Source organism: Paraflavitalea speifideaquila, assembly GCF_032395985.1.
In the GTDB taxonomy this organism is placed as follows: domain Bacteria; phylum Bacteroidota; class Bacteroidia; order Chitinophagales; family Chitinophagaceae; genus Paraflavitalea; species Paraflavitalea speifideaquila.
This window is the reverse complement of sequence record NZ_CP135920.1, coordinates 7,257,501-7,313,463: the sequence shown is the minus strand read 5'-3', so window position 1 is coordinate 7,313,463 and position 55,963 is coordinate 7,257,501. Positions and strand designations below refer to the sequence as shown.

At 47.3% G+C, this 55,963-nt stretch carries 68 protein-coding genes, 4 tRNA genes, 2 rRNA genes and 3 pseudogenes (2 of these 77 only partly in view); 57 read left to right on the top strand and 20 right to left on the bottom strand.

Translation table 11 applies throughout. The features are described 5' to 3' along the window. The 3 genes in view from RS881_RS50215 to RS881_RS61080 are tightly spaced (each overlapping or abutting the next) and all read left to right on the top strand, a layout consistent with a single transcriptional unit that may run on beyond the window. A protein-coding gene (locus RS881_RS50215) for a sensor histidine kinase (protein ID WP_315817694.1) crosses the window boundary here: on the top strand, positions 1-278 show its 3' portion. The gene continues 1,222 nt to the left of window position 1, outside the view; 278 of the gene's 1,500 nt are visible here — the last part of the coding sequence; its start codon lies off the left edge, out of view; it ends in the stop codon at positions 276-278. After that, complete coding sequence (locus RS881_RS50210) at positions 275-874, top strand: response regulator transcription factor (protein WP_315817693.1); 600 nt, start codon at positions 275-277, stop codon at positions 872-874. Before RS881_RS50215 ends, RS881_RS50210 begins: the two co-directional genes overlap by 4 nt. Beyond that, entirely contained in the window at positions 852-974 is a 123-nt protein-coding gene (locus RS881_RS61080) for a winged helix-turn-helix domain-containing protein (RefSeq protein WP_350340039.1), read from the top strand. The genes RS881_RS50210 and RS881_RS61080 overlap by 23 nt, the downstream gene beginning before the upstream one ends. 32 nt (positions 975-1,006) lie before the next feature. Here RS881_RS61080 and RS881_RS50205 read toward each other — a convergent pair whose 3' ends face one another. The 5 genes from RS881_RS50205 to RS881_RS50185 all read right to left on the bottom strand — a co-directional run bounded on the left by RS881_RS50205 (position 1,007) and on the right by RS881_RS50185 (position 3,577). Continuing rightward, positions 1,007-1,624, bottom strand: coding sequence for a response regulator (locus RS881_RS50205; protein ID WP_315817692.1), 618 nt, complete (start codon positions 1,622-1,624; stop codon positions 1,007-1,009). Next, the gene (locus tag RS881_RS50200) at positions 1,625-2,008 is read right to left on the bottom strand and encodes a sensor histidine kinase (RefSeq protein WP_315817691.1); all 384 of its coding nucleotides are present in this window, start codon (positions 2,006-2,008) and stop codon (positions 1,625-1,627) included. Continuing rightward, positions 1,993-2,352 (bottom strand): histidine kinase, encoded by a 360-nt coding sequence (locus RS881_RS50195; protein ID WP_315817690.1) that lies wholly within the window; start codon positions 2,350-2,352, stop codon positions 1,993-1,995. Before RS881_RS50195 ends, RS881_RS50200 begins: the two co-directional genes overlap by 16 nt. 65 nt (positions 2,353-2,417) lie before the next feature. After that, the gene (locus RS881_RS50190; protein WP_315817689.1) at positions 2,418-2,918 is read right to left on the bottom strand and encodes a tetratricopeptide repeat protein; all 501 of its coding nucleotides are present in this window, start codon (positions 2,916-2,918) and stop codon (positions 2,418-2,420) included. Continuing rightward, entirely contained in the window at positions 2,822-3,577 is a 756-nt protein-coding gene (locus RS881_RS50185; protein ID WP_315817688.1) for a tetratricopeptide repeat protein, read from the bottom strand. Before RS881_RS50185 ends, RS881_RS50190 begins: the two co-directional genes overlap by 97 nt. A 249-nt stretch (positions 3,578-3,826) precedes the next feature. On the opposite strand from RS881_RS50185, the gene RS881_RS50180 reads away from it, so the two are divergent. Both RS881_RS50180 and RS881_RS50175 read left to right on the top strand, forming a co-directional pair. Continuing rightward, positions 3,827-4,048, top strand: coding sequence for a hypothetical protein (locus RS881_RS50180; RefSeq protein ID WP_315817687.1), 222 nt, complete (start codon positions 3,827-3,829; stop codon positions 4,046-4,048). A 29-nt stretch (positions 4,049-4,077) separates the two neighbouring features. Continuing rightward, positions 4,078-4,785, top strand: coding sequence for a hypothetical protein (locus RS881_RS50175; RefSeq protein WP_315817686.1), 708 nt, complete (start codon positions 4,078-4,080; stop codon positions 4,783-4,785). 171 nt (positions 4,786-4,956) lie between these two features. Here RS881_RS50175 and RS881_RS50170 read toward each other — a convergent pair whose 3' ends face one another. Further along, positions 4,957-5,151, bottom strand: coding sequence for a hypothetical protein (locus tag RS881_RS50170; protein ID WP_315817685.1), 195 nt, complete (start codon positions 5,149-5,151; stop codon positions 4,957-4,959). A 109-nt stretch (positions 5,152-5,260) separates the two neighbouring features. Here RS881_RS50170 and RS881_RS50165 point away from each other — a divergent pair, with 109 nt between their 5' ends. Genes RS881_RS50165 through RS881_RS50145 form a run of 5 tightly spaced genes read left to right on the top strand, consistent with a single transcriptional unit; the run spans position 5,261 to position 10,739 of the window. Then, on the top strand, positions 5,261-5,575 hold the full coding sequence (locus tag RS881_RS50165; RefSeq protein ID WP_315817684.1) for a hypothetical protein: 315 nt from the start codon (positions 5,261-5,263) through the stop codon (positions 5,573-5,575). A 56-nt stretch (positions 5,576-5,631) separates the two neighbouring features. Next, positions 5,632-5,754: a hypothetical protein gene (locus RS881_RS50160; RefSeq protein WP_315817683.1), complete on the top strand. Its 123-nt coding sequence runs from the start codon at positions 5,632-5,634 to the stop codon at positions 5,752-5,754. After that, the gene (locus RS881_RS50155) at positions 5,751-6,125 is read left to right on the top strand and encodes a hypothetical protein (RefSeq protein WP_315817682.1); all 375 of its coding nucleotides are present in this window, start codon (positions 5,751-5,753) and stop codon (positions 6,123-6,125) included. The genes RS881_RS50160 and RS881_RS50155 overlap by 4 nt, the downstream gene beginning before the upstream one ends. Before the next feature lie 52 nt (positions 6,126-6,177). Beyond that, the gene (locus RS881_RS50150) at positions 6,178-7,746 is read left to right on the top strand and encodes a CARDB domain-containing protein (RefSeq protein WP_315817681.1); all 1,569 of its coding nucleotides are present in this window, start codon (positions 6,178-6,180) and stop codon (positions 7,744-7,746) included. Continuing rightward, entirely contained in the window at positions 7,668-10,739 is a 3,072-nt protein-coding gene (locus RS881_RS50145) for a CARDB domain-containing protein (RefSeq protein WP_315817680.1), read from the top strand. The genes RS881_RS50150 and RS881_RS50145 overlap by 79 nt, the downstream gene beginning before the upstream one ends. A 69-nt stretch (positions 10,740-10,808) precedes the next feature. Here the strand turns inward: RS881_RS50145 and RS881_RS50140 are convergent, their stop codons facing one another. Both RS881_RS50140 and RS881_RS50135 read right to left on the bottom strand, forming a co-directional pair. Then, positions 10,809-11,162 carry a hypothetical protein gene (locus tag RS881_RS50140; RefSeq protein ID WP_315817679.1) on the bottom strand — a complete coding sequence of 118 codons (354 nt, stop codon included), beginning with the start codon at positions 11,160-11,162 and terminating at the stop codon, positions 10,809-10,811. 261 nt (positions 11,163-11,423) lie between these two features. Beyond that, positions 11,424-12,431: a DUF6528 family protein gene (locus tag RS881_RS50135; protein WP_315817678.1), complete on the bottom strand. Its 1,008-nt coding sequence runs from the start codon at positions 12,429-12,431 to the stop codon at positions 11,424-11,426. Between the two features lie 413 nt (positions 12,432-12,844). On the opposite strand from RS881_RS50135, the gene RS881_RS50130 reads away from it, so the two are divergent. The 20 genes from RS881_RS50130 (at position 12,845) to RS881_RS50035 (ending at position 27,335) form a co-directional block, all read left to right on the top strand. Next, on the top strand, positions 12,845-13,837 hold the full coding sequence (locus RS881_RS50130; RefSeq protein ID WP_315817677.1) for an ABC transporter transmembrane domain-containing protein: 993 nt from the start codon (positions 12,845-12,847) through the stop codon (positions 13,835-13,837). Next, positions 13,804-14,646 (top strand): ABC transporter ATP-binding protein, encoded by an 843-nt coding sequence (locus RS881_RS50125; protein ID WP_315817676.1) that lies wholly within the window; start codon positions 13,804-13,806, stop codon positions 14,644-14,646. Before RS881_RS50130 ends, RS881_RS50125 begins: the two co-directional genes overlap by 34 nt. Positions 14,647-14,754: 108 nt before the next feature. Further along, positions 14,755-15,243 carry a Gfo/Idh/MocA family protein gene (locus RS881_RS50120; protein WP_315817675.1) on the top strand — a complete coding sequence of 163 codons (489 nt, stop codon included), beginning with the start codon at positions 14,755-14,757 and terminating at the stop codon, positions 15,241-15,243. Between the two features lie 8 nt (positions 15,244-15,251). Next, entirely contained in the window at positions 15,252-15,800 is a 549-nt protein-coding gene (locus tag RS881_RS50115) for a hypothetical protein (RefSeq protein WP_315817674.1), read from the top strand. A gap of 110 nt (positions 15,801-15,910) precedes the next feature. Then, positions 15,911-16,183, top strand: a complete 273-nt coding sequence (locus RS881_RS50110) for a hypothetical protein (protein ID WP_315817673.1) — start codon at positions 15,911-15,913, stop codon at positions 16,181-16,183. Between the two features lie 373 nt (positions 16,184-16,556). Further along, complete coding sequence (locus RS881_RS50105) at positions 16,557-17,060, top strand: DUF5723 family protein (protein WP_315817672.1); 504 nt, start codon at positions 16,557-16,559, stop codon at positions 17,058-17,060. After that, positions 17,018-17,932, top strand: a complete 915-nt coding sequence (locus tag RS881_RS50100) for a DUF5723 family protein (protein WP_315817671.1) — start codon at positions 17,018-17,020, stop codon at positions 17,930-17,932. The genes RS881_RS50105 and RS881_RS50100 overlap by 43 nt, the downstream gene beginning before the upstream one ends. Further along, on the top strand, positions 17,892-18,755 hold the full coding sequence (locus RS881_RS50095; protein WP_315817670.1) for an OmpA family protein: 864 nt from the start codon (positions 17,892-17,894) through the stop codon (positions 18,753-18,755). Before RS881_RS50100 ends, RS881_RS50095 begins: the two co-directional genes overlap by 41 nt. A 199-nt stretch (positions 18,756-18,954) precedes the next feature. Then, positions 18,955-19,086 (top strand): hypothetical protein, encoded by a 132-nt coding sequence (locus RS881_RS50090; RefSeq protein WP_315817669.1) that lies wholly within the window; start codon positions 18,955-18,957, stop codon positions 19,084-19,086. Between the two features lie 11 nt (positions 19,087-19,097). After that, positions 19,098-19,862 carry an amidohydrolase gene (locus tag RS881_RS50085; protein ID WP_315817668.1) on the top strand — a complete coding sequence of 255 codons (765 nt, stop codon included), beginning with the start codon at positions 19,098-19,100 and terminating at the stop codon, positions 19,860-19,862. Positions 19,863-20,241: 379 nt separating this feature from the next. Next, the gene (locus RS881_RS50080; RefSeq protein ID WP_315824873.1) at positions 20,242-20,676 is read left to right on the top strand and encodes a sigma-70 family RNA polymerase sigma factor; all 435 of its coding nucleotides are present in this window, start codon (positions 20,242-20,244) and stop codon (positions 20,674-20,676) included. 87 nt (positions 20,677-20,763) lie between these two features. Beyond that, positions 20,764-21,633: a FecR family protein gene (locus tag RS881_RS50075; protein WP_315817667.1), complete on the top strand. Its 870-nt coding sequence runs from the start codon at positions 20,764-20,766 to the stop codon at positions 21,631-21,633. Beyond that, positions 21,630-21,752: a hypothetical protein gene (locus tag RS881_RS50070; protein ID WP_315817666.1), complete on the top strand. Its 123-nt coding sequence runs from the start codon at positions 21,630-21,632 to the stop codon at positions 21,750-21,752. Before RS881_RS50075 ends, RS881_RS50070 begins: the two co-directional genes overlap by 4 nt. After that, entirely contained in the window at positions 21,742-21,996 is a 255-nt protein-coding gene (locus RS881_RS50065; RefSeq protein WP_315817665.1) for a DUF4974 domain-containing protein, read from the top strand. Before RS881_RS50070 ends, RS881_RS50065 begins: the two co-directional genes overlap by 11 nt. A 229-nt stretch (positions 21,997-22,225) precedes the next feature. After that, the gene (locus RS881_RS50060; protein ID WP_315817664.1) at positions 22,226-22,381 is read left to right on the top strand and encodes a hypothetical protein; all 156 of its coding nucleotides are present in this window, start codon (positions 22,226-22,228) and stop codon (positions 22,379-22,381) included. A gap of 8 nt (positions 22,382-22,389) precedes the next feature. Beyond that, positions 22,390-23,550, top strand: coding sequence for a TonB-dependent receptor plug domain-containing protein (locus RS881_RS50055; RefSeq protein WP_315817663.1), 1,161 nt, complete (start codon positions 22,390-22,392; stop codon positions 23,548-23,550). Next, a complete protein-coding gene (locus RS881_RS50050; RefSeq protein WP_315824872.1) occupies positions 23,544-25,409 on the top strand; it encodes a SusC/RagA family TonB-linked outer membrane protein in 1,866 nt (621 codons plus the stop codon). Before RS881_RS50055 ends, RS881_RS50050 begins: the two co-directional genes overlap by 7 nt. Before the next feature lie 130 nt (positions 25,410-25,539). After that, complete coding sequence (locus RS881_RS50045; protein ID WP_315817662.1) at positions 25,540-26,550, top strand: RagB/SusD family nutrient uptake outer membrane protein; 1,011 nt, start codon at positions 25,540-25,542, stop codon at positions 26,548-26,550. Between the two features lie 29 nt (positions 26,551-26,579). Next, the gene (locus tag RS881_RS50040) at positions 26,580-27,137 is read left to right on the top strand and encodes a RagB/SusD family nutrient uptake outer membrane protein (RefSeq protein WP_315817661.1); all 558 of its coding nucleotides are present in this window, start codon (positions 26,580-26,582) and stop codon (positions 27,135-27,137) included. Positions 27,138-27,206: 69 nt separating this feature from the next. After that, complete coding sequence (locus RS881_RS50035; RefSeq protein ID WP_315817660.1) at positions 27,207-27,335, top strand: hypothetical protein; 129 nt, start codon at positions 27,207-27,209, stop codon at positions 27,333-27,335. On the opposite strand, the gene RS881_RS50030 is transcribed toward RS881_RS50035, so the two are convergent. After that, positions 27,320-27,886 (bottom strand): dihydrofolate reductase family protein, encoded by a 567-nt coding sequence (locus tag RS881_RS50030; protein ID WP_315817659.1) that lies wholly within the window; start codon positions 27,884-27,886, stop codon positions 27,320-27,322. The genes RS881_RS50035 and RS881_RS50030 overlap by 16 nt on opposite strands. A 5-nt stretch (positions 27,887-27,891) precedes the next feature. Next, on the bottom strand, positions 27,892-28,302 hold the full coding sequence (locus tag RS881_RS50025) for an SRPBCC family protein (RefSeq protein ID WP_315817658.1): 411 nt from the start codon (positions 28,300-28,302) through the stop codon (positions 27,892-27,894). Between the two features lie 1,191 nt (positions 28,303-29,493). Between RS881_RS50025 and RS881_RS50020 the strand changes: the two genes are divergently transcribed. From RS881_RS50020 to RS881_RS50005, 4 genes are all read left to right on the top strand, one after another. Then, complete coding sequence (locus RS881_RS50020) at positions 29,494-29,688, top strand: hypothetical protein (RefSeq protein WP_315817657.1); 195 nt, start codon at positions 29,494-29,496, stop codon at positions 29,686-29,688. A gap of 17 nt (positions 29,689-29,705) precedes the next feature. Then, a complete protein-coding gene (locus RS881_RS50015) occupies positions 29,706-30,062 on the top strand; it encodes a hypothetical protein (protein WP_315817656.1) in 357 nt (118 codons plus the stop codon). A 187-nt stretch (positions 30,063-30,249) separates the two neighbouring features. After that, positions 30,250-30,645, top strand: a complete 396-nt coding sequence (locus RS881_RS50010; RefSeq protein ID WP_315817655.1) for a hypothetical protein — start codon at positions 30,250-30,252, stop codon at positions 30,643-30,645. A gap of 5 nt (positions 30,646-30,650) precedes the next feature. Continuing rightward, positions 30,651-30,782 (top strand): hypothetical protein, encoded by a 132-nt coding sequence (locus RS881_RS50005; protein WP_315817654.1) that lies wholly within the window; start codon positions 30,651-30,653, stop codon positions 30,780-30,782. A gap of 235 nt (positions 30,783-31,017) precedes the next feature. Here RS881_RS50005 and RS881_RS50000 read toward each other — a convergent pair. Together RS881_RS50000 and RS881_RS49995 are read right to left on the bottom strand one after the other, a co-directional pair. Beyond that, positions 31,018-31,089 (bottom strand) — tRNA-Glu (locus RS881_RS50000). A gap of 136 nt (positions 31,090-31,225) precedes the next feature. Further along, a tRNA-Glu gene (locus RS881_RS49995) sits at positions 31,226-31,297 on the bottom strand. A 404-nt stretch (positions 31,298-31,701) separates the two neighbouring features. On the opposite strand from RS881_RS49995, the gene gap reads away from it, so the two are divergent. From gap to RS881_RS49950, 7 genes and pseudogenes are all read left to right on the top strand, one after another. After that, a complete protein-coding gene (gap, locus tag RS881_RS49990; protein WP_315817653.1) occupies positions 31,702-32,715 on the top strand; it encodes a type I glyceraldehyde-3-phosphate dehydrogenase in 1,014 nt (337 codons plus the stop codon). A gap of 130 nt (positions 32,716-32,845) precedes the next feature. After that, positions 32,846-33,123, top strand: a pseudogene (gene pgk, locus RS881_RS61075) (phosphoglycerate kinase). Further along, a pseudogene (locus RS881_RS61070) lies at positions 33,035-34,040 on the top strand (phosphoglycerate kinase). The pseudogenes pgk and RS881_RS61070 overlap by 89 nt, the downstream one beginning before the upstream one ends. A gap of 354 nt (positions 34,041-34,394) precedes the next feature. After that, positions 34,395-34,898 (top strand): hypothetical protein, encoded by a 504-nt coding sequence (locus RS881_RS49965; protein ID WP_315817649.1) that lies wholly within the window; start codon positions 34,395-34,397, stop codon positions 34,896-34,898. Beyond that, a complete protein-coding gene (locus RS881_RS49960; protein WP_315817648.1) occupies positions 34,886-35,842 on the top strand; it encodes a tetratricopeptide repeat protein in 957 nt (318 codons plus the stop codon). Before RS881_RS49965 ends, RS881_RS49960 begins: the two co-directional genes overlap by 13 nt. 1 nt (position 35,843) lies before the next feature. Then, the gene (locus RS881_RS49955) at positions 35,844-36,335 is read left to right on the top strand and encodes a histidine kinase (RefSeq protein ID WP_315817647.1); all 492 of its coding nucleotides are present in this window, start codon (positions 35,844-35,846) and stop codon (positions 36,333-36,335) included. After that, entirely contained in the window at positions 36,332-36,571 is a 240-nt protein-coding gene (locus RS881_RS49950; RefSeq protein WP_315817646.1) for a sensor histidine kinase, read from the top strand. The genes RS881_RS49955 and RS881_RS49950 overlap by 4 nt, the downstream gene beginning before the upstream one ends. A 96-nt stretch (positions 36,572-36,667) precedes the next feature. Here the strand turns inward: RS881_RS49950 and RS881_RS49945 are convergent, their stop codons facing one another. Next, complete coding sequence (locus RS881_RS49945; protein ID WP_315824871.1) at positions 36,668-37,393, bottom strand: PQQ-dependent sugar dehydrogenase; 726 nt, start codon at positions 37,391-37,393, stop codon at positions 36,668-36,670. A 160-nt stretch (positions 37,394-37,553) separates the two neighbouring features. Beyond that, the gene (locus RS881_RS49940) at positions 37,554-37,757 is read right to left on the bottom strand and encodes a hypothetical protein (protein ID WP_315817645.1); all 204 of its coding nucleotides are present in this window, start codon (positions 37,755-37,757) and stop codon (positions 37,554-37,556) included. Positions 37,758-37,905: 148 nt separating this feature from the next. Here RS881_RS49940 and RS881_RS49935 point away from each other — a divergent pair, with 148 nt between their 5' ends. The 5 genes and pseudogenes from RS881_RS49935 (at position 37,906) to RS881_RS49910 (ending at position 40,433) form a co-directional block, all read left to right on the top strand. After that, positions 37,906-38,226, top strand: coding sequence for a LemA family protein (locus tag RS881_RS49935; RefSeq protein WP_315817644.1), 321 nt, complete (start codon positions 37,906-37,908; stop codon positions 38,224-38,226). Beyond that, positions 38,193-38,495 (top strand): LemA family protein, encoded by a 303-nt coding sequence (locus RS881_RS49930; protein ID WP_315817643.1) that lies wholly within the window; start codon positions 38,193-38,195, stop codon positions 38,493-38,495. The genes RS881_RS49935 and RS881_RS49930 overlap by 34 nt, the downstream gene beginning before the upstream one ends. A gap of 90 nt (positions 38,496-38,585) precedes the next feature. Then, a complete protein-coding gene (locus RS881_RS49925) occupies positions 38,586-38,975 on the top strand; it encodes a TPM domain-containing protein (RefSeq protein WP_315824870.1) in 390 nt (129 codons plus the stop codon). Between the two features lie 20 nt (positions 38,976-38,995). After that, positions 38,996-39,791 (top strand): annotated as a pseudogene (locus tag RS881_RS49915) (TPM domain-containing protein). A gap of 213 nt (positions 39,792-40,004) precedes the next feature. Further along, the gene (locus tag RS881_RS49910) at positions 40,005-40,433 is read left to right on the top strand and encodes a S41 family peptidase (protein ID WP_315817640.1); all 429 of its coding nucleotides are present in this window, start codon (positions 40,005-40,007) and stop codon (positions 40,431-40,433) included. Between the two features lie 161 nt (positions 40,434-40,594). Here the strand turns inward: RS881_RS49910 and RS881_RS49905 are convergent, their stop codons facing one another. The 3 genes from RS881_RS49905 to RS881_RS49895 form a co-directional block, all read right to left on the bottom strand. Further along, a complete protein-coding gene (locus RS881_RS49905) occupies positions 40,595-40,954 on the bottom strand; it encodes a hypothetical protein (protein WP_315817639.1) in 360 nt (119 codons plus the stop codon). A 113-nt stretch (positions 40,955-41,067) separates the two neighbouring features. Then, positions 41,068-41,862 (bottom strand): M1 family aminopeptidase, encoded by a 795-nt coding sequence (locus tag RS881_RS49900; protein ID WP_315817638.1) that lies wholly within the window; start codon positions 41,860-41,862, stop codon positions 41,068-41,070. Continuing rightward, entirely contained in the window at positions 41,847-43,097 is a 1,251-nt protein-coding gene (locus RS881_RS49895) for a M1 family metallopeptidase (protein ID WP_315817637.1), read from the bottom strand. The genes RS881_RS49900 and RS881_RS49895 overlap by 16 nt, the downstream gene beginning before the upstream one ends. 124 nt (positions 43,098-43,221) lie before the next feature. Between RS881_RS49895 and RS881_RS49890 the strand changes: the two genes are divergently transcribed. From RS881_RS49890 to RS881_RS49860, 7 genes are all read left to right on the top strand, one after another. Further along, positions 43,222-44,427 carry a hypothetical protein gene (locus RS881_RS49890; protein ID WP_315817636.1) on the top strand — a complete coding sequence of 402 codons (1,206 nt, stop codon included), beginning with the start codon at positions 43,222-43,224 and terminating at the stop codon, positions 44,425-44,427. Next, positions 44,424-44,726, top strand: coding sequence for a DUF4476 domain-containing protein (locus RS881_RS49885; protein WP_315817635.1), 303 nt, complete (start codon positions 44,424-44,426; stop codon positions 44,724-44,726). The genes RS881_RS49890 and RS881_RS49885 overlap by 4 nt, the downstream gene beginning before the upstream one ends. A 117-nt stretch (positions 44,727-44,843) precedes the next feature. Further along, entirely contained in the window at positions 44,844-45,125 is a 282-nt protein-coding gene (locus tag RS881_RS49880; RefSeq protein ID WP_315817634.1) for a tRNA pseudouridine synthase A, read from the top strand. A 125-nt stretch (positions 45,126-45,250) separates the two neighbouring features. After that, positions 45,251-45,604: a tRNA pseudouridine synthase A gene (locus tag RS881_RS49875; protein WP_315817633.1), complete on the top strand. Its 354-nt coding sequence runs from the start codon at positions 45,251-45,253 to the stop codon at positions 45,602-45,604. A 519-nt stretch (positions 45,605-46,123) separates the two neighbouring features. Continuing rightward, on the top strand, positions 46,124-46,999 hold the full coding sequence (locus RS881_RS49870; RefSeq protein ID WP_315817632.1) for a GLPGLI family protein: 876 nt from the start codon (positions 46,124-46,126) through the stop codon (positions 46,997-46,999). A gap of 3 nt (positions 47,000-47,002) precedes the next feature. Further along, the gene (locus tag RS881_RS49865) at positions 47,003-49,468 is read left to right on the top strand and encodes a TonB-dependent receptor (RefSeq protein WP_315817631.1); all 2,466 of its coding nucleotides are present in this window, start codon (positions 47,003-47,005) and stop codon (positions 49,466-49,468) included. Then, positions 49,440-49,685, top strand: coding sequence for a hypothetical protein (locus tag RS881_RS49860; RefSeq protein ID WP_315817630.1), 246 nt, complete (start codon positions 49,440-49,442; stop codon positions 49,683-49,685). Before RS881_RS49865 ends, RS881_RS49860 begins: the two co-directional genes overlap by 29 nt. Before the next feature lie 10 nt (positions 49,686-49,695). On the opposite strand, the gene RS881_RS49855 is transcribed toward RS881_RS49860, so the two are convergent. Genes RS881_RS49855 through RS881_RS49845 form a run of 3 tightly spaced genes read right to left on the bottom strand, consistent with a single transcriptional unit; the run spans position 49,696 to position 51,426 of the window. Then, on the bottom strand, positions 49,696-51,003 hold the full coding sequence (locus RS881_RS49855) for a M56 family metallopeptidase (protein WP_315817629.1): 1,308 nt from the start codon (positions 51,001-51,003) through the stop codon (positions 49,696-49,698). Positions 51,004-51,061: 58 nt separating this feature from the next. Continuing rightward, positions 51,062-51,271 (bottom strand): BlaI/MecI/CopY family transcriptional regulator, encoded by a 210-nt coding sequence (locus RS881_RS49850; RefSeq protein ID WP_315817628.1) that lies wholly within the window; start codon positions 51,269-51,271, stop codon positions 51,062-51,064. After that, on the bottom strand, positions 51,268-51,426 hold the full coding sequence (locus RS881_RS49845; protein WP_315817627.1) for a BlaI/MecI/CopY family transcriptional regulator: 159 nt from the start codon (positions 51,424-51,426) through the stop codon (positions 51,268-51,270). Before RS881_RS49845 ends, RS881_RS49850 begins: the two co-directional genes overlap by 4 nt. 1,006 nt (positions 51,427-52,432) lie before the next feature. Here RS881_RS49845 and RS881_RS49840 point away from each other — a divergent pair. The 4 genes from RS881_RS49840 to RS881_RS49825 all read left to right on the top strand — a co-directional run. Beyond that, a 16S ribosomal RNA gene (locus RS881_RS49840) occupies positions 52,433-53,959 on the top strand. A 94-nt stretch (positions 53,960-54,053) separates the two neighbouring features. Then, positions 54,054-54,128, top strand: a tRNA-Ile gene (locus RS881_RS49835). 16 nt (positions 54,129-54,144) lie between these two features. After that, positions 54,145-54,217, top strand: a tRNA-Ala gene (locus RS881_RS49830). 299 nt (positions 54,218-54,516) lie between these two features. Beyond that, positions 54,517-55,963 (top strand): 23S ribosomal RNA (locus RS881_RS49825) (it continues 1,429 nt past the right edge of the window). The 16S and 23S rRNA genes sit together here with 2 tRNA genes alongside, the layout of an rRNA operon.

Here is a 55,963-nt window from a genome sequence, read left to right as displayed (position 1 = left end):
ATTCAGGCTCCAGCGTAACCATCAACATACAGTGCTACCGCGAAAAACATTACTATATCATCTCCGTAAAAGATGATGGTATTGGCATTGCGGCGAGTGACCTGCCCTATATCTTTGACAAGTTTTACCGCGTGCCTTCCGGCAACGTGCACAAAGTAAAAGGCCATGGGCTGGGGCTGAATTACGTAAAGCATATCATGGAAAAACACGGAGGCTGGTGCCAGGCCGAAAGCCGGCCCGGCAAAGGCAGTACTTTTAAATTAGGATTGCAGGTATGACAGCCAAACGCCTATCCATATTATTTGTTGAAGATGAGCTCAACCTGGCCGAGATCGTGAAGGAAAGTCTCGAAAGCCGTGGTTTTGAGGTTGTGCACCACCCTACTGCTACCGCTGCGCTGGAGGCTTATTATGCCTATCGGCCCGATATCCTCATCCTGGATGTGATGTTGCCCGATGCCGATGGATTTTCCCTCGCCCGGCAGATCAGGGCTACGGATATGGACACGCCCGTGATATTCCTTACTTCCAAATCATTGCCCCAGGATGTGGTGACTGGCTTTGAGAGTGGTGGCAACGATTACCTCAAAAAACCTTTCAGTATGGAAGAACTGGTGGTGCGCATCAAAGCCCTCACGAGCAAAAGCCGTACTTTATTTGCCGAAATGGCCAGCCCCGATGCGCCCGTGGCCATTGGAGCTGCTTATTCGTTCCATTACCAACAGGCCACACTTAGGCACCAGCAAGCGACCGTGGCCCTCACTGCACGCGAAGCGGAACTGATCAAACTTTTACTGCTCAATAAAAACCAGGTGATCGACCGCAAATCCATCCTCCTTCATATCTGGGGCAATGATGATTTTTACGGGCCGTAGCCTCGACGTTTTTATCACCCGCCTGCGCAAGCACTTTCGCCACGATCCGGAAGTACGCATCATGAATATTCGTGGTATAGGGTATAAGCTCATTGGATGAGCATATTGGGCGGCCTGGGTTTGATTACAATATCAGATGAGTTGTAATTGGGTGGCAATGCGAACGAGTGATGCGGTATTCTTTGCATTCAGTTTGCTAAGCAGGCTTTTGCGGTGTGTATCGACCGTGGTACTACTAATGAATAGTTTTACAGCCACCTCGTTATTGGTCATACCTTCGGCAATTAATTGCAATACTTCTTTTTCCCGGCGGGTCAATACAGGCAATCCGGGTTCTTCGGAAGCTCGGAGAGAGCGGGCTACCTCATGGCTGAGGTATAGTTTGCCTTTCACGATAGTAGTAATGGCTTCCACAAGTTCCTCGCGTGTTACATTCTTTAATACGTAACCGCTGGCGCCATTGTCGATCATTTTACGAATGAAGCTTTGCTGGTTGAAGGTGCTCAATCCCAGGATGAAGATGCCGGGATACTTCTTTTTCACTTCGGCACACAGATCAATACCGCTTTTATCGGCCAGGTTAATGTCCATCAGGATCACATCGGGTAGCTTTTGCTGCAGAAAAGAAAGGCAGGATTCGGTGGACATGGCATGGCCGATCAGTTCCATGCTGGTTTCATGCTGCAGCAGGGAGCGGATGCCTTCTACTACCATGAAATGATCGTCGACTATAAATACTTTGATGGTCATTTAAACAGGGAATTCAATTAATACGGAAGTGCCTTTATGCGGCGTTGACTCAATGTCCATGGTACCATTCAGGTAATCTACGCGGCTATGGATATTACTCCAGCCCATACCTTTTGACCGGTGCAAAAAGGCAGTATCAAACCCTTTTCCATCATCTTCCACTGTGATGGCAATTCCAGCGTCGTCTTTATTGACCTGCACCAGGGCTGTAGTTGCTCCCGCATGTTTCAGTATATTATTGATCAACTCCTGAACGATGCGGTACACGGAGATGGCGGTATTGGATTCAATGGCCGCATGTTGGAGGTTATTGGATTGGTATTGCAGTTTAATACTGCCCGCCTGATTGATATCATGGCAAAAGTCCCTTAGGGCAGTATCCAATCAAATTTTACGAGGGCTTCGGGCATCAGGTTATGGGCTATGCGCCTCATTTCATTGATGGAGCTATCCAACATAGCAATGCTTCGATCAAAGGCCTGCAGGTTGTGGGCTGTCATCAACAGGCTGCCTTTCATATTGTTGAATGAATATTTAATGCCGGATAACATGCCGCCCAGGCCATCATGGAGGTCTTTGGCCAGGCGGGTGCGCTCCCGTTCTTCTCCTTTCAACACGGCCTCTGTAGCGGCCAGTTGTTTTTCGGTTTGCAATTCGTTGATGCGTTTTTGTTGCAATGCCTGCTTTTGGCGATAGTTGCGCCAGGAAAGCAAGGCTATTAAAGACAAAGTTACGGCGCCACCAATGAGGATATAGTTGATGATATTCTTTTGGCGTAGGCGAAGGTTCTGTACTATTTTTTCAGCCTCCAGTTGTTTGATGCGGCTCTCTTTTTCCCTGTCTCATATTTCTTTTCCAGGTCGGCCGATTGTTGGGAGATCACCTCTTTTACCATGCCTTCCAGTCTGTTTACCATGGTGTCTTCATATTGCAGGCCATTGGCATAATTCTTTTCGGCATAGGCAATGGCCATCAGAATTCTGTAAATGGATACTTCTTCTACTTTGTAATGCCAGGTGCGGCTAAGGGCCAATGCCTGGTGGGCATATTCTTTGGCAATAGTCAGTTTGCCTTCCTGGAGGTAACAGGTGGCCAGGCTACGCAAGGAGGTGGTTTCTCCATCCGTAGAACCCAATTGGCGATAGAGGGCCAGGCTCTCAGCCGCATACTTACGGGTAAGTGGAAAATTGCGTTGCTTCAGGGCAGCGCCGGCCAGGTTTTGTTGTACCACGGCCAGGATGCGCAGGTCGTGCAGGTTCTCTCCAATTTGCAAGGCTTCTTCCAATGCCAGCATTGTTTTTTAAACTGGTTTTTACTCTGGTAACTCAATGATAAATTGATCAGGTAATTGCCCAATAGTTCCTTCATGTGTAGTTTCCGTGCCAGGGATACTGCCTTTTCACCATAGGTAATGGCTTCGTCGTATTGGGCACGGCCATAATACAGTAACTGTAAGGCATCATCCACCTGCATCTCAATACGATCGTTGCCCAACCTGTCAATGATCCTGCGCCCCAGAAGGCAATATTCAATGGCTTTCTCATAACTGGCACGCTCACGGTAATTGATACCGATATTAAATAAGGAAATACCCATCTTCAGCGAGTCATTCATTTGTTGGGCCAGCGTCAAGGCACTTTGCTGGTAAAAGAGGGAGGAGTCGTAGTTGCCCTGAATAAGGAATGTATTGCCATACAGGTTTAGGTATTTATACTCACCTGTTTTAAATTTTAATTGGCGGCTCAGGGCGCCCGCTTGTCTTAAATAATATTTAGCTGTTTCAGGTGCATTGCTTTCATAGGTTTCTGCAATGGCGCACAGCAACCACACTTTAGCGGTATCTGCTTCAGTGCGAGACAGTTGCCTCAACAAGCTGTCTACCTTGCTGCCCTGGGCCAGGACAGGAAAAACGGTCATCAGCAATACTATTATTATAATGGGTGCTTTACGCATATAGGAAAATAAAACAAAATGGACAATCCGCAAATTAACAACTGGTTGTTCATCACCGGACTCCCTCTTTTCAATGATTTTTAGACAGACTGCAAATCTCCTGTTTTTCGGGGATAGGCCAAGGGCCGGGCGCTGGATACTTTTACGGCCTAAATTTTAAATATGAAATATTTGTCTTTATTGCTTCTTGCAACAGGAATTAGTGCAACAACACAAGCCAAGGTTTGGCGAATCAACAACAATGTTGGAGTGGTAGCCAATTTTACCACCTTCCTTGCAGCTGTCAATGACCCGAACGTCTTGGCCGGAGACACCCTTTATTTAGAGCCCAGTGCAACCAACTATGCAACAGGAGGTGTAACTATCTCAAAACGCCTGGTAGTTATAGGACCAGGTTATTTCCTCAACCCGGCCAATACTACTACCCCGGTAATGCAGGCTTACAGGTCACCACCACGGGTGCAACTGTAGATAATTTCGCTGTTGCAGCAAGTGCAGCCATGAGCAAGTTTATGGGCTTTACCGCTACGTCCATATATGTCCACGCCAGTAATATTACCTTCGAGCGAGTATTATTTACCCAAACAGTGATGCTTAAAACCGGTCCCATTACTGATCTGACCATCCGCAAATGCATTTTTTACAGTACTAGCCTGAATACTGATGCTGGTATTACTGTAAGCAATTTTACATGCGAGAACACCATTTTTGCCGGTTATTATCTTAATTTTCTTAACCTGCCCGTGCTTACCGGTAGCAATAATATAGTAAGGAACAATACCTTCATCGGCATAGGTTGTTTTGTTACCTTGGTCAACACTTACTACGTTAACAATATTGTAGCAACCCTCAGTGGTAGCCAATCGCTCACCAATTGCACGATCAAGAATAACGTGTTTGAAACTGCCCAGGCATTACCTCAAACGGCCACTGGTAACAAAACCAGCCAAAACATGGCCGATGTATTTGTAGGAACAGGTAGTTATGATGGAAAGCTCCAGCTTAAGGCGGGATCACCTGCCAGTGGAGTCGGCCTTTCTGTAGGCGCAGTACAAAATCCTGACTGTGGCGCTTTTGGCGGAACTGATCCCTATAGGCTTTCGGGTATCCCCGGCATCCCCACTATCTATACTTTTACAGCACCTACTTCAATTCCTTCGGGAACTCCTACTATGAATATTACTTTCAGTACGCGTAACAATAATTAAACCTGCTGATGGCGCAAGCATAACATCCCACCCTGGTTACTGCCTGCTGATAAGAACACCCCCAAGGCCGGAAGCCTGTAAAGGCCTAAGCCATTTGGGTGTTTTTGACCGGACAGCCTAAACAATCAGCAATGAAAAATATTTATATACACTTTTTTATGTGCCTTTGGCCTACTGGCTTATGCTCAGGACCCGGCATACCCACCGCCGCCGGCGCCTCCCCTGAACATTACAGCGGCGGAATATTTTATAGACACCGATCCGGGTATTGGCCAGGGTATACCCATTGCCATTACCCCCGGCATTCATATCAGCAATGCCAATGTGGCTGTTAATGTAAATGGGCTGAGCATCGGTGTTCACCACCTGTTTATCCGTACCCGGAATGCAGAAGGAGCCTGAGTATTACACAGGTAAGGGAATTCCTGTACGACCAGGACTTTCCTTATAGTGTACCACCTCCTGCCCCGGGCAAGTGGTAGCGGCAGAATATTTTATTGATACCGATCCGGGTACGGGCAATGGCACGGCCATTCCGCTTACACCGGGTGCAGACCTCAATAACCTGCCGGCCACGGTAAACGTAAATGGATTGACAAATGGAACGCACCGTTTGTATATGCGTACACGAAGTGCAGAAGGGCGCTGGAGCCTTACAGCAGTGAAGGAGTTTGTAATAGACTTTGATTTAGCCTATCCTACGGCTCCGGCAGCAGCGCAAAACCTGGTAGCTGCCGAATACTTCGTTGATACAGATCCAGGTACTGGCAATGGTACCCCATTGCTGTAACACCCGGTACTGACCTGAACAATATTGCAGCCAGTGTCAACACAACAGGGCTCACTGTGGGTACGCATCGCCTGTACCTGCGCACCATGGGCCAGGAAGGTAGCTGGAGTATTACCGCCGTAAAAGAGTTTACGGTGGACATGGATTTTGAATATCCCGCTCCCCACCTGCTGCCTTGAAAGTAATAGCCGCAGAATACTTTATTGATACTGACCCGGGCCTGGGCCAGGGTACCAGTATTGCAATAACGGCAGGTACAGAGGTAGCCAACATGGCAGCCAATGTGAATACCAACGGGCTGGCACTGGGGGTACACCGGGTGTACCTGCGTACGAAAAGTGAGGAAGGGCGTTGGAGTATCACACAGGTGGGTGAGTTTACGGTAGTAACGGATATTCCTTATCCGCCTGCACCAGCACCAGCATTGAATGTAGTGGCGGCAGAGTATTTTATTGATACTGATCCGGGCACCGGTTTGGGAACGGCTATTGCTATTACACCGGGTACGGATATCAGCAATATTCCTGTGGCCGTTAATACAGGGGTTTAAGCAATGACGCCTGGCATCGCCTGTACATCCGTACCAGGAACCAGGAAGGTGGTTGAGTATTACTTTTGACAGCGCCTTCTTTGTAGGCACACTGGCAGCCAACTGGACACTTGACCCGGCTATTGGGCATGATTTTGAAAATGTGGTGGTGAATACTACCAGCCATTTCGATTTCAAGATCCGCAATACGGGTGATCTACCTATTAGACTGACCAATGTTACAGTTAGCAACCCGGCCTTTACACCTGTCTTTACAGCGGGTACTGTAATTCCGGCACGTGGAGAGTTGTTGTTAAAGGTAGGCTTCAAGCCAACCAGTGTGGCTGATTATACAGGTGAGTTGAAGATAGAAACCAATACACCGGATGTGGGTGCCGTAACTACGGTGGTTAGTGGCAAAGGATATATCGCTGCTCAGCCACCGGTCATGCAGTACTTAACAGCTGTTCCCTTTAATGGCAATGCGGGTGTGAACCCTGCCGTGGGTCAGCCAGGTTTGTATACGTATAAGGTGATCTATAAATCAGCGGAGAATAAAGCACCAAAAGATGGGTTCCCCAAGGTGGGGGTTGACCTGAATGGCGATCAGCGTTTCGATGGTCTGGACGAGGGTATATTTACCATGGTAAAAGAAGGCAGCAGTATTGATTATGCAGTGGGCGTTGTATACAGCTATACTTTCAACCAGGAAAATATCAGGTCAACTGCCGGTTACCAGTTCTTTGCATCAGATGCAGGTGGTAATACGTCGAGCTCAGCTTATAAAACAGGTCCGCTTGTTTCTTATACGCAGCCCGATGTGCGGATATTTGCCAATGATATCACTTTCAGCAAGGACAATCCTGCTCCTGGCGAACCATTTATTGTAACAGCAAAGGTTTCCAACAGTACGGTGAATGCGGCCACTAATGTGTGGGTTAAATTCTACCATGAAAATACACCTATAGACAGTGTGCAGGTGCCGGTGGTGCCGGCGAATGGCTATACAACCGTTACGCAGAACCTGCAATTCAATTTTGAGGGATGGTTCCCCATCAAGGTATGGGTAGACAGCAGCAATACGCTGGGTGATATCAATCCCCTGAACAACTATGCCATCAGGCCAGTTACGGTGGGCAGCCCCAATTTACCAGGTGGCATCACAGTAACCTCGGGCATCACGGTTCAGCAGTGTCCCTTACGTGTGGTGGTATCCGGAAAGGCGGTTTATTTTGGTACCGGCACATCCAATGCGGTAGCAGGCGCCGAGGTGACGATCAATACCGGAACGATGCTGATCAAAACCACCACCAATGCTAACGGCGATTTCAGTTATCTGTTGCCTGCCGCTCCGGCCTGTGGCAATAACCTTGTCTATACAGTAAGGGTAACTGACTTTACCTTTACCAGCGCCTTATTGACAAAGAGTGAGCCAGTGCCTTGTGGAACTACATCCTGCACACCTCCTCCTTTTTGGGGATTGGTTATGAAGATCCCTAAAGATCCATGTTTGAACGTGGTAGGCAAAAGGCCCAGTTGCACGTTAAGTTGGTACACCGTCCCATGGCTTTCGGCAACATGTGGGGAAGCTGGGACAGGATCCATAACGAGGTCATCAAGATCTATAAGAATGGAGTACTGATCGAGGAGCAAAGAATAGCCTCAGAACAAGGACCAGGTAGTGAACAGAATATCTTTCTCAGTGTGGACCTTATTGGACCCGAGCCAGTAACACTGAAAGCCGTGACAAGCTATTGGTACAATGAGTTTTTTGATATTCCCACGCCGCTCTATGGTGGCAGGTGGCTTCACTATGAGGATTCGGCCAGTGATAGTTTTACGCCGGAAATCAATAAACCGGATATTACGATCAACAATTTCAGGCAAACGAAGTTTACAACCTTCACTTTTGATGATGAAAATCGTTATTGTACAGATGCTGGCTTACACAAGTTGAAAGTCTGGGATTCTATTCCCAATGGTAGCTGGAAGCTGATCCGTACAGAAACAGTATCAGAACTGGAAAAGGGCTTTCCGAAGACTATCACGATCAGCGATCCTGATATGACACCAGGTATACATTACCTGAAAATTGTGACGGATGTAGAGGATGTAGTTGAGGAAGTAAATGAATTGAACAATGAGGTGATCTATAAGGTAGAAATACCGAAACCAGACCTGATTGTTACTGAATTATCTCCATCCGCTTCCACACTAGTTAATGGTTCTAAGATTACATTCAGCGCGAAGATTATGAACCGGGGCGGCCGTTCCAGGCAGTTCAAGGTAGGGTTTACTTACGGAGGCATAGAAATGGGAGGCAGGAAAACCGTAACTGCTCTTGCTGAAGGAGAATCCATTGTAGTCACTTCTGATCTGTATACAGTAACCAGGGAAGATTGGGAATGTGCCCTTGAGGTAAAAGCGATTGCAGACATTGAGGATGTTATTACGGAAATAACTGACACCAATAATGTGCTCACTTTGCCATTGGGTACCGACCTGAAGCCTTACCAACTTGCCTATGAGACTGGATCACCCGGTAATCCTGCGATGGCGCGTACGGGTGTATCGAAAGAGTTCCACCCCTCCATCAGGAATATTGGTTACCGAAGCGCCATGGGAGTTAAAGTACGGTACATGGTAAATGGCAAGCGGATTGGCGGAGAGGAGATCGAGTTGGTTAGAGCAGGCGAAAAGTTTGCAGCAATAGGCAGCTTTACCCATGCATTCGCCACAGCGGGCATTTATGAGGTGCAGGTGGAAGCTGATACCAGCGGCAACTTCTGCGAGTTGCTTGAGACCAACAACATAGGTTCATTCTATGTTAAAGTGGTAGAAAGCCAACCCGACCTGGAGGTATTGAGCCAGCATATTTCGCCCAGTAGCCTCAATCCAACGCCCGGACAACAGGTAACGTTGGTGGGTACTGTAACCAATATAGGGGATAAGGCATCACAGGCCAATGTATTGCGCTTCCTGGTAGATGATATTCAATTGGGTGATGATGTACCCATCAATGGCATACTTCCCGGAAAGGATACAACGGTGGCGGCTACCATTCCTTACTCCTCATTGATCAATGGTGTAAAGATCATGAAGATCGTTACTGATCCTGCCAATATATTGGCAGAACAAAGAGAGGATAATAACGTGGCTACCCGTGCCATGATTGTTGGCCCAGCTACCGATATGACTTATTTTGGTCTTACTCCCGTTAGCTTCAGTCCGCAAGGATTCAGGGCCGGCGATAGTGTAACCATCTCGTATGCCATCCAGAACAAAGGACAAGTGAAAGGATCGGCCTGGGTAAGGTTCATCATACAGGATGAAACAGGCGCTATTTCAGCCATGGATAGTGTGATGGTAGATCTCAATGGAGGGGCCACCACTGTAGCCAGTAAGAAGATGTTGTTCAGCTCCGCGAAAGGAAAGGTATTTGCAGAAATTGTGGGCACTGAAGAAGAATTCGACCTGCTCAACAATACGAAAGACCTGCCCTATAGCAGTATCGTTCCGCTAACAACCAGCATTACCGTCAATGGCAACCTGGATATGAAAGCAGGTTTGCCTGGTGTGCTACCCAGCTGGATTGGCGGTAAGCTGATATTGGGCAATCATGATCTGATCGTGAAAGGTAAGCTGACCAATTTTGATGCAGACCACTTTGTGATCACGAATGGTACCGGGAAACTGAAGCTTGTGAACAATGAAGCAGAGAATATCTTCCCGGTGGGTACTGAAGAAGGCAGCAGTAATTTTGTGAAGATTGCCAATGCAGGTGTAGCGGACAATTTTGCGGTAGGTGTAGTGCCTTATGTACTGAAAAACGGAACCAGTGGTGATACGATCAGGAACTCCTTCGTAAACCGTACCTGGTTTATTGAAGAAGAGATCCCTGGTGGTAGCAATGCCACACTTAGCTTTTACTGGGCTACAGGGCATGAACAACCACTCTTCGACCGCGACCAATCACGCTCAGCACATTATACCAGCTCCTGGCAGTTGGGTACGATGGGTATGGCCGCGGTAGAATCGCCCAACAGGTACAGCCGCACGCAAACGGGCTTTACTGGTTTCTCTCCCTTCTCGGTTACCAGTTCGGCAGCTATCCTGCCGGTACGACTGCTGGAATTTACAGCAACGGCCAAAGGCAGATCGGCAGAGCTGGCCTGGAAATCAGACGGAGAGATCAACAGCAAGCATTTTGTAGTACAGCACAGTACCAATGGAACGCAGTTTGAAGACCTGGGTATTGTAGCCACGAATAATGCAGCTGGTGTGCATAAGTATGGATACACTCATGCTACCCTGCCGGAAGGAACGCATTACTACCGTTTGAAGATGGTAGATCAAAATGATGCGTTCACGTATTCAGAGATCCGGCGGGTGCGGATGAGTAGCCAACAAACGATGGGCGTTTATCCCAATCCTGCGAATCGGTTGATCACGATCACCGGGCTGAAGGCCAACGGTAGCATCCGCATCTTTACGATGGATGGCCGCTTGATGAAGCAAATACGTACGGACGGAACATCGATGGTGGCTGATGTGAGCAGCCTGCCACAAGGCACTTATGTAGTACAATACATAAATGAGGGTACACAACAACAGTTTACGCTGATCAAACAGTAAGACTGGCTAGCTCATAAAAAATGGCCGCCTCCCGATGGAGACGGCCATTTTTATTTACGGAAGCCCTCGTTAGTAATATACTACATTGTACACATCGCCTACAGGACCGGCATCAGTACCTACTACCCAGGCAGCCCAGCGGGGCTGCTGAAAATAGGTTTGCCCATTGTCCATCGTTACGTGGTGCGTTTGCACCCGCGAAGGCATGTTATCGTACATAATGTCTACATCAAACTCCACATACCCCACGCCTGCATCAGGCCCGGTGCGGGTAATGTACAATATCACTTCATTACCCCCATAACCCGGCCCTGCACTAACCTCAAAATATTCGGTAGTAAGCGCATTTTTACTTTTACATTGTAGGTTTTGGAAGCAGGCCTGAAGGAGGTGGCGCCCACCAATAGCATGGAAGCCATGCAAAACAGGAGGATTCTTTTCATAAATAAAGTTTTCAGTTTTAAGGGAAGTTAATGGTTTTTAAAATCGAAGCTGCCTGGCCGGGAGTAAAAGTTTTTATTCTATGGGTCGCGCTGCTGCTTACTGCCGATGATGTTGCGGCAGGGGTATTATCATCTTGCTGACCGGGCAAAAACGCAATCCCTGTAATAATGTATTCCTGGCAGGCCTTGACAATGGCCGGTGCACAACCTGTTTCGGCTAAGCGGGAGTGACGGCCAGTGCTCAAGGATGTGTACATTCATGAAAACTATCTCCTGCCGGATAACTAAACGTATTCACCAACTTCCACCGGGCTTTGTACAATCCAATCGCAGTATTCTTATACACTACTGCGCCATTGATGTCTAATACCTGGTTGGTTCTCCAGGTTTCACCGCCTGTGTTATTGGCTTGTGCGATGATGGTTTGGTAACCTGTGGGACCGGAGGATACTGTTTTTACTGAACTGATGGTTTTAACAAGCGTAAAAACGCCTGTGGATACATTGAACTTATAGATATGCCCCGAATTGGTAAGCCAAAGATCGGTGGTGCTGCCATGTACGGGGAAGAGGTCATGGGCATTACCTTCGGGCATGGTATAAGTTGTTTGCAAGGTTAACTTAGGCGATCTGCAACTCCCATTGTAGGTAAATACTTTCAGCTTGTTTTTGCCGGCTGCATACAGGCGTTGCCGGGCGTGGTCCCACACCACATTGTGTACATCTTCAAAAGCGATGGGCGCTGTTTGTGCCGATTCGTCATTGATGTAGGAGTCGGTGGTAAAGATCATCAGGTAACCGCCTGTTGTTGAGGCTGTGACAATATTGCCATTGGGCAGCAGTTCGGCCGAATGGGTATTGCCTCCGGCATAATCAAACCAAATGGCTTTTTTGGAACTTACATTGATCAGTGCCACTCCGCCGCCGGAAGCGGTGGCCAGGATGTATTTGCCATTGTATACGAGCTTGGCTTCACTAAGGTTGGAGAACCAGCCTTGTGCTCCGGACCGTATCATGGCATAAGCAGCGGTAGCTTTCCATTCCCAGGTAATGGCATTGCCATTGGCCACATCGACAATAATAATACGTGCGTTCTTCTGATCGCAGATGATGATCTCTTTGGGGGTAGCTGCTGCAGCAGCAGTGGTGGATGTTTCGCCCGGTAGCGGGGTAGTGGGCGTTAGGTCCGAATTACTGCGTTTGCAGGAAATTGCAACCAGTAAAGAAGCAATCACGATGAATGATCTCATAGATAGAAGGTTTTTGGTGATAAAATTAATATGGCTACATCATAACGGTGATGTATAGGAATATAGTAATAAAAATCAACGAGACTGCTTTCTTTTATCTTAATCTTGTATGAATGCAACAACCCCTGCAATAGCAAACGTTTGCATGCGCCCTGCGTTTTTCTGCAACCCTTTGGAAAGGCTTTGATAGTCCGGAAGACGGAAAGAAAAACCTTTAGACAGTTTCGACAGGCTCCTTTAGAAAGGCAACAAGGCTTCGAGGCAAAAAGGCAACAAGATTGATGAATACCGCCCCTCTAAGCAAAGGATTCACGATTGCCGATTGCCGGTTCACGATTCCCTACCTTGCATCCTGTACAATATTTGTTGGCCTCATTCGTCTACCGGGTCAGCGACACTAAATAAGACAGATTATGGCGCGACGCAATAACGGAACTGCAAGACAGGACATGCCCAAGGCAAAGCTTACGCTGGCCAACCTCCGGGAAACCTTACTCATTTTTTCTTATGTCCGGCCTTACCTGGGCAAATTTATTACTGGGTTGGTTTTCATAGCCTTATCCTCTTTCACCACCATGGCCTTCCCCTATCTGCTGAAGCAGCTCATCGACACTGCCAATGGTACTCCGTCATCTTTTGGCACTTCGGGCAATATTGTAGGGTGGATGTTTGGCATCCTGACGATCCAAATGTTGTTTTCCTTCATGCGTATCTACCTGTTTACTTCGGTGGGTGAACATGCGGTGGCCGATATGCGGCGCGATATTTACCGCAAAATGATCATGATGCCGATGGATTTCTTTGCGCAAAGAAGGGTTGGTGAGCTGTCGAGCCGTATCAGTGCCGACCTTTCACAGATCCAGGAGGCAGTTACCTCTCTACTGGCTGAAGTATTGCGCGGTTTACTGGTATTGATAATAGGGATTGGGCTCATCCTGTATATCTCCAAACCTTTAACGGGGGTCATGTTGTCTGTGATACCTGTAATCATCCTTATTGCAATCGTATTTGGTAAATACATTCGCCGTTTCTCGCGTCAAACGCAGGATCAACTAGCCGATTCCAATACGATCGTACAGGAAACCTTACAGGGTATTAGCAATGTGAAATCATTTACGAATGAGTGGTTCGAGATCAACCGGTACACCCGCAGCTTGCAGCAGGTAATAAAAATGGCTGTTAAAAGCGGTCAGTACCGTGGTATGTTTGTGTCCTTCCTCCTGTTTAGTTTATTTGGTACGATTGTGCTCGTGGTGTGGTATGGAACGAAACACCTGGCCTTTGGTGATCTTACTGCTTTTGTAGTATATACTGCTTTTGTAGGAGGTACGATGGCGGGCTTTGCGGATCTCTATGGGCAGCTGCAAAAACATTGGGCGCTACGCAACGTGTGCGGGAACTCTTGAAAGACATACCGGAGCCAGTTGCTGAACAGGAAGAAGGTATTGAGCCCGAAAATGTACTGCAAGGGCAGGTTCAATTACAAAATATAGCCTTTTCTTATCCCTCCCGGTCCGAATTGACCATATTAAAAGATGTTTCTATCACGGCCCGGCCAGGTGAGCAGGTGGCCATTGTGGGGCCCAGTGGTGCGGGTAAATCAACCATTGCCGCCCTCCTGCTGCGCTTTTACGAACCTGCTGGTGGTCAATTACTCTTTGATCATAAAGTGGCCGCTACTATTCCCCTTACTCAATTGCGCAAGCAAATAGCGCTGGTGCCACAGGATGTATTGCTATTTGGTGGTACCATCCGGGAAAACATTCTATACGGCAAACCCAATGCTACGCAGGAAGAAATCGAACAAGCAGCCCGGCAGGCGCATGCCCATGAATTTATTACCAGCTTTCCCGAAGGGTATGAAACGGTAGTAGGCGAACGTGGGGTTAAACTGTCGGGAGGCCAGCGCCAGCGTATTGCGATTGCCCGCGCGATTTTGAAAGATCCTGTTATCCTGATCCTGGATGAGGCCACCAGCTCCTTGGATGCCGCTTCTGAATCGCTGGTGCAGGAAGCATTGGACAACCTCATGAAAAACCGTACTTCTTTCATCATTGCGCACCGCTTATCTACCATCCGCAGCGCGGATAAGATCGTTGTATTGGAAAAAGGCATTGTAAAAGAATTTGGTACTCACCAGGAATTACTCAACTTACCGGATGGACTTTACCGGGAACTTAATCGTTTACAATTAGAAATTACAGGCGTGGAGTAAGCTATTTTGGCAAAATAGCAAGCCTGGTTGACAGGAGGGGCTACTTTAATGATGCTCTAATGTGTAATTTATGTATTTTGGAAGGCTAATAGCATTAAATCCCCCATCATGTTTGATAACGATTATTCCAGGAGAAAGTTTTTAAAACAGGCCATGCTGGCTTCGGCCGCTGCAAGCATTCCAGGATTTTTATTGGCCAATGAACAGCGCCATCCCCGCAAGTTGGGGCCCAATGAAAAAGTCAACCTGGCTTGTATTGGAATAGGCAACCGTGGACGTGAAATTATTGAAGCCTTTGCCAAAACGGGTCTTGCCAATATAGTAGCTCTTTGTGATGTGGATATGGGCGCCCCGCATACGGAAGCGATCCTGAAGCAGTTTCCCGATGTGCCCCGGTTCCAGGATTTCCGGAAGATGTTTGATAAGATGGGCAACCAGATCGATGCGGTAACGGTGGGTGTTCCGGATTTCTCACATTTCCCGATTACGATGATGGCCATTTCACTCGGCAAACACGTATACGTGGAAAAGCCAATGGCGCGTACGTTCCGGGAAGTGGAGCTGATGATGGCGGCGGCAAAAAGAACCCGAAAGTAGTTACCCAAATGGGCAATCAGGGTCACTCTGAAGCCAATTACTTCCAGTTCAAAGCATGGGTAGATGCAGGTATCATTAAAGATGTAACGGACATTACGGCCCATATGAACTCACCACGCCGCTGGCATGGCTGGAATCCGAAGATCACTTCATTCCCGGTTACTGAAGCGATACCCCAAACATTGGATTGGGATATCTGGCAAATGCAAACAAGCGGGCATACGTACAATAAAGATTTTGTAAACGGCCAATGGCGCTGCTGGTTCGATTTTGGGATGGGCGCCCTCGGCGATTGGGGAGCTCATATCCTGGATACGGCTCACCAGTTCCTCGACCTCGGCCTGCCTTATGAAGTAGCTCCGCTTAAGTTGGATGGGCATAATAATTTCTTCTATCCCATGTCAACCACACTTTCCTTTAAATTCCCCAGGCGCGGTACGATGCCTCCGTTGGAAGTGAAATGGTACGATGGATTGGACAATTTACCGCCCATTCCCAAAGGATATGGTGTACAGGGGCTCGATCCCAATATTCCCCGCCGAGCACGGGCGAAATAAAGCCCGCCAAGCTCAATCCGGGTAAGATCATTTACAGCAAGGACCTTACTTTCAAAGGCGGTTCACATGGCAGTACCTTGTCTATTATTCCCGAAGAAAAAGCAAAGGAAATGGCAGCTAAACTGCCCACGGTACAGGCCAGTCCCTCGAACCACTTTGCCAACTTCCTGCTGGCCTGCAAAGGACAGGAGCAAACACGCTCACCCTTTGCCATCGCAGGCCCCTTAAGCCAGGTGTTTTGCCTGGGCGTGCTGGCACAATGGACAGGAAAGACGATTCAATTTGACCGGGAGAAAAAGATCATTACGAACGATAAAAAGATCAATGAACTACTGGCAGGCCCTCCTCCACGTAAAGGATGGGAGCAATATTATAAGGTTTGATCAGGTCATAGATGAATATAGATGCTGGGTGTAGATCCAAGGTGTTAACACCCAATTAAATTAAATAAAAAGCTATCTCCTGAAACGGAGATGGCTTTTTTAGGTCTATAGGTAGGAGTTTTCATCTAGTATTGGTTAATTGACTATTTAGACAATGTTTTAATATGTTATACAAATCTCTCTTTCAATTATATATTGTTATACATTTTGATATATAATTGATATTTTCTCTATATTGCGTGCAATATCCTCCCCTCATTCCTTGTAGCCTCCCCAAATCTTCTACCTCCCCTTACATCTGGTCGTAGGATCGTGATCGTTCGTTGATCGCACTATCTATTCACCAAATTTTTATTATGAAAAGAGTGTACCTATGCTTTTTACTCATGGTTGCAAGCTACTTTCTACAAGCGCAAAGCTATCCTGGCTACAGATCCAGCAACTACACCGGCGTCAACGGTGTTTTTTTAATCCGGCCAATATTGCGGATAGTCGCTATAAATGGGATGTCAATGTTTTTGGGATTGATGGATTTGTTGGTAATAACCAAAATAAGCTGAAGTTCAAAGACATTACTAAATCATCATTCAATGCCGATTCGCTAAAATCCAAATTACTGCGGGGGGATGGCGATAACCTTAAGGCTATGGCCCGGGTAGATATCCTCGGTCCTTCGGCCATGTTCAATGTAGGCCCCCGTACGGCCATGGCGGTAACTACGAGGGCGCGCATATTTGCCAATGCACGTGGTATCAATGGCCGGCTGGCGGGTGCGGTGATCGATGGCGGGCAGGCCAAGGATACTTACCCTTTAATTTTGCCATGTCCAACGGTATGGTCAATTCAGCCGGTTGGACGGAGATCGGCGTTTCGGTAGGTCAGGTCCTGACCCCCAAAGAAAGCCAGCATTTTCTGAAAGGTGGTCTTACCCTGAAATACATGGCAGGTGTGGCCAATGCATTTGTTGAGCTGAACAATTTTAATGGAACAGTCAACAATGGTGGTGGCGGTACTTTCCTGACGAATACGACCGGACAGGTAAAATTGAATACAACAGAAGCCAATTTCAAGGATTATGATTTTGGTGATTTCTTCAAATTCAATGGGCATGGTGTAGGTGGAGATATCGGCCTGGTGTATGAATACCGTCCCAAACAGGACTATTCGATGTATACGAATGACCGTTGGGCGAATAAATACAAGATCAGAGTAGGGGTGGCTGTATTGGACATTGGTGAGATCAAGTTCAACAAAAACAATAACCAATCGGGCACCTGGAATGCCAATATACCCAATGGGCAACAGTTCCTGCTGAACCAGTTCAAAGACAAATCTGTGAGCGAATACAAACAGATACTGGACAACAGCCCATATTTTACTGCTACAGGCAATAATGATGATGATTATAAAATATCATTGCCTACGACAATACAGGCCAATGTGGATTACAATATTGCTGGTCCCTTTTATGCCAACCTGGCCGCACAAATTGCTACCAGCAAAACGAATGGCCTGAATTTATACGCCTACAATTCATTCACCCTTACCCCTCGTGTTGAAAATGCCGGTTGGGGAATATCTGTACCGGTTAATTACAATGAACTCACCAAGTTCAATGCCGGCGTATCCTTCCGCTTTGGGCCTGTGTTCCTTGGATCAGGAAGTATCATTACATCCCTGTTTGATTCCAAACAGGCCGACCTGCACTTTGGAGTACGCTTTGGAATGCCTTACAAGAAAAAAAGGTAAACCTGATACTGATAAGGATGGTATATACGACGACAAAGACAAATGTCCCACTATACCTGGCGTAGCCCGTTATGATGGTTGTCCGGTACCTGATACGGATGGTGATGGAGTGAATGATGAAGAAGATTCTTGTAAAACGGTACCCGGTATCGCTAAATACCATGGTTGCCCGATACCAGACAGGGACAGGGATGGTGTGAATGATGAAATTGATGAGTGTCCTGATGAACCAGGTTCTGGTCAGTTCCATGGTTGTCCTGATACAGATGGCGATGGTATACCTGATAAAGACGATAAATGTCCCAAAGTACCGGGTGTTCCTAAATACCAGGGTTGTCCGCCACCTGATCGTGATGGCGATGGTATTCCTGATGATGAAGATGCTTGTCCTGATAAGCCAGGCCCAGCTTCAACGAAAGGTTGTCCCATTGAAGATGTAGTGGTGAAGATCACTGCGGACTTCAAGAACATCCTTTTCGATTTTGGTAAGGCTACGATCAGACCCGAGTCGAGGGATATATTGGTCAATGCAGCGAAGACGATGAATGAGCAGATACCAAACTCCAACTTCTATATTGATGGATATACTGATAGCAAAGGAAGTGTGGCGATCAATAAACGCTTGTCGCAACAAAGGGCGCAGTCAGTAGCCGATGCACTGGTGAGTGCTGGTGTTGATAAATCGAGGTTGATTGCCCGTGGCTTTGGTAAAGACCATCCTAAGTGCAGCAATACTACGGAAGAAGGCAGACAGTGTAACCGTCGTGTGGAAGTAGTGATCAGAAATGTATATCAGAAGAAAGTTCAAAGGCCGAAGGGTTAAGCACAATAGATCCTTATCATCTCCTTCACGATGATAAAGATGAAAAAATACCGGTGACCATTGGTTGCCGGTATTTTTCTTCTTAGGTGCTAATCTCCCAGTTTCAATAAAATAGACACTGACAGCAGCCGAAAATACCTGGTTTGAAAACGGCCAAACAACTATTTGCGATGGACGTACATCGCCTGATAGGGTGCAGTTGATCAAGCAGGCCAACGACAGCGGCTTGCTGCGCGGCGACTTCATTGTGTTACCGGATTATGATTTGAATAAGGACAGCCTGGCTGCCTATAAAAATATTACCGCCATTATAAAGGCCATTTTAAAATAGGGGCCATCAAAATGACCTTCGACGGATCGCCGCAGGGCAAGTCGGCCTGGTTAACTGCCCCCTACCTCATTCCTCCGGAAGGAGAGCAGCCGGGATTTAAGGGCCATCCCATTTATACCCATGAAGCAGCATACAATGGTTTGAAAGCCATTCTCCAGGCAGGTATGCAGGTCCATATATATTGCAATGGCGATGCGGCTATTGATGAGGGCCTTTCTTTGTTGGATATCTTGCAACAACAAGGAATAAGAACGGCCGATATGCGGTGTGCGCTTATCCATTCTCAGGTGTGCCGGCCCGATCAGGTGCCCAGGTTCAAGCAACTGAGCATCATGCCATCCTGGTTTCCTACGCACTGTTACTTATGGGGCGAATGGCATGTGAATAGTGTATTGGGGCTTGAACGGGCCAAGCATATTAGCCCATTGATGAGCGGACTCAAAAATGGTATTCGTTTCACCATCCACCACGATGCCCCTGTTACACCACCCGATCTGCTTACGGCTGTATACAGCGCTGTAAACAGAAAAACCAGGACTGGTACGGTACTCGGCCCCGACGAAAGGATCAGCCCTTATGAGGCCCTGAAAGCTATTACGATCAACGTAGCCTGGCAGTGGAGTGAAGAGAACGATAAAGGAACGCTCTCTCCAGGCAAACGTGCCGACCTGGTGATACTGGACAGAAACCCTTTAAAGGTGCCTCCTGCCGAGATCTACCTTATTAGAGTAATGGAAACCATAAAAGACGGTCATACTGTATACAAACGACCTTAGTCGAGGGGCTGTACCCTTGGTTAAGCAGGATAGATCATTATCATTTCCTGCACGATGATAAAGATGAAAAAATCCCGACGACCCTTGGTTGCCGGGATTTTTCTTATATTTAATTCACTGGCTGCGAAATATCAAGGCCTGCTTCCCGGCAGGTTAAGTTTTCATTTTCTTTTTTGGGGTATCAATTAAGTAACAGCCGTTGATTTACTTTGGGATCCGATATGGAAAATTGTGTTGCCTATACTGATAATCAGTTGTTGCAGGAACTGGCTCATGGAAATGAAAAGGCCATGCGCCAATTATTTTCTATTTACCGCGACCGGCTCTTTTTTACATCAACCGCATTACCAAATCGGAACAGATTGCAGAGGAGCTGGTGATGGATGTTTTTATGAAAATATGGACGGGTAGAGCGCTATTGACAGAGGTCAAAAGTATGGATGCTTACCTTTTTCGTATAGCCCGCAATAAATCACTCGACTTTCTCCGGTCTGTTGCCGGTAACACCCGCTTCCAGGAACTCCTGTGGGAACAGATCCAGGCTGTATCTGTCGATCGGGCCGATACGCCTTTGCTGGTCAAGGAATTTGAGACTACAGTACGCGAAGCGATCAATACCCTGTCTCCTCAGCGCCGTATTGTATATACCCTTCGTCATGATCAGCAGTTGACGCATGCAGAGATTGCGACGCAACTGGGCCTTTCCCGCCATACAGTCAACAACCACCTGGTAGAAGCCCAAAAATATGTACATCAATATGTGGCACAACACATTGATCTCGTTGCGTTGATGCTGATCCTGCAACTTGTTTAAATTTTTTTCTTCCCGATTAGTTATATGGCTCTTTCTTCCCGTCTTTATTGACAACACCACCGCTTATCAACGGGAAGCGATCAATTTATGAATAAGGGATCATCGTCAAATTATAAACACCTCGTCGGTCGATACTTCGACCATTCGATTGCCCGGGAGGAGTTGGAAGAACTGCTGTCCCTGGTAAGGAGCGGCGAATACGAAGACGACCTCACGGATGCGCTGGAGGAGCAATGGCAGGCTGCACAAACTAAAAAAAGGGAAACGGGTATCGACTGGGATAATAAGCTGGATATGATGCTGCAGCAACACCGGTCTCCGGTGGCGCCAATACACCCCCTTCGTCGCAGGGCCTGGTATCGTATCGCCGCTGCAGCCATATTCCTTTTATTCCTGGGTACGGGCCTATATTTTATATTCCGCACATCTCCATTACAAGAAGTGGCAGGCCCCACAGCAATGACCCTGTCTGCCGATACCATCACCCTACAGCCTGGCACCAATGGCGCGGTACTCACCCTGGCCAATGGCGAAAAGATCGTACTGGATAGTGCAGGCAAAGGATTGATCTCTATGCAGGGGCCCACCTGCGTGATCAACAAAGGGGGAGCCATTCGGTATGACGCTGCTAATGCGAATACCTCAAAAGAAATAATTTATAACACGCTTACCACACCCCGCGGAAAACAATTCCAGCTTCAATTATCAGATGGCACCAAAGTATGGTTGAATGCCAGTTCTTCCATTCGATTCCCCACGGCCTTTACGGGCGATACCAGGAAAGTGGAGATCACGGGCGAAGCTTATTTTGAAGTGGCCCATATTGACCGTAGCTCCTTACCGTCAAACGCATTACCTTTTTGGTGGCTTTCAAAACACCTGCCGGGCATTCGGGCGAAGTGCAGGTACTGGGCACGCATTTCAACATCAATGCTTATGAAGATGAGCAGGCGGTGAAAACTACCTTATTGGAAGGGAAGGTGCGGGTGGCCATCAATGGAAAAGCGGCCCTGCTGACGCCCGGCCAACAAGCAGTTGTGAACCATAAAGGTAGTGTCGATACCCATGCGGGGTAGACCTGGATGCGGTAGTGGCCTGGAAAAACGGTTTTTCTCTTTCAGTGAAACTGATCTTGCTACGCTAATGCGTCAGATAGCCCGTTGGTACGATGTAGAAATTGAATATGCAGGCGAGGTTCCCAACCGGAAATTTGGTGGTGAAATATCACGCAATAGCAATGCTGCGCAGGTACTGAAGATCATGGAAGAGAGTGAGGTGCATTTTAAAATAGCAGGCCGTAAGATCATCGTATTGCCTTAGGAATTATTCATCAGCATAAAACACGGACTACCCAAAAATAGAACCGCCACGATTTGGAGGATCGCGACGGTAGTTGGGTAGGTAATCCACAATTGTTGTCGCCAACTGTTTCTTAATCCCAAACATGAACAAAAGTATGCAAAAAAATCTTGCATGCCCTTGTCCTGCGCAAGCGTGGTATGCTAACTAAAACGCTGTTGATTATGAAGTTCACAGCCATTTTTTACTGGTGGCCTGCCTGCAGGCCGGCGCCCATGTGGCAGCGCAGCAAGTGACGCTTTCCGGCACGGAAATGTCGCTGCAGAAAGTGTTTCGTTCCATCAAAAACAAACGGGATTCGCTTTCTTTTTCGATGAGCGCTGGCTTGATCAGGCCAACAACCTAACGATCCATGTGAAGAACGCACCCCTGGAAAAAGTACTTGATCTTTGTTTCGAGAACCAACCTATTACTTATTCTATTGTAGGCAATACGGTAGTGGTCAAGAAGCGGCCTGCCGTTATTGCCATTGACAGCATGGCCATTGAAGTGGTGCAGGGAGTGAAAGGAAAAGTGGTAGATGAAAATGGTAATCCCCTGGCCGGTGTATCGGTGATGGTAAAGGGTACTTCCAAAGGGACGGCTACCAATGGCAGCGGTGAATTTTCTATCGAAGCCAACGAAGGCGATATACTGGTGCTTTCCTATATAGGCTACCGGGCTACCAATTATACCATTAGCAGCAGCGCCATAACAGGCTCACTGTTTACGGTTAAGATGCAGGTGGAAGCCCTCGCTTCCAGTGAAGTAGTAGTAATTGGTTATGGTTCGGTGAAGAAAGGCGACCTGTCGGCTGCCGTATCTGTGGTGCCCAATATGGCCCAGATCAAAGACCGCCCTGTAACGAATGTAGCCAGCATGATACAAGGCCGGGTGCCGGGTGTAACGGCCATCAGCAATGGAGGACACCCCAATAGCACGCCTAAGATCACTATCCGGGGTATGGGTTCCAAGAGTGATGAAAGTGTACTGGTAGTTGTGGACGGCGTACCCAATGCGCCTTATAACCCCGCTGATGTAGAATCGATCACCATCCTGAAAGACGCTGCTTCAGCAGCTATTTACGGCGCATTCACTGGCGCATCGGGCGTTATGCTCATCACCACGCGGCAGGCTGGAAAAGGTAAACCAGGTATTGAGTATAATGGTTTTGTGGGCATGAAGCGTGCCTGGAGATTACCCCAATCATTAAAGGCGGAGGATGAAGCAAAAGTTTCCAACCTGGCTTATACCAATGCCGGCCTGAGCCCTTTGAGTGGTTGGGATGCCAATGTAAATCCTTATGCACAAACCACCCGTACGGACTGGATGGATGAGATCTTCCGCACTGGTCTAATTCACCGCCATACGCTGACGCTGAATGCAGGCAACGAAAGGTTCTCTACCCTGTTGCAGGGGCGTTACGAAAATGAAGAAGGTACGCTCTTAAATACGTACAACAAAAATCTCTCACTCCGCTTTAATACCAATTATACCTTTACTAAGAATATTAAGTTGCGTCAGGAACTATTCTGAATAACAATGACAACCGTGGTACTGAAACTTCCAGCGGTTACAGCGGTGTTATTCTCTCTGCCATTTACATGCCCCGCTCTGCTACGCCTTATTATGCAGATGGCAGCTTTGGTGGTGTAGGTCCACGCGAGTCGCAATACCTCGGTATTCATGGCGATGCGATCAATCCTGTGGCTACATTGTTGCGTAATAAAGCCTATAACAAAGGGTCCGATCTGCAATCGGTTACCGAGCTAACGATTGCTTCTATTGTGCCGGGACTGACCTATACTTCCCGCTTCTCTTACCGGTATACGAATTCCCTGTATAAGAGTTTCCAACCCAAGAGAACGGAGCCAGGCAAACCCAATAACCAAAATATCCTTTCGTATAATACCAACAAAGGATACCACTGGATCTGGGAAAATACGCTCAACTACAACAAGACGATTGGCCGTCACAACGTTGGCGCCATGGTTTCTATGACCAGCCAGGAAAACGGAGGCCGTTTCTTTAGTGCCACGGCCCGTGGCCTTAACCGCGAAGATGAATGGGCACAGTTTTTCATCAACGCTTCTATTTTCGACCAGGACAGGCCAACGGATAATGAATGGAAAGACCGGAACGCTTCTTATGTAGGCCGTTTATCTTATAGCTATGCTGACCGGTATTTCTTCAGTGCCAGCTACCGGTATGACCTGGCTGCACGTCTTGCGCTCGATGAAAAAGCTATTGGCGTACCCGGCATCACCGCTGCCTGGAAGGTTAGCTCCGAACCGTTCTTTGAGGTGAAGGGCATCGACATGTTGAAGGTAAGAGCCAGCTGGGGCCGCATTGGCAACCTGGGTTCCATACCGGGGTATTATTCTTATGCTACCCTCAACTCTAACACTACTTACCAGATCGGCAATGGTGCACCCCTTAGTCCCGCTGCTTATGTAAATAGCCGCCTCAATCCCAGCCTTACCTGGGAAACTTCCGAACAAACGGATATTGGTTTGGATATCACTTTGCTGAACAAAAGGCTTTCTATAGTAGCCGACTATTTCGATAAGAAAACCTTTGACCTCATTAAAACGCAGGATACTGAATGGCCCAACTCTATGGGTTATGGTGCCCCATTGATCAACCAGGGCCAGATCGGCAATACGGGCTTTGAGTTTGCCGCTACCTGGAGAGACAAGATCAACCAGGTGGAGTATGAAATTGGCGGTAATATCGCTACCCTGAAAAACCGGGTGAAATATATTGATGCCAACCCCAAATCATTCTGGGCGCATGGAGATAGCTGGAGAGGTGTATTGACCCCTTACCGCAGTGAGGTAGGTCAACCTTATTATTCTTATTGGCTGATCAAAAATGCAGGCATCTTCCAGACTGATAAAGAGGCGGCAGATTACGTGAAAGATGGCAACCGCATCCAACCCAATGCCAAAGCGGGCGATTTGAAATTTGTAGATAATAACAACGATGGTACGATCGATGATAAGGACCGTGTATTCATGGGCAGTGCCTTTCCCAAACTGACGTACGGGTTCAATGCCAACCTGTATTGGAATAATTTTGATTTCAGTGTGTTTTTCCAGGGCGTTAGCGGCGTGAAGCTCTTCCATGCATTCAAACAATCAACCCTCAATGGCGCCGAGCAAGGTTATAACCGTTGGGATAAGATACTCGATGCCTGGAGCCCCACCAACACGGGTTCCAATATTCCCCGTATTGCTGCTACCGATCCCAACAAGAATTTTCAAACTGCTTCCGACTGGTACCTGGAAGATGGCAGCTACCTACGCCTCAAGAACGTACTGCTTGGCTATACTTTTAAAAACTGCCCTGGAATGCCGGCCTGCGTGTTTACATCACCGCCGACAACCTGTTAACGTTTACGAAGTATACAGGTATGGACCCCGAAGTGGGTGGTGTTGGTTTGGACGGTGGACAATTTCCTGTATCGCGTGTATTTGCAATCGGTGCGAAACTCAATTTATGATCATTCAAAAGATGACAATTATGTTACGTAATATAACGACCGTACTATCCTGTATTTTAATCGTGGTGCTCAACACCGGCTGTACCAAGGACTGGGTAGATGCCAAACCCAATGGAAATCCTACCACAGCTTTTTTCTGGCAAAGTGATGACGATCTCCAAAAAGCCATTGCGGCTGTATATGTACCCATGCGTTATGAAAGTACCTGGGGGCGCGACCTGTTTTGGGTGCAGAATGCCAGTGATGATCTGGTAGTAGGCCGGGTAAAGGCTGATGGAGAAAATATCAAGAACTTTATTCCCACGGGCAGGGAAGGATACCTGTCTGGCGGCTGGAATGACCTGTATTGGCTGATCAACAAAGCCAATCAGGTGATCGAAAACGCTCCCAAGGCTACCAATGTAACTGAGTCGCTGCGTGTGCGGGTGTTGGGAGAAGCTTATTTCATGAGGGCCTTTGCACATTTCTGGCTGGCATCGGTTTGGGGTCACAAAGACCGTGGTGTTCCTTTCGACGGTCCGGAAAATGCAGGGTATGGCCAGCGCATTGCACCACAACTAGCTTCTGTAACCGATAACTTTGCGCTCATCATCAGCGACCTTACCAAGGCGGCGGATATGTTGCCACTTTTTGAAACGTATGGCGATCCTGATAAGGGAAGGGCACACAAAGCGGCCGCCTGGGGCTATATGGTGAAGACGTATGCTTACTGGGCGCAATACGACAACACCAAGTGGGCGCCCATCCCTGCTTTGTGCGATAAGATCAAGAATGAAGGCAAGCGCGCCCTCGTTACGAATGGTGGCAGCTTTGAAAAAAACTACCGCGGTGTATTTACCATTGCCAACAATTGGAGCAGTGAATACATCTGGTCTGTTACTTCCGGTGTACAAGGCGGTTCTGAATTTCCTGGAGTGATCCTTGAAAACAAAGGTTGGGGTGTGTACAATGGATGGGGTTATTTTCAACCTACTGAAGAGCTGTATGATGAGTATGAAGCCAACGACCCCGGAGAGAAATTACCATCCTGAAATTCGGTGATAAGTTTACTTATTTTGGTGTGGAAAGGAAATATTGGTCAACGAACAGTCTTTCCGGCTTCCAGATCAACAAATACATGGAGCCATACAGCTATGGTACCGGTCAGCAGGCTGGCTCGAACCTGATGATCAACCAGAATGGTGATTATCCTACCACCAAGCTCAACCTGCCTTTACTGCGTTATGCAGAGATCTTATTGTTCAAAGCCGAGGCATTGATGCAACAGGGAAAAATGGAGAAGCGGCAGCACCCTCAACGAGGTACGCGCCCGCGTAGGATTGATGCCATCAATAATCCCACGCTCGCCAACCTGAAGCATGAGCGTCGTGTTGAACTGGCTTGCGAATGGACCGACCGCCTGAAAGACCTGAAACGCTGGGGCGATTATGACAAGATCAAAGCTCCCCTGCACGGCCGCAAACACAGCAACAATACTGATCCCAATTCACCCTTTACCATTGTAGAGATATGGCGGGCAAGGAATTTCGATCCCGCCAAACATATGGCATGGCCTATCAATCCCGATGAAATACTGAGGGCCAATGGTGCCTATAAGCAAACACCGGGCTGGGAATAATTGATTATCTAAGATCCAGACCAAGGCCGCCTTCCATTCCGGAGGGCGGCTTTTTTACATCAAAAAGATATGGATCACGAAGAGGAAATCAAACAGCTGATCAGTAAAGCCTTTACAAACCAAGAGCTGTACCGCCCCTACTATGCAGTAGCTGAAGTGAAGACCTTTAAGCGTGGTGTAGTTTACCTGATCGGCTGATATTCGAGTATGAGCACGCCGCTGTCGAACGCACGCGAATATTTGAGCTTGAATTTTGTTAATTCCCGGCTATCGTCGAATAACCTCAATCCGCCGCCGATGGAGATGGGAAATAACATCAAATGTAATTCGTCAATGAGGTTATGGTGAAGCAGTGCCTTGGCCAGCGTGGCGCTACCATACACGAGGATATCACCACCATCCGTATTCTTCAGCGCGGCAACGTCGCTTGCTACGTTGCGAAGAAGATGGCTATTGTTCCACTCCACTTTTTGCAGACTTTGGGATACGACGTATTTGGGCAGCTGGTTGATTCGGTCGGCAAACCCGCCGCCGGTTTGTGTGGGCCAATACCCGGAGAATGCTGTATAGGTATTTTTGCCCAACAATAAAGCATCCACACCAGCCAGCTCAGCTACTTTGTATTGTCCTGTCTCCGGAGCCTTGTATTGGGCTTGCCAGCCACCATGAGGATGTGGGGTTTCATTGCCACCGGGTGCCTCCACAACACCATCGAGCGTGATAAATTCCGTAACGATAATTTTACGCATGGTTTTTAGTTTAGCGTTTTCAATAGTTGTTCCACGTAGTTCAATGTTTTGGTAAATCCTTCTTTGAAGCCTCTTTGGATATGTTGTTCCAGGTGGGCCAGTGATTTAAGTTGTATGATGATGGACACTGTTGTTGTTTCATTGTCCTCACTAAAGCTCAAATCCCATTTCGATCTTGGCATCGATTCATCGATCTTTTCATCCTGGTCGGCAAAAGCACTCGGAAATTGGAAATTGCTTGTTGGACTAATGGAAATATACTCCTGGATGGACCATTGCTCCTGGCCTTCGGGACTCATCATGGCATAAAATCTCCGCCCACCTACGGTGAAGTCCATCCATTTGGTGCGTGCTACCCAGGGTTTGGGTGCCCACCATTGGTCCAGCATTTCCCGTTTGGTAAAAGCGTCCCACACCAGTGGGAGTTCAGCTGCAAACTCCTGTTTACGAATACCGTGTTGGTGGTCTTATCAACCGTACAATCAAATAACAAGGTGCTGCTCATGGTGCCTGGTTTTAATTGTTGTTATTCCTAATTAGGAAGCCAACCGGTTGCGAATATACGTGCAACTTTATGGTTGCGCAAATATTTCTTTGGCTTTTTCCGATTGGGTCTATGCGGTCAGGGGATTTTATAGCGACAAAAGAGGGTGTATGAGGTACATTTTTACAAGCATAGGAGGCGCCCGCTTCTTTTGAATGCTCTTTACTCAATAATATTGAGTTGTCTGATAACCGACGTATAATACCGCCTGCTAATAGGAATGGTTTGACCGCCGATCTCTAATTGATCTCTGTCTATCTTATCCATAAAAAGATAGAGGCGGCAAAGGAGCGGTGAACTTTGATAAACATTTCCGGGGTAATTTTTTTAAGGTACCTGTTAAAGTGGATCGAACCAGGTAATACCTTTTATGTGTGAGAAAGAGCTTCGTATAGTTTTTTCTGCAACGAGACATACGAGGTCTTCAGGGTTAATGCGTACCAATGCTTTATTTTGATGCACAAAAATGGTTTCAACATAGGTGAATTTTGTGTTTATATAGTGATGAGCAGACAATATAAAAAAAAATACCTATACGAACAATCGCTGTCCTTCCCAACACTCCCTTCATTTTGCCCGCCCATTTTTGTTTAACGATTTAGGTTGAATGTTAGACAAAACTGGGGATTCTCCTCAATGGTACCTCGATAGGTCCTAACATCCTCCTCTTTGGGTTCTCTTTGCTTCCCCGGGGCCCGAGGACCCAAAGAGGAGGCACAGAGGAGGATCCGGGGAAGCAATGAGGACAAACATCGAATTTTGTGTCATTCGTCCCAAAACATATTCCGTTCGTCCCTTACACATTCAAGTGTCGTCCCATTTTTGAGGGTGCTTTCGTATAGAAAATACAGTTCGTCCCAAGACATATGTCATTCGTCCCAACAGTTAGACAATACCGACCCATTTTTGAAAATTAGGGGTGACAACTGGTTTAAATTTGTTTTATCGATCACTGCCAAAGGAGTTTTCACTTAGGGATAACAGGAAGAGTGAACTTGCTAACCCTCTCCCCGGCAGCGACCGGTGCAAAAACTAAATTTATTAATCTTGAAAATTTTTTACCATGGCACATGCTAACAATAGTATCGTAAGCGGTAAATTCAGCGGAACCCTCGGAAAAGAGATCGTGTTCCGCGATTGGGACGGCAAAACAGTAGTTGCCAAAGCCCCTAAAAAAGAAAGGGTGCTCCAACACCCGAACAGGTGGAAATACAGGAAAGATTCCTGTTTGCTTCGAAATATGCACGGGGTATTGTAAAAAATCCAGATCAGGGCATGGCAGAGGCTTATGCCGCTAATCTGCGACCCAGGCAAAACGTGTATAGCAGGGCAGTGGAAGATTTTATGAATCTACCTGAAGTTAAAACCATCAATACGCGCAATTACACCGGCGTAAGTGGCGGCAGGATCATTGTTCGCGCCGTCGACGATTTCCGTGTAGTAAGTGTATGGGTGGAAATATACGCTGCCAACGGCACACTGCTGGAAGCCGGTAGGGCTGAACAAGGCCTCAATGGTCTTGACTGGACATTCACTGCCTCGATGGCCAACAGTCCATTGGTGGGTAGTAAGATCAAAGCCATAGCAACCGATGTTCCAGGCAATGAAGGCATCCTGGAAGTAAGCTTGTAAGGCGCTACCAGGAAGGTGTTCCTGCTCAGCTGGGGCACCTTCCCTTCTTATTTTTGATCATCTACAAAACGAATTATATGAGCAAATTATCAAAGCGTCATTTCTGGGAGTGGTTCAAACGCCATCAACAGGAATACCTTACGCTGAACAAAAAGCCTAAAAAGAGATTCAGTACTGGCTAAGGGAAATGAACGTCCATGTACGGGCCTATGGGAAATTCTTTGGGTTCAGCCTGGTGTTGCCCGATAAAGGGACGGCCCGATTAACCATCACGGTAAAAGGCAGGGAGAAGCATTTTAAAAAAGCGGATGCATTTGTGGCCACTGCTCCCGATATACCGGATTGGAGTATCCATGCACTGGAGGATCCTATGTCTGTTGATCTGTTGTCTGTACAGTCATTGGAAGAAAACGGCATCGATCCCTGGGATTTCCACTTTTCTATTATTGGTGATTGTCCGGAAGATACAGTTGTGATCATGTATCACCCGCTCTACACGGAAGACAAGGTTCGTCTTTTTTTGAAATGGCTTATGAGACAGTCTATCATTTATTGGGTGAACGTTCATTCGGAACGGATATAGACCGCGTGGTAGTTGAAAACCTTTCTTGCGCCGATCCTGATGAGTTGTACGCGCTGGAAGAATTGGCTACTCAAATTGGCCGGCGTAGCTCTTCCATGGTGGTAGATCATTATGGTGCATTGGTATCTATGCATTAAGGAATTAATGGTTGGCTTATTCCCTTTTTGTTTTAGTCATTTTAGCCCCTGCATGTCTATGCGGGGCTTTTCGATGTGCTGGCCTATGTAAAGGAAATGACTTTACACAAGCAGGTACCGGATGCCGTTTTCCAGGAATTGCGGCAGCATTTCTGCGATGAAAAGATCATGAATCAGGGCGGTTTACAGAAAAAGGAGCAGATGGTTATCTGCTCCTTTTTACCCAATCGGTTAGTACCGCGTACGGGATTCGAACCCGTATCACCACCGTGAAAGGGTGGTGTCCTAACCCTTAGACGAACGCGGCTGCTGAAGTCCAAAAGCTGGATTGGGGGTGCAAATGTAGGGCAGGGAAAATTATCAACCAAATCAGGTGGGGAAGTTTAGGAAACAGGCTGCAAACAAAAAAGCCTTGCAACTGAATGTTACAAGGCTCCATTTTGTACCGCGTACGGGATTCGAACCCGTATCACCACCGTGAAAGGGTGGTGTCCTAACCCTTAGACGAACGCGGCTGCTGAAGTCCAAAAGTTGGATTGGGAGTGCAAAGGTAATAGCCTGTCTATTTCCCTCCAAATAAATATGAGCAACCAAGCAAGATATTTTTACTGCCGCCCTTCTATCTGCTTCACAGCTACTCCCTTATCGCGGCTCCTGCTATCATTGCGGTTCTGCCTAACCAGGTCTCGGTGCCCACCATTTTACCTGTCTACAAGATTACCATATTATCCAACTATTAAGGGCGGGCTGCCAGCGCCTGCGATCCTTGCCCCACACTATTAGGGGCGACTCTGCCCCGGAAACCCATCCATTGGGCCATCTGTTTCAAATCCTGTTTTCTCAATTCTGTATTCTGTATTTTCTACACAATATTGTAACTTCACGCCGCATTTGTAAACCTATAAATAAAATATTGACAATGAGCACAGTTAAAGTGGCCATCAACGGGTTCGGGCGTATCGGCCGGTTGGTATACCGCCAGATCTACAAAATGGATGGCATTGATGTAGTAGCAATTAACGACCTCACCAGTCCCAAGGTGTTGGCGCACCTGCTTAAATACGACAGCGCACAAGGTCGTTTTGATGCCGATGTAAAAGCTTCTGACAACTCTATTATAGTAAATGGTGATGAAGTAAAGATCTATGCGCAGAAAAATCCAGCTGAAATTCCCTGGAAAGACCACGGCGTGGATGTAGTACTGGAGTGCACAGGCTTCTTTACGGATAAAGACAAAGCCGCTGCGCACCTTACCGCCGGCGCTAAAAGAGTAGTGATCTCTGCTCCTGCAACGGGTGATCTGAAAACCATCGTGTTCAATACAAACCACAGCATATTGGATGGCAGCGAAACGATCATCAGCTGTGCTTCCTGTACTACCAACTGTCTTGCGCCGATGGCAGACACACTCAACAAGAACTTTGGTATCGTGAACGGTCTCATGACCACTATCCACGCCTATACCAATGATCAAAATACACAGGATGCACCCCATCCTAAAGGTGATCTTCGCCGCGCCCGTGCCGCTGCACAGAACATCGTGCCCAACAGCACCGGTGCTGCTAAAGCCATTGGCCTGGTATTACCTGAACTGAAAGGAAAACTCGATGGCTCTGCTCAGCGTGTACCTGTTTTAACAGGTTCATTAACTGAATTAACTGCCATCATTTCTAAAAACACCACTGTTGCTGAATTGAACGCTGCTATGAAAGCTGCTGCCAATGAAAGCTTTGGTTATACAGAAGACGAGATAGTTAGCAGCGATATCGTAGGTAGCACCTTCGGTTCATTATTCGATGCTACACAAACACGTGTACAGGCTGCAGGCGATACCCAACTGGTACGTGTAGTAAGCTGGTACGATAATGAAATGAGCTATGTGAGCCAACTGGTGCGTACGGTAAAATATTTTGCCGGTCTCATCAGCAAATAAGACCTAGTATAGATATCTATACCCATAACCGCAAAGAAAGCTACGCATTAAAGAATACTGTCGGCAGTTGCCGACTTCCGATTCACGATGCCTTGCCCCTTTGCGGTTAACTTTTTAAATAAACCACGCTATGTCTACCTTTAGCCAACATAATTTTAAAGGGCAGAAAGCCCTTATTCGCGTTGATTTTAACGTGCCGCTCGATGATAAATACAATATCACGGATGATACACGCATTACGGCTGCCATTCCTACGATCAAAAGATCCTGAATGATGGCGGCAGTGTTATTCTTATGAGTCACCTGGGAAGGCCCAAAGATGGTCCCACGGAAAAATACTCACTCAAACACCTTATCAAGCACATCAGTGACCTGCTGGGTGGTACTACGGTACTTTTTTGCCAATGATTGCATTGGCGAGCAAGCCTATGTTACTGCCGGTATGCTGAGACCAGGTGAAGTATTGCTTCTCGAAAACCTGCGCTTTTACAAAGAAGAAGAGAAAGGGGACAAAGCATTTGCTGAAAAATTGTCCAAACTGGGCGATATATATGTGAATGACGCCTTTGGTACTGCCCACCGCGCACATGCTTCTACCGCTGTGATCGCTCAATTCTTCCCGGCTGATAAACGAATGTTTGGCCTGCTGATGGAAGGGGAAGTGGCGAGTGCTGAAAAAGTATTGCACGAATCCAAAAACCTTTTACTGCCATCATTGGTGGTGCTAAAGTGTCGGATAAAATACTCATCATCGAAAACCTGCTCGAAAGAGCTACCGACATCATCATCGGAGGTGGTATGGCGTATACCTTTATGAAAGCCAAAGGTGGTAGCATTGGCAAATCACTGTGTGAGGATGATCGTCTGCAAATGGCCCTCGACCTGCTCGCAAAAGCCGAGGCCAAGGGCGTGTGTATTCACCTGCCTTCCGACTCGGTCATAGCCGATAAGTTTGATGCCAATGCCGAAACTTCCGTAGCGCCCAGCAATGCCATCCCCGATGGTTGGATGGGCCTGGATATTGCGGAGAACGCCTGTGGTCAGTTTTCCAACGTTATCAAACAATCAAAAACGATTCTCTGGAATGGTCCCATGGGTGTTTTTGAAATGGAGAAATTTCAACATGGTACTAAAACGGTAGCCGAAGCAGTAGTGGCAGCTACGCAGGCTGGCGCCTTCTCGCTCGTTGGCGGGGGGATTCGGTGGCGGCTGTCAACCAGTTTGGCTTTGCTGATAAAGTAAGTTATGTGTCCACCGGCGGTGGCGCAATGCTTGAATACTTTGAAGGCAAAACGCTTCCCGGTATTGCCGCTATCAAAGGATAAAAGATACAATCTGTTAATAACCAGGCCCGCAACTTTCATTAGTTGCCGGCCTTTTTTTTTTTTAAAAAGGCAACAAGGCATACTACAATGAGAAAGGCTTCGGCAGGTTTCTTTAAACCAGGGTGAGCCGCTCCCGGAGAGCGCCCCACCCTAAAGACGGCTTCGGCAGGCTCCTTTTGCTACAGGCTTAGGTGACAGACGACAAGTAACAAAGTGGTATTGCTCAGGCTGACAGTCACCCTAATCCTTCGAGATCGTCTTTAAACCCAAAACTTTTTCGTACATTTTAGGGGTATTTGCTTTATGTCAAAAAACACCTGTTTTACCACACTTACAACGGCCATTTTAATGGGCATGGCATTTCTATTCATTGCCATACCCCGCGCAAAAGCACAAACCAACGCTGTAGCCGATTCTATAAAGATTTACCAATTACTCGATGCTGCCGACGAGGAAGCGGTGACGGGCTCATTGGATAAAGCGCTGCAACATGCCAATGCAGCATTGCAATTGAGCAGAACGAAAAAAATGCTGCGCGGGGAGGGATTTGCGCGTTTAAAACAAGCTGATATCATCATCCAACAATCCAATACGGGTAAAATAGATCAGCACATTGAAGATGCGCTCAAAATAGCCAATCAATTAAAAGACAGCTTTATGCTGGCCCTGGCCTTTTATCAACATGGGCAAGCCTTTCTGTTCAATGGACAGTATACTGAAGCCGAAAAATTATTTCACAAGTCGCTGGCTATTCATTTTGAAAAAAATGTATCGGGCTACACGGGATTGGTGTACAATGATATGGGCTATATGTTTGGTATCCTGGGGGAATTTGAAAACAAGCGATGTGGCTATTGAAATCGATACGGGTATATGAAAAAGTAGATGACCTGGCCGGCAAGGCCACGGCTACGAGCAACCTGGCCTCTGTATACAATAGCCTGGGCAATGGTTCGGAGGCGATCAACTATACCCGGCAAGCGGTTGCGATGCGGGAGAAAATAGGAGATATTTCCGGCCTCGCCATTTCTTATGGCAACCTTTCGCTGTTCTACAGACCCATTTCAATTGACTCGGCCATTAAATACCAGGAAGTAGCCATGAAGTATGCGGAGAAAACCGGGATCAAAGCCAGGTTGATCCCCAACTATGATAATATGTCCGTATTAATGAACATGCAGAAAAGAAAAGCGGAAGCACTGGAGTACATCAAGAAATCCATTGCCTTGTGCAAAGAGCTCAATGATAAACTCGGACTGGCAAATAAAACCAGGTGGGCGGCTTTATTATGTGGGGATTTGAAAGATACGACGGCTGGACTTGCTTACCTGCAGGAATCCTATGAACTTTCACTGCAACTCAACAACAAAGCGCTATGGCGGGATTTTTACGGCAGCAAATCGGCTTATTATAAAAACCAGGGGAATTACAAAAACGCCTATGAAGAGATCAGGAAATACTACGTATACCGGGATAGCCTGGTGAATGAAACCACCCAAACGAATATTGCCGAACTGCAAACCAAATATGAAACAGAAAAGAAAGACCGGTCCATAGCAGTACTCAATGCAGAGCAGAAGATCCGTCAGTTGGAATTGGAAAAACAAAAAGCTGTTATTGCCGGCAATATGCAGGAGGCAAAACAAAAACAAAATGAAATAGATCTCCTCGTACAGTCAAAACAATTGCAGGAGCTTAAAATAAAGCGACAAGAAGAAGAGCTGGAAAAACAAGCACTGCTTTCGCAGGCAAAAGAACAAAAGTTGCAACTAGCGGAAAAGAAAAAGCCTGCAAGCCAATGAGTTGAAGGCGCAGGCCCAATTGCGCAATACCTGGATCATTGGCACGGTGCTCCTCCTGGTATTGGCCATCGTACTATTTAACCGCTACCAGCTTAAAAAGAAACTGCAACAACAAAAGGAGTTGGAAAAGATCCGCAATGATATAGCGCGTGATCTGCATGATGATATTGGTTCAACGCTTACCAGTATTAATATCCTATCTAAAGTATCGCAGAATAACCTGGGCCGGGATATGCATAAGTCTTCTGTGATCCTCGAAAATATTTCGGAACAATCTCAGCAGATACAACAGGCGATGAGTGATATTGTATGGACCATCCGGCCGGATAATGATAAGCTCGAAAATATGGTGGTCCGTATGCGCGAATATGTAAGCCATACCCTCGAATGCAAGAACATCGACATTGTTTTTGATGTGGATAAAGACATTCTTCACGAAACGCTGGCCATGGAACAGCGACGTGATTTTTCCTGGTTTTTAAAGAGGCGGTGAACAATGCGGCCAAATATGCACAAGCCACTTGCGTCACGATCCGGCTCAGCAGGGAATCCAATCACCTGCAATTGATCGTGAGCGACAATGGGCAGGGATTTGATACCAGCCGCATCACCTCTTCCAATGGGCTTAAAAGCATGCGGGAAAGAGCCACCACGCTCGGCGCCACCTTAAATATTCAGTCGGCTCCCCAACAAGGCACTACGATTTCTCTCCAATTTCAACCTGTATAGGGCCTTGGGTTCCTGCATCGGCAGCTCATAACTGTTTTTCGCACTAAGTGAATTTTCGCTTGCGGCTCGTAGGTCAAAGCTGGGCGCTTGCCTATCCTAATTCGCCTTACTCACCTCTATGATCTTGTCATTACTTCCGTTGCCGGTACAGATATAGACTTTCCCTTGCGGAGCAATGCATACATCACGCATCCTGCCATATTTATTAGTAAAGAAATCGGTACTCTCTGTAACTGCATTACGTGCTTCGTTTAACTTTAGCTGCACCAGGCGGCTATTCTTTAAAGTGGCCAGCAGCAATGAGTTTTTCCATTGAGGTATCAGGTCCTTGTCATAATAGTCCATCCCGCTGGGGGCAATTGTAGGTGACCAGGTCTTGATCGGTTCTCTAACATTGTTGGAAGAACAGAAATTTTGTTCGGCCCCATCACAAAGGCCCTTTACAGTGGGCCAGCCATAATTCCTGCCCTTTTCTATGATATTGAGCTCATCGTCCGAATCGGGACCATGCTCGGAACTATATAGAATATTATTGGCATATACAAGCCCCTGGGCATTGCGGTGCCCCAGGCTCCATAAGGCATTACCTGCTATGGGATTATCGGTTGGTATGCTGCCATCCAGGTTCAATCGCAATATTTTACCATTTACTGAACCAGTATTTTGCGATAGCGGCTGGTCGGCTGCATCACCGGTACTGATAAATAACTTATCACCTACGATCACCAGCCGGCATCCATTGTGATTGGTGGAGGCGGCAATATTGTCCAGGATGATCGTGGGAGCTGTTAAACTGCTGCCGCTATAGGTATAGCGTACGATCTTTTCGCGGTAACTACTTCCGCTATTGTAATTATAAGCTACAAAAACATGGGGGTGCTGGTAAATGATGGATGAAGGACCATACCCAGCAGGCCACCTTCGCCCTGGGCCCTTACATCTGCAATGGTAATCAGTGGGGTTACAGCCCCCGATTGGGGGTTTACGCGGCTGATGCGGCCACCCGCTCCGTCATCCAGATAAAATCATCCGGCCCCCATAGGATCTCCCAAGGTTGTGCTAGATTTTCTGTTAAAACACGATCCGTAATGCCAACAGGCGTGGTGTCTATATCCTTCTCCTTCCCGCTCTTTTTGCAGGTGGTGCATAAGACACACAGGTAGATGGAAAAAACAAGGGTTTTCATGTAATATAATTTAGCAGGTCTGTACTAATGAATACGAAAATTGTGCCCATAAAGGTTGGGGATTATAATTCGTTGAAATACACCATAAAAATTATAGGGCCGCTATTGCAAAAGTGTTAATTTTAATACGTAATCAAATCTTAAACAAATGAAGTCGCGTAATCTTGTACTGATCGTTGTTGTCATTTTTATCCTCATCCTTGGTGGTTGCGGGTGCAGTGGCTATAACAAAATGATTAATCTTGACGAAGATGTAAAAGCAAAATGGGCCAATGTACAAAGTGATTATCAACGCAGGGCCGATCTGATACCCAACCTGGTAAATACGGTAAAGGGAGCAGCCAACTTTGAGCAGGAAACACTGACCAGGGTAGTGGAGGCTCGTGCAAAAGCTACTTCTGTTAATATCAATGCCGGAGACCTGACGCCCGAAAAATGGCGCAGTTCCAACAGGCCCAGGGTGAATTGAGCGGAGCGCTCAGTCGCTTATTGGTTACTGTCGAAAAATATCCCGATCTCAAAGCCAATCAAAACTTCCAGGACCTGCAAAAACAATTGGAAGGGACGGAGAATCGTATAAAGGTATCGCGCAACGATTTCAATACTGCAGTGCAAGGTTATAATTCAACTGTGCGCAGGTTCCCCAATAACCTCTTTTCAGGTATGTTTGGATTCAAGGTGCGTGATGGTTTCAAGGCCGATCCCGGAGCTGAAAGGGCACCGGATGTAAAATTCTAAAACCAAGTCCTATACATTCATGGCATTATTTCCATTCTCCCGAAAAACTGACTTTTTTCTGAAGACGAAAAGAAGCAGGTTGTTGAAGCCATCCAGTCTGCCGAGCTAACTACCAGTGGCGAAGTACGCGTTTTCATAGAAAGCCGTTGCCGCTTTGTGGATCCACTCGACAGGGCTGCCGAACTGTTCTGGCAATTGAAAATGGACTATACTCAGGACCGCAATGCTGTACTGGTATATGTAGCTGTACGCGATCACCAGTTTGCTGTATTTGCCGATCAGGGTATCCATGAAAAAGTAGGCAATGAATTCTGGAATCAGGAAGTGCAGGCCATGCGAAAGCATTTTGTTCAAAACCATTATGCGGATGCGGTGACACAAGTAGTGAAAGATGTGGGCCAGGCTTTGCAGTTCCATTTCCCTTTCAACCGGGAAACTGATAAAAATGAATTGCCGGATGATATCATATTCGGACATTAATCACTGAACAGGAGATATTCATGAAAAGAGTTGTTGCCTTACTGTTTGTCTTGTTATCAATCGTTGCCCATGGTCAGAATATTGATGACATCATCAGGAACAAGCCTACCAAGCTTGTAAATGATCTTGCTGGTGTTTTGGACGCTGCCCGTGTTCAGGAATTGGAACGCAAGCTGGTAGCTTATGACGACAGTACTTCGACGCAGATCGTTATTTTGCTGGTAAGAACGCTGGACAACCGGCCCATTGAAGAAACAGCAACGGCCATCTACCGCAGTTGGGGTATTGGGAATAAAAACCAATAATGGCGTACTCATCCTGGCAGCCATCGACGACAAGCAAATACGTATTGAAGTAGGCTATGGCCTCGAAGGCGCTGTTCCGGATATTACTGCCAACCAGATCATCCGCAATGATATTGGACCTGCTTTCAGGTCGGGTGATTATTATGATGGGTTGGACAAAGCGGCTGAATCCATTATTAAGGCAGCCCGTGGGGAATACAAAGCCCCTGATGGCTATGGCAAACGCAAGGGGCGTGGCGGCGGTATCGGTAATATCATCGGTTTCATTGTCATCATCATCATCATTGCCATCTTTGCCGGTCGTGGCCGGGGAGGCGGTGGCGGTGGTGGCGGATACATGAGCCGCAGAGGATATGGTGACGTATTGACCCCGTTCATCATCGGCAGTCTGCTCGGTGGTGGCAGAGGCGGTGGTGGCGGAGGAGGAGGCTGGTCGGGCGGCGGAGGCGGCGGCTTTGGCGGCTTCGGCGGTGGCAGCAGTGGTGGTGGTGGCGCCAGTGGTTCCTGGTAATATACGCTGACCCCATAAATACATTCAATAGCCCTTGCCTTGCCGGCAGGGGCTATTTTCATAAATAGTGCAAATGTTCCACCTGGCCTGCTGTCCGCATTCTCATCATTAGGTAATAGCGCCTATTTTTATCTCACTTTAATGAAAACACCCCATTTCCAGTTATGCAGATAAAAATGCTATTGTTCTGTTGTCTTTTTCATTTTACAGGTATTGGTACATAGGCTTGGTGTTTACATCAATAACCTTCTTTTTGGATCCGATCTGTCTACCATGTCCATAGGTCTTTTGCGAGATGGCCAAACGATAGCTGCCGAGTTGCCTCTTATCAGGGTTAGTGATACTGCGGCGGCTAGTCAGATCAATAAATACTTTTCTGTCAGCCACAATGCGAGCCCCGGTGCAGTAGCCCAAAATTTACAGGCATATAACATCGCCTACTTCAGGATCAGCAACACCTACCCATTTATTGAGACAACTGCCGATGAAAAGATAAACAGTACCATCGATTCGCTGCTGGCAGTCACTGCAAAAGCAAAGGGTATTATTTTTGATATGCGTGGTTACCCTGATTGGGGTGGATTTGTGACCGGCAATGCCATCTTTTATCCCGGGGTATCGAAGCCCAGCGTACAGGGGTGAAGATCAATATTCCGGTTTATCCTTCAATTGAAGAAGCCTTGAGCAGTGCAGATATCCTCCTTAATAAAGCCGTAGAGCTGATCAATAAAAAGTAACTGAATAAAAAAGGTCGCTGAAATTAAGCGACCTTTTTTATTCAATAAGTATTAGTTCATCATTCCTTAGAATCCAGCTTTATCGCCACCCAACTTCTCTTTCAGGTAGTCGATCTGGGCTTGTAAGGCGGTTTTGTCGGCGGCAACAGCTTTTGCAGCTTCTTTCTTTGTTACAATACCTTTCAGCCAGCCATTAACAATCGCTTCCAGGCCAAAACTCTTGGTTTGTTCACGAAAATCTACAAGGATATCAACACCCTTCTTCAGGTTGTCTGTCTCCTTCACCTTCGACAGGAAATCGGCAAAAGAAGGCAGGAGGTTAAACTTGGCTTGCGACAAAGGCATATCACCAACAGCTTTGGCAATTTGAGGGAAACTGCTTTCATCGCCCGATTTGATCATGGTTTTCATTACTGCACCTACCAAAGCACCCTTGGTTGGTTGACCTGATAAGCGTTTGGCTTCTTTAAAAGCTGCTACGCTATCTATCTTGGCCAGGGCTTCCAGGGCATTTCCTGCAACTGTATAAGAGGAGTCATTTACGTTTTTGGCAAAAGCTCTTTGTAGGCAGGATTGTCGTAGTTCGACAATACCGTCAAAGCAGTAGCGCGTACTGTTGATTTGGGATCGCTCTTCGCAATGCCGGCAATCAGGGGCTCAAAGCTTGCTTTATTGCCCTGGTTCTTCATATCCAGGCGATTCAGTGCCAGACCACGGATGCCAAAGTATTTATCTTTCAGTGCTTCTGTAAGCAAAGCAATGGCACGTGGTTCAGTTTGACTTTTAGCTACAAACTCAACAGCCTCCCGGCGGTCCATATAGTTGCCGGCATACTTGTATTGGTGGATATAATTGTCCAGCGATTTGTTGTCTTTCTTTTCGGCCAGCAATATCTTATCTGCATCCACATTCACCAGGTCGGGTTTGCTGCTATAAGAAAAGGTAAAGGTATCGGCCCTGTTCTCGATCCAAACCTTATTACGAACCTTTGTAGCTCCATTGTAAATATCAATGGCGATGGGCAATTTGAAAACCTTATCGCCAGCCTGGGTTTGCTTTACAATCACCTGTACTTTTTTGGCTGCCTCATCATACACATAATCAATGGTCAATTTGGGGTGACCTGCACCATAATACCATTGGTTCCAGAACCAGTTCAGGTCCTTACCTGTCACTTCTTCAAATGCCAGGCGAAGGTGATGGGCTTCGGCTGCCTTGAACTTATTGGTGGTCAGGTACAGGTTCAGCGCCTTGAAGAAAGCACTATCGCCTACATAATTGCGCAACATGTTTAGAATACGACCACCTTTATTGTAGCTTACCGCATCAAACATGGCTTCCTTATCGGTATAATAAAAACGAACCAGGTCTTTTTATCGCTACCACTTTGCAGGTAACCCTGCATATCGGAATAGTTCTGAGCATCGCCGGCATCTTTACCATATTTATACTCATCCCACAAGGTCTCACTGTAATTGGCGAAAGATTCATTCAGCGTCAGGTTGCTCCAGCTCTCTGAAGTCACATAATCTCCAAACCACTGGTGAAACAGTTCGTGTGCAATGGTGCTTTCCCATCCATTGCCATCTACCAGCTCACGCGCATCCTGTTGGGCACTTTCCTGGTGCAGTGTAGCGGTGGTATTTTCCATGGCGCCACTTACATAATCCCGGCCAACGATCTGTGAATATTTTACCCAGGGATATTCTACTCCTGTAACTTTTGAAAAGAAGGCCATCATTTCCGGTGTATGACCAAAGATCTTCCGGGCTACGGGCGCATATTCTTTTTCTACATAATAGTTCACCTCTTTGCCTTTATAGGTATCCTTGATCACTGAATATTCACCTACACCCATAAAGAACAGGTAAGGGGCATGGGGCAGTTCCATATTCCAGGTATCTGTACGGGTACCATCGGTATTTTTCTTTTGAGCAACCAGTTTACCATTCGATAAGGTAACATACTTTTCAGGTACCGTCATGATCGTTTCCTGCGTTGTTTTCTGGTTGGGCCGGTCAATGGTGGGCACCCAAACTGAAGTGGCTTCCGTTTCGCCTTGTGTCCATATCTGTGTAGGCTTGTCTTTTTCCTCCCCCTTCGGGTTGACAAAATACAAACCCTTGGCATCTGTAATGGCAGCGCTTCCTTTTACCTGCAGCTCATTGGGTTTGGCTGTATATTCAATGTATACTGTATATTTCTCACCACCTTTGTAGGATCTGTCCAGCTTCACATTTAAAAACCATCCATCGTATTCGTATTTCAAAGCTGTGGTAGCAGCCCCTTTTACGATGGCTACCTTTTTGATGTCCATGCCTTTGGCATCTAATGTCAGCGAGTCTGTAGCATAAAAATGCGGTTTCAGCGTTATCCAGGCCTTACCATTCAGGTAAGACTGGGAATAATCAAACCGGGCATCTATTTTAGTATGAACCAGGTCATTGATCATGGGAGCGCTCTCCCGGTATAGCTTCTTCCAGGTAGTGTCCTGGTCAGCCTCATGCGGTTGAGCCCATAGGATTTGAAATGATAGTAAACCAAGCAAACCAAATAATAGCTTCTTCATGAAATGAAATTTATGTGCCGTAAAGATAAGTTCGGCCACCCTTAATATTTGCAAAAAAGGTACAAGTGGCTGTTGACAACCATCAAATAAGTAGTTTTGTCTTAATTAGTAACTTTGGATCTGCATGAAGTGTATTGCTTTTGTTATTACCTTGTTAACTCTGACCTGTACGCTGGCACAGGCGCAGCAGGCGTATTTTATGTTTGTTTGGGCTGATAATCAGCAGCCCTTTTATGTCCGCCTAGACGAGAAAACATACTCTTCATCGGCTATTGGTCACCTTGTTATCCCTCAATTAAAAGATTCTACCTATAGTTTACTCGTAGGGTTTCCCAGAAAGCAGTTTCCGGAGCAGCTCTTCCTGGTTTCCTTCAATAATAAAGACCTGGATTACCAGCTTAAGCATACGCCTGAAGATGGGTGGGTATTATTTAATGCGCAAACATCGGAAGCCATAAAGCCAAAGCAGGACTATATTATAAAGAATCCCACTACTACTTTAGGTGAACGGAAAACGGGTGCATTTGCCACCCTCCTGGCAGGCCTGGTGAACGACTCCTCCGTGATGTACAAGTCACTCACCAAGGTGGATATACCGGTAAAGCCAGCTCCATTGGAAGCTAAAAATGGCCCCGTAGTAACTTCCCCTTCAACGGTTGATTCTGTACAAACTGAAAAGTTGATATTGACTGCAGCCAATGATTCTTTAAAGAAGGATAGCCTACTAATAGCTATGAACCCACCTATTCCTACCAGTGTTGCCAAAGATTCGGTCCAGACCCCCAAGGCGGTCGATTCTCTTACCCTGGTGCAGGAACCAAAAACAGCGGCCCCCTTATCAACGGTAATCCCGGTGCAGGAGTGGTGGAATGACAAGGGTAAAGGATTCATTTATTATGATAGCTCCAGTGCCGGTATGGATACTATTTCCATTATGATCGATTTTGATAAAAATGCCGGATTGGGCACACCCGAAGAAGTGATCGCAGTGCCGGCAAGGGTGGATTCTGTAAAACGAACGGTACTTACACCGGATACTGCCCTGGCCCAAAAGCCAGTTCAGCCGGATAAGGATTCCACTTCAACGGTGGCTGTGAAAATAATACCCGATACCCTGGCCCCCTCTACTCCGGCTACCACTCAGGTTAAGGTAACGCCCGATTCGGCCGCCAAAGAAGAGGTCAAAACCACGCCTGCCAATACGGTAGAGGCTACTGCTGGCACCGGTTCTGTCCCAGCAACCATACCGGTTAAAACGGATAGTGTGGTAGTGAAGAATGAAACGGCTATTGCCGGAGAGGCTACCATCAAAAGCCCATTCTGCTCATGAATTCTGATTGTGTCAATTTTGCTTCGGAATTCGATGTCGATAAGTTACGCGTCAAAATGCTCAATGCGGATAATGCCGACGATAGGATAGCAGCGGCCAAAAAAGTATTCAAAACCAAGTGTTTTGTTACCCGGTATATTCGTGGACTGTCTGAATTATTTCCCAATGACGAAGCCCGGTACAAATTTTTCGATGCGGCTTATCCGTTTGTGTCCGATACGGGCAATTTTCGTCAATTGGTCGACCTCTTCACAGATGATCTTTATATAGCCCGGTTTAAGTCGCTGGTGAGGATGTAAGTAACTGTAGGCTACTGATCCAGGACATTATTTATGGCATGGCGCGTTCTGTGTGCAATTGTTCGCAGCCCGAATCTCATAACGTGTAGCTAAAGGCTTATGTCTTATTTTCGTCCCATGAATCGTTACTTTCTCGAAGTGTGTTACAAAGGAACGGGGTATGCCGGCTTCCAGGTGCAAGAAAATGCCACCACTATACAATATGAGGTGGAGAAAGTAATGGCTGTATTTTTCCGGCAGTCCGTACCATTGACTGGCTCTTCCCGAACGGATGCGGGTGTACATGCGCGGCAAAATTACTTTCATTTCGACAGCAACTTGCCCATCGGTCAGAAGGTGGTGTACAACCTCAATGCCATGTTGCCCCCGATATTGCGATCAATCGCCTGCTGCCTGTAAAAGAAAATGCGCATTGCAGGTTTGATGCTATCGGGAGGGAATATGAATATTTCATCTATCAATCGAAAGCTCCCTTTCTAAACGACCGCGCTTATTTCTTTCCTTATAGGTTTGATCTGGCTGCCATGCAACAGGCGGCTGCGATGATCCTGGCGTATACTGACTTTACGAGTTTCTCCAAACGGAATTCGCAGGTAAGAACGCATAATTGTACGATTCAATACAGTGAATGGGTAGAGCAGGAGGGGGGGCTTACTGTATACCGGGTAAAGGCCAACCGCTTTCTTCGAGGTATGGTGAGGGGCCTTGTGGGTACTATGTTGCAGGTGGGGCGTGGGAGACTTAGTGTAGAGGCATTCCGGAACGTAATAGAAGCCCTGGATTGTAGTAAGGCTGATTTTTCTGTACCGGGTCATGGTTTGTTTTTGGATAAGGTAGTATATCCCGATGGGTATTTTGAAGAAAAGGGCCAGGGCTAAATACTTAAATACCAGCTTACCCGTTAATAGATTGCGCCCTTCTCCTGGCGGATGAAGTGCTCACCAACCCGGTTCATCTTTGTTCGTGTAATTTTATTTGTTCCCTGATCCATATCGTTTATCCGGACAGTTTGCTGTCCAGATGCTGTACGCGCTGGAATATGCTTTCCCGCAGGCCATGCTATCGATTCCTGGCAAGACAGGGATGGCATGTCTATTTAATGTTTGCACATAAAAGCCTGTAATGGCCGCGTCATCAATAGCGGTCATAATTATCCTACATCTCTCTTTGGACTTTTCCTGTCTTTCTATTGTCGGTTGCTGATCCCTAATCGCCGAAGTGCCTGCTTTCTCCTTGCCTTGTAATTTGTGTAATTCGCTAAAAAATCCTGTTGTCACCCACTGTGGCCATGCTGCCTGGCGGCTTTTTTACCCTTCCAATAAAATTCTCACAAACAATGATTTGAATTACTAAACTTTCGTACATTTACGATATAATCGTAGTTTAAATAATTGATTATGAAAATAATTACCACATCAGTACTGTGCCTTATTTTACATCTTGGCGTCTATGCCCAGCAACCTGAGGCCCTCGTTTTAACGGTTAAATACGACTTTATGCATGTGTACGACACTGCCAACCGGGCCAACCCCGTCCGCGAAACCATGTACCTGCTCGTAGGCCAAACCAGCAGTGCCTACCGGCGCAGTCCTGCCGCACCTTTCAACAAACCCGATGCCACGCCGGCCGTAAGCGGTGGTCGTCCAACCATCACCGTATCCGGTATGCCGATGGCCGTCGTTAGTGCTCCGGGGATCAGTGAAGGGGAGTTATTTCAGTATCCTGCTGCCGGAGTCTTCAAAAACTGCATCCACATTGCTATGAATGATTACCTGGTCGAAGACAAGCTGCCCGTCATCAATTGGAAAGTAGGTACCGATACCAAAACCATCGGCGACTTCAACTGCCAGCAGGCTACTGGCAGGTATGCCGGTCGTACTTACACTGTATGGTTCGCTCCCGACCTGCCTTTCCGTAACGGCCCCTGGAAACTGAATGGCCTGCCCGGCCTTATACTCGAAGCCAAAGATGCGACCGGCGATGTAGCCTTCACCTTTTCCGGCTTCACCAAAGCTGATTCCGGGCAGGTGACGACATTCAACAAAACCCGGCTCATCACGACCAACCAGAAAGCTCTTAACCGTGTGCGTGAGGCCTTCGATGAAAGCCCCGTTGCCACGATGCAGGCGCAACTGCCTGCAGGCTCTCCTGCTCCTGCATTGGCCTACCGCCTGCCTTCCGGAAAGACGGTGCGTGGCGAAGAAGCACAGGAACTCATCGAGAAGAAAAGGAAATCGAAGAATCCGAACAACAACCCACTTGAATTGAAATAATTCATGAAAACCCTATTGTGGTGCCTCGTAGCCTTGTGGTTGCAGGCACCCCTGCTGGCGCAGGTAAAACAGCTTACCGGTTACCTCAAAGGCCCGGGTGGGAAACCCTTGCCCCAGGCGAGCGTATCACTCAGGAACAAGCAGGGGCTAATCGTGCATTATGCCATCAGCAATGACAAAGGAAGTTTCCAGTTATCATTGCCCGATACCACTATCCTCACAAGTCTATCGCTCGAAGTCACCCACCTCGGTTACAAAAGACTGCTGACGCCCTTGCAGGAAGGTAAATACACTTATGAGCTACAACTCGAAGAGCAGGCCGTCCTCTTGCCCGAAGTACAGGTAAAGAACAGGCCCATCATCTCCAACAAAGGCGATACCGTCAGTTACAATGTGCGCTCCTTTGCCCAGGAAGAAGACCGCAGCATCGGCGATGTACTCCGCAGGATGCCCGGCATAGAAGTGGGCGACGATGGCAGGATCTACTACAATGGGCAACAGGTCTCCAACCTCTATATTCATGGCGACGACCTCATGGCAGGGCGCTATGGATTAGCTACCAAAGTCATCAACAAAGAACTCATTCAGAGTGTCGATGTCATCAAAAACCACCAGCCTATTAAGGTCTTGCAGGATAAAACAACTTCCGATGCCGTCGCCGTCAACCTGGTATTGAAAGATGAGAACAGCCTTTCCCTCACGGGTCAGGCGATGCTGGCCGGTGGCTGGCCAAAACTATATGATGCGGCCCTCAATACTATCCTTCTCAACAAGAGCATGAAGATGATCAACGCTGCAAAGTCCAATAACAGCGGTGTCGATTACCAAAGCGATTATGAGCAATTGGGTTCCGATGCATTTTCATCCTCAGGAGGGGGCGCCACACCCTCCAATCTGCTGTCGGGCGGCACGGTACCCAACCCCGATCTGCCGCGCCGCAACTACTATTTCAACAGGTCTGGCCTCATCAACCTCAACCACCTCGTCAACAACAAAAAAGGCGTCCAGTTCCGCACCAACGTGCAGGGCTTTAGCGACCGGCAGACCTTCGATTACAGCAGCACGGTGGAGCAATACCTGACAGGCGATACCATCGTATACCACGAAAAGCAGGACGCCCTGCGCAAGCCCTGGTTTATCAACGGCGCCTTCACCGTCATGGCCAATACCAACAAATATTATATCCGCAATAAGACCGACGTTCAGCTCAAGGGGGACTACAACGGCAGTCGGTTGCAAAGCAATACGCTCAACTTTGGACAGCAATTGCGCAACCGGCAGCAGATCTTCTCCAACGATTTCGACTTTAAGCCTTTCTCCAAAAGCAGGAACCTGTTGGATATCCATCTTTACACCAGCTTTGCTACCAATCCACAGCGCTTGTTCGTAGATGAGGGCCTGCACAGCGAAATACTCAACGATAGCCTGCCCTATGCAGCCATCCTTCAGCAGGCCCGCATACCTGGCTGGTACAACGAAGCATCACTGGGTTACATCGTTCCTTCCAATACCAGGTGGATCACCCAGGAATATAAAGTAGGATTCTCCAGCGAGCAGCAAACACTCATCTCCAATCTGGAACTTGTACAGGACAATGGTAGCATCAAAGGCTATGAAGGAGATGTTGGTAACGATCTCCGCTGGCGGCGCAACGTCCTCCAGGCTTCCGCAAAATATTCACTCAGCAAAGGGCGCTTCCATGCCAGTCTTTTTGTACCCTTCACCTGGCAGGGCATCCGCTATCGCCAGACCGGATATACGCTCGATAACCGCGACCGACAGTTCTTCATGAATCCTACGGGCTGGGTAAAGTACCGGATCAATGTAGAAGATCACCTCCAATTCAGTTACCGGTATAATATCAATATGGGTAGTATTTCCGGCGTGTACCGGGGCGCTATTCTTACCAACTATCGCTCCCTGCGGGCCAATGATGCCGGATTGCAGGAACATTCCATGTCCAATGCCAGCCTCAACTATAGCTTTCAACGTGCCATCATCATGCTTTTCATCAATGCTGGTGTTGCCTACACCCAAACCTCTGTCAATAGTCTCTATGCTTCCATCATCACCGACAATATCCAGCGCAGTATCTTACTGCCTTATGAGAACGATCAGAGCAGTTTCTCGGCCAATGCCGGCATCAGCAAATACCTCTTTGCCCTCAAAAGTACCGTATCTGTAAAAGGTACTTTCTCCCAGGGCGTTACAATCAGTTCATTAACGATCAGTTCCTGCCCTACGACAACAATCATACATCGTTGCAGGCAACCATCGAAAGCAAGCCCTTTGGTAAGTTCAGCCTGCGTTACAATGGTAGTTCCAGTTGGAGCAACAGTCGTCAGCGCGACCTGGTCACAGCCGCAAAAACATCACCAATCGCATGAACAGGATCGATCAGCATATCGTGTTTGGTATCACGCCCCTCAAGAACGTATTCATGAACTTCACTGCCCGTCATCTCCATAGCCGGCAGCCGCAGGTATCCACGGTCAGCTACCTGTTTATGGATCTCAACCTGCGCTACAAGCACAAGGCCTGGCGCACGGACTTCGAGTTCGATCTTACGAATATCGCTAATGTAAATACGTACGAATTGTACAGGGTAAGCAGTAATTTATTCTCTGCCGACCGGTACCAGATCAGGGGTAGGATGGCCGTACTCAGGGCCACTTTCAATCTGTAAAAAGTAATGGTTATGGCTGTGCGCGACCGATCACTGTTACCTGCTGGAGCTTGCCTTTCGAAGAATCGGCCGGTGGTGCGACACGGATACCATTTACACGGCGAATGGTGGGAAAGCCTGTTACGATCACTTCATCCGGCACGGGTACACCTGCTACTTGTTTTGGAGTTGCCCGGCCCATAAGATTGGATGTGCCCGCAGGGCTTAATTTGTCTGCAGCAGCCGTAGCAGGCGTTTCATATAGGCGTTCCTGGATACCCTGGCGGAGTGGCTGACCCACCAGCTCCCGGACAGGAGGATTCGCCGCTGCTTCCTGTTCCTGGGAATTGGATCGGTTGGCAAGAGGACGGATCGTTATTTGCACAGGCTGCCTGCCTGTGCGTGACGGGTTAGCGGCTGTTTGGGCATCCGGCGCTGATAAACTGAGGACAGTATTGGGGGTGGTAGCAGGCTCGTTGATTGTTGTGGCAGATGTCAGGATCACCTCCTCCAACGCTTTGGTAGCGGCTTGCAAAGGTTGCCGCACGGTGATCGAAAACGCCAGGGTGATCAGGAGCAACACGGGTAATAGTAAAGCATAGCGCCCCAGTGTCAATTTTGAAGAACGACGTACATTCATCATGCGGATCCTTTTCTTCAGGTCTACGAGGTTGAAGTCGTTTGCGATAAGTGGGGTAGCAGCAGGTGCGCCTATATGCAGCAATGTATATTGGTATGTTTTTTTATCTGCTCCTGCTTCCAATACCTGTTCATCGGCAATGAATTCCAGGTTTTCCCTGATCGCTTTCCGGATAATCCAGGTCGCGGGGTTGAACCAGTTCAAGGTAAAGCACAGTTCGGCCAGCAATACATCCACGGTATGCCGCTGCCGTACATGAATATGTTCATGGGCTACGATTGTCAGCAATTCCTCCTCGCTATGCTCTGCGGGATTGATATATATATGTTTACCGAACGAAAAAGGGCTCATGGATACATTGATCAATCGAACGGGCATGTCTCCAATGAAGGCAGGGGCCGATTGGCGATGGATGTGGTACAATGATAAAAACTGCCGCAGGATCCGGAACAGCATTACTGTTGATCCAATATAAAAGAGGAGAAATACCCGGGTCATATAAGGATGCATCGCTTCTGTTGTCACCATCGTCCTGAGCTGTTGGGTAAATTCCGGTACGACGGCCATAGCTGTCTCCTGTGCAAACAGCGGCGACAGGTCGATCAATGGATACAGCATGGCGAAGCCAATGCCAAACAAGAGGAAAGCCCGGTTGGCTGTATAGAATGTGAGGCGACGCAGGATACCGTAGTAAGCCACTGCGAAGAGCAGCAGTACCAGGTTGATCTTGAAGAGGGCGATGAAGAAGGGGGCATGCTTACTGTTTTTCCTCGTTATCGATTAGGTTGATGATCTCTTTCAGTTCGTCTTTGCTGATCTTATTCTCTTTTGCGAAGAAGGTTACAAGTTCCTTGTAAGAACTGGAGAAGAAGTTGTTGACGACGCCGTTTACGGAGCGTTTCTTGTATTCGCTCTCCCTGACCTTGGCGCTGTAGCGAAAAGCATTGGCGATGCGCTCACTTTTCACGAAGCCTTTTTCTCGAGGTTCTTGATTGTTGATGCCAGTGTGGTGTAAGGCAGCCTGATGGGGTACATGGCTGTCATAAAATCTTTCACGAAGCCGGGGCCAACTTTCCAGATGGCGATCATTACAGCTTCTTCATGTGGGGGCAATTGTTCCATAATATCAACGGGATATTCGGAAAAATACGAAAATTACGGAGAATAAAGTATTAATTTTCAATGCCTGGAGGGTGGCTATTGGATACCTGGATGATTCAAAGTGGGGTGGTTGGACAGGAAATGGCAGCCGGAAAGCCTGGGTAGTCTATGGAACTTGACCAGATCCCTAGTCCTCCCCTGGTGAGTGCGCAGGTACTAAAGGGAATGTTTGGGCCATTCTACTCGGGAAATAGTAGGGTGCGTAGGCTATTCACCCCGAATTCCGAGACTATCCTTAGGTTTCCGGGTAACCGGCAAGCTGAAACTGGCAACTTGCTCTGGCACCTGGCAAACAGCAATTATCTCGCTTAGGACCTGGGACATGTATGTAGAAGCTAGCTTTCAACAGCTTGCGGCTAAAAAAACTTTCCCGCTACAAGGCCCGTCCACATTGGGTTTTAAGAAATGGGTATCAATTTTTTTCAAAAGATTTGGTGGAAGGTTAACATCCCCCTATCTTTGCGGCCCGCTTAGGAAAAAAAAAGAGGTACAGAAACAGAGGAAAAACGAGATCACAACCAGGCGTAGTTTATCACTTAGTTCTTTGATTACTAATAAGTTGCGATATAAAAGAAAAAAGAAAAAAGAGAAAAAATTTGGTAGTGAAAATGGAGCCTCTTATCTTTGCAGCCCGCTCTAAAAAAATAGAGCATTAGTTCTTCAAAAAAGCAAGTCTCACACGCAGGTAACTACATGAGGAAGAGAGCGAAAGGAGAGAGGAAAAACTTGTTAAAAAAGTCGAGAAAAAGTTTGTTAGTAATAAAAAGACTTTTACCTTTGCAACCCCAATCAAACGGGTCGGCAAAAAAGGGGCCTGAAAATGGTTCTGGTAAAGTCGAAAAGATCTTTGAAAGTTTGGAAGCAATAGCACATAGATTGTAAGATTTATGGTAAATCTGAAGCGAAATCATTATTAGATCAAACGTTAATTTTCCAAGAGAAAATTAGCTAGGTCAAAAACTCATTTACAATGGAGAGTTTGATCCTGGCTCAGGATGAACGCTAGCGGCAGGCTTAATACATGCAAGTCGTGGGGCAGCACAGTGTAGCAATACATGGGTGGCGACCGGCAAACGGGTGCGGAACACGTACGCAACCTTCCTTCAAGTGGGGATAGCCCGGGGAAACCCGGATTAATACCCCGTAATACTGTGAGATGGCATCATCTTACACTTATAGCTCCGGCGCTTGAAGATGGGCGTGCGCCTGATTAGGTAGTTGGCGGGGTAACGGCCCACCAAGCCTTCGATCAGTAACTGGTGTGAGAGCACGACCAGTCACACGGGCACTGAGACACGGGCCCGACTCCTACGGGAGGCAGCAGTAAGGAATATTGGTCAATGGACGCAAGTCTGAACCAGCCATGCCGCGTGGAGGATGAAGGCCCTCTGGGTTGTAAACTTCTTTTATCTGAGAAGAAATCGGACCTTTCTAGGGCCGTTGACGGTACCAGATGAATAAGCACCGGCTAACTCCGTGCCAGCAGCCGCGGTAATACGGAGGGTGCAAGCGTTATCCGGATTCACTGGGTTTAAAGGGTGCGTAGGTGGGTTGGTAAGTCAGTGGTGAAATCTCCGAGCTTAACTTGGAAACTGCCGTTGATACTATCAATCTTGAATATCGCGTAGGTAAGCGGAATATGTCATGTAGCGGTGAAATGCTTAGATATGACATAGAACACCAATTGCGAAGGCAGCTTACTTCACGATCATTGACACTGAGGCACGAAAGCGTGGGGAGCAAACAGGATTAGATACCCTGGTAGTCCACGCCCTAAACGATGGATACTCGACATTAGCGATACACTGTTAGTGTCTGAGCGAAAGCATTAAGTATCCCACCTGGGAAGTACGACCGCAAGGTTGAAACTCAAAGGAATTGGCGGGGGTCCGCACAAGCGGTGGAGCATGTGGTTTAATTCGATGATACGCGAGGAACCTTACCTGGGCTAGAATGCGGTTTGACCGTGGGTGAAAGCTCACTTTGTAGCAATACACAGATCGTAAGGTGCTGCATGGCTGTCGTCAGCTCGTGCCGTGAGGTGTTGGGTTAAGTCCCGCAACGAGCGCAACCCCCATCATTAGTTGCCATCAGGTCAAGCTGGGAACTCTAATGAAACTGCCGTCGTAAGACGCGAGGAAGGAGGGGATGATGTCAAGTCATCATGGCCTTTATGCCCAGGGCTACACACGTGCTACAATGGAGAGGACAAAGGGCTGCCACTTGGTGACAAGGAGCTAATCCCAAAAACCTCTTCTCAGTTCAGATTGAGTCTGCAACTCGACTCCATGAAGCTGGAATCGCTAGTAATCGTATATCAGCAATGATACGGTGAATACGTTCCCGGACCTTGCACACACCGCCCGTCAAGCCATGGAAGCTGGGTGTACCTAAAGTCGGTAACCGCAAGGAGCCGCCTAGGGTAAAACTAGTGACTGGGGCTAAGTCGTAACAAGGTAGCCGTATCGGAAGGTGCGGCTGGAATACCTCCTTTTAGAGACTGCTCGGATTTTTTAGTTATTGCTTCTTTTAACTTTCAATTACACTTTTAAGTTCTTTCAATAGTAACCCGAATAGAGGTGCTACCTAGATCCGTAGCTCAGCCTGGTTAGAGCACTACACTGATAATGTAGGGGTCAGCAGTTCAAATCTGCTCGGGTCTACTTATAATTAACTACTGGGGGTTAGCTCAGTTGGCTAGAGCATCTGCCTTGCACGCAGAGGGTCATCGGTTCGACTCCGATATCCTCCACTAAACACAGTAGGGTGGTTAGCTCAGTTGGATAGATACATCCCGACTTACAGTCGGGAGGGTCATCGGTTCGACTCTGATATCCTCCACAGTAATAACAACAAGTTCTTTTAATGAGTAAGATAAGGCCTGAGAGGCTATCAATGGTTCGTAACCATATTATCTACACCGTTTCTTTGGTAAAGAAAATGTATTAATTATCAAATTAGTAGATTTCCAAATTATCAAATTAACAAGCTCTTTGACATATTGGGTAGTAATAATTTAAGTTGTAAATGACGAGTAATAGTAATAACTCTTTTAAAGCACTTAAGGGCGTATGGTGGATGCCTTGGCTCTGAGAGACGATGAAGGACGTGGTAAGCTGCGATAAGCTTCGGGGAGCTGCACACAAGCGTTATATCCGAAGATTTCCGAATGGGACAACCCGGCATACTGAAGGTATGTCACTCCGCAAGGAGAGTCAACCCTGGGAACTGAAACATCTAAGTACCAGGAGGAAAAGAAAACAATAGTGATTCCCCAAGTAGTGGCGAGCGAAAAGGGAATAGCCCAAACCGGTGTAGCGTGCTGCACCGGGGTTGTAGGACCACATTTAGAAACCAATTTCAAGTCGAACCATCTGGAAAGTTGGACCATAGCAGGTGATAGTCCTGTAGGCACAAATAATTGGGGACGCGTGGTATCCTGAGTACGGCGGGACCGGAGGAATCCTGCCTGAATCTGCCAGCACCATCTGGTAAGGCTAAATACTCCTCAGAGACCGATAGTGAACCAGTACCGTAAGGGAAAGGTGAAAAGCACCCTAAACAAGGGAGTGAAATAGTACCTGAAACCGTACGCCTACAAGCGGTCGGAGCCTGGCAACGGGTGACGGCGTGCCTTTTGCATAATGAGCCTACGAGTTACTCCTCACTGGCGAGGTTAAGTTCTTAAGTAACGGAGCCGTAGCGAAAGCGAGTCCGAATAGGGCGACTAGTCAGTGGGGGTAGACGCGAAACTTTGTGATCTATCCATGAGCAGGTTGAAGGTGTGGTAACACACACTGGAGGACCGAACCCGTTAGCGTTGAAAAGCTTTGGGATGACTTGTGGATAGGGGTGAAAGGCCAATCAAACTGAGAGATAGCTCGTTCTCCCCGAAATGTTTTTAGGAACAGCCTCGGATATAGATGTTTGCTAGAGGTAGAGCTACTGATTGGGCTAGGGGCTTCACCGCCTACCAAACCCTGACAAACTCCGAATGCTAGCAAATTTCTCCGGGAGTGAGGCTGCGGGTGCTAAGATCCGTGGCCGAGAGGGAAATAACCCAGATTAGCAGCTAAGGTCCCTAAGCGTATGTTAAGTTGATCAAACGAGGTGGGATTTCTATAACAGCCAGGATGTTGGCTTGGAAGCAGCCATTCATTTAAAGAGTGCGTAACAGCTCACTGGTCGAGAGATCCTGCACGGAAAATAATCGGGCATCAAACATACCACCGAAGCTCTAAATTCAACAGCAATGTTGAGTGGTAGGGGAGCATTGACATCTGCATCGAAGGTGCACGGCGACGTGTGCTGGAGCGTTGTCAAAAGAAAATGTAGGCATAAGTAGCGATAAAAGTAGTGAAAAACTACTTCACCGTAAGACTAAGGGTTCCTGATCAACGTTAATCGGATCAGGGTTAGTCGGGTCCTTAGGCAAAGCCGAAAGGCGCAGCTGATGGAAAACTGGTTAATATTCCAGTACCTGCTTTAGTTCCGATGG

Coding starts and splice junctions, on each gene's coding strand:
- RS881_RS50190 (WP_315817689.1), bottom strand. CDS start 2,918: ATGCTGGCATTGGAAGAAGCCTTGCAAATTGGAGAGAACCTGCACGAC.
- RS881_RS50115 (WP_315817674.1), top strand. CDS start 15,252: ATGGGCAATCAGGGTCACTCTGAAGCCAATTACTTCCAGTTCAAAGCA.
- RS881_RS50075 (WP_315817667.1), top strand. CDS start 20,764: ATGAATAAGGGATCATCGTCAAATTATAAACACCTCGTCGGTCGATAC.
- RS881_RS49930 (WP_315817643.1), top strand. CDS start 38,193: ATGGCGCAGTTCCAACAGGCCCAGGGTGAATTGAGCGGAGCGCTCAGT.
- RS881_RS49940 (WP_315817645.1), bottom strand. CDS start 37,757: ATGAAAACCCTTGTTTTTTCCATCTACCTGTGTGTCTTATGCACCACC.
- RS881_RS50010 (WP_315817655.1), top strand. CDS start 30,250: ATGAACGTCCATGTACGGGCCTATGGGAAATTCTTTGGGTTCAGCCTG.
- RS881_RS49885 (WP_315817635.1), top strand. CDS start 44,424: ATGAATTCTGATTGTGTCAATTTTGCTTCGGAATTCGATGTCGATAAG.
- RS881_RS49895 (WP_315817637.1), bottom strand. CDS start 43,097: ATGAAGAAGCTATTATTTGGTTTGCTTGGTTTACTATCATTTCAAATC.
- RS881_RS50110 (WP_315817673.1), top strand. CDS start 15,911: ATGGCAGCTAAACTGCCCACGGTACAGGCCAGTCCCTCGAACCACTTT.
- RS881_RS49965 (WP_315817649.1), top strand. CDS start 34,395: ATGGCATTTCTATTCATTGCCATACCCCGCGCAAAAGCACAAACCAAC.
- RS881_RS50045 (WP_315817662.1), top strand. CDS start 25,540: ATGTTACGTAATATAACGACCGTACTATCCTGTATTTTAATCGTGGTG.
- RS881_RS49865 (WP_315817631.1), top strand. CDS start 47,003: ATGAAAACCCTATTGTGGTGCCTCGTAGCCTTGTGGTTGCAGGCACCC.
- RS881_RS50105 (WP_315817672.1), top strand. CDS start 16,557: ATGCTTTTTACTCATGGTTGCAAGCTACTTTCTACAAGCGCAAAGCTA.
- RS881_RS50130 (WP_315817677.1), top strand. CDS start 12,845: ATGGCGCGACGCAATAACGGAACTGCAAGACAGGACATGCCCAAGGCA.
- RS881_RS50035 (WP_315817660.1), top strand. CDS start 27,207: ATGGATCACGAAGAGGAAATCAAACAGCTGATCAGTAAAGCCTTTACA.
- RS881_RS50100 (WP_315817671.1), top strand. CDS start 17,018: ATGGTCAATTCAGCCGGTTGGACGGAGATCGGCGTTTCGGTAGGTCAG.
- RS881_RS50030 (WP_315817659.1), bottom strand. CDS start 27,886: ATGCGTAAAATTATCGTTACGGAATTTATCACGCTCGATGGTGTTGTG.
- RS881_RS50135 (WP_315817678.1), bottom strand. CDS start 12,431: ATGAGATCATTCATCGTGATTGCTTCTTTACTGGTTGCAATTTCCTGC.
- RS881_RS50020 (WP_315817657.1), top strand. CDS start 29,494: ATGGCACATGCTAACAATAGTATCGTAAGCGGTAAATTCAGCGGAACC.
- RS881_RS50080 (WP_315824873.1), top strand. CDS start 20,242: ATGGATGTTTTTATGAAAATATGGACGGGTAGAGCGCTATTGACAGAG.
- RS881_RS50065 (WP_315817665.1), top strand. CDS start 21,742: ATGCGGGGTAGACCTGGATGCGGTAGTGGCCTGGAAAAACGGTTTTTC.
- RS881_RS49890 (WP_315817636.1), top strand. CDS start 43,222: ATGAAGTGTATTGCTTTTGTTATTACCTTGTTAACTCTGACCTGTACG.
- RS881_RS50185 (WP_315817688.1), bottom strand. CDS start 3,577: ATGCGTAAAGCACCCATTATAATAATAGTATTGCTGATGACCGTTTTT.
- RS881_RS49870 (WP_315817632.1), top strand. CDS start 46,124: ATGAAAATAATTACCACATCAGTACTGTGCCTTATTTTACATCTTGGC.
- RS881_RS61080 (WP_350340039.1), top strand. CDS start 852: ATGATGATTTTTACGGGCCGTAGCCTCGACGTTTTTATCACCCGCCTG.
- RS881_RS49875 (WP_315817633.1), top strand. CDS start 45,251: ATGCAACAGGCGGCTGCGATGATCCTGGCGTATACTGACTTTACGAGT.
- RS881_RS49900 (WP_315817638.1), bottom strand. CDS start 41,862: ATGTTTGATGCGGTAAGCTACAATAAAGGTGGTCGTATTCTAAACATG.
- RS881_RS49935 (WP_315817644.1), top strand. CDS start 37,906: ATGAAGTCGCGTAATCTTGTACTGATCGTTGTTGTCATTTTTATCCTC.
- RS881_RS49845 (WP_315817627.1), bottom strand. CDS start 51,426: ATGGAACAATTGCCCCCACATGAAGAAGCTGTAATGATCGCCATCTGG.
- RS881_RS50120 (WP_315817675.1), top strand. CDS start 14,755: ATGTTTGATAACGATTATTCCAGGAGAAAGTTTTTAAAACAGGCCATG.
- RS881_RS50085 (WP_315817668.1), top strand. CDS start 19,098: ATGACCTTCGACGGATCGCCGCAGGGCAAGTCGGCCTGGTTAACTGCC.
- RS881_RS50145 (WP_315817680.1), top strand. CDS start 7,668: ATGGCTTTCGGCAACATGTGGGGAAGCTGGGACAGGATCCATAACGAG.
- gap (WP_315817653.1), top strand. CDS start 31,702: ATGAGCACAGTTAAAGTGGCCATCAACGGGTTCGGGCGTATCGGCCGG.
- RS881_RS50205 (WP_315817692.1), bottom strand. CDS start 1,624: ATGACCATCAAAGTATTTATAGTCGACGATCATTTCATGGTAGTAGAA.
- RS881_RS50015 (WP_315817656.1), top strand. CDS start 29,706: ATGGCAGAGGCTTATGCCGCTAATCTGCGACCCAGGCAAAACGTGTAT.
- RS881_RS49860 (WP_315817630.1), top strand. CDS start 49,440: ATGAACTTCACTGCCCGTCATCTCCATAGCCGGCAGCCGCAGGTATCC.
- RS881_RS49880 (WP_315817634.1), top strand. CDS start 44,844: ATGAATCGTTACTTTCTCGAAGTGTGTTACAAAGGAACGGGGTATGCC.
- RS881_RS50175 (WP_315817686.1), top strand. CDS start 4,078: ATGAGCAAGTTTATGGGCTTTACCGCTACGTCCATATATGTCCACGCC.
- RS881_RS50210 (WP_315817693.1), top strand. CDS start 275: ATGACAGCCAAACGCCTATCCATATTATTTGTTGAAGATGAGCTCAAC.
- RS881_RS49960 (WP_315817648.1), top strand. CDS start 34,886: ATGTGGCTATTGAAATCGATACGGGTATATGAAAAAGTAGATGACCTG.